We start from the raw sequence: 56,782 nt of genomic DNA on the forward strand, positions 1-56,782 counted from the left end.
TCTGGTCACTGAACTCATACCCGGCAAAAATCAGCCCGGCTTCGATGCGCAACATATCCAGGGCTTCCAGGCCCAGGGGCACCAGGCCCAAAGGCTCGCCCAGTTGCCAGATACGGTCCCACACGCGCTCCGCGTCTTCGGGTTGGCACCAGACCTCGTAGCCCAGTTCGCCGGTGTAGCCGGTGCGCGAAATCATCAACGGGCAGCCGTCGAAGCCGTCCAGCCGCCCCACCAGGAAGCGGAACCAGCCAAGGGTTTCCACGCTGGGCTGGGTGAGCGGCGTCCAGACCATCTGCTTGAGCAAGTCGCGGCTCAGCGGTCCTTGAACCGCCAGGTTGTGGATCTGCTCGCTGGCGGACTTGACCCACACCTTCATGCCCAATTTCTGTGCCTGCTCGCGCAACCACACCCCGGCGTAGTCTTCCCCGCAGATCCAGCGAAAGTTGTCCGGGCCCAGGCGCAGCAACGTGCCGTCATCGAGCATGCCGCCGTGGGCGTGGCACATCGCCGAATACACCACCTGGCCCACCGCCAGCCGGCGTACATCGCGAGTCAGGCAGTGCTGCAACAGGGCTTCGGCGTCAGGGCCGATGATGTCGAATTTGCGCAGGGCGGTCAGGTCCATCACCGCAACGCGCTCGCGACACCCCAGGTATTCCTCGATGGCGCCATAACCGTCGTAGCGCAGCGGCAGCCACCAGTTGCGGTAGTCGCTGAAGCTGCCGGTGAGGGCGCTGGTGCGGGAGTGAAACCCGGATTCGCGGGTCAGGATCGGGTCGGCATCTGCCGTGGTTCGTGTGCTCATGGCGATGGAAAAACGCTCCTTTTCGCTGTAGATGCGGACATGGATATCGCTCGGTTCCCAGCCATTGGCCGGGTCGATGTCATCCGGGCACGAGGTGCTGGCACACAGCAGGTCGGTAGTGGCGCGCAACAACACATAGTCGCCGGGGCGCGACCAGGGTTCGTCGAGGGTCATCTGCTGGTGCGCGTCGATGCCGGTGTTGAAGAAAAAATTGATCGCCGGCCAACCGCTGCGTGCCTGTACGCCGTGGGAGGCGAGGACCTGGCTGAGGTTGTCGCTGCAGTTGTCGTGCCCAAAGTAGCCGTGGCTTTCGTAATAGCGCGCCGCGCAGGCCAGGGCGAACGAGTCGTGGCGGCCCACGGTGTCGCGCACCACCTCGAGCATCGGCTGCATCTGGCGGTCGAAAAACTTCGAGAACAGCCCAGGCGCCGGGTAGGCGCTGCCGTTCAGGGTGCGCGTCACGGTCTGGTCCAGGTCCAGTTCCACACCACGGTCCAGGGCGCGGCGGTCGAGGGCGACGAAGTCCGAGCACTGTCGCCCGGCCACGTCCAGCACCTGCACGTACTGGCCCTTGCCTACGGTGTAGCTGCGCGCGCTGCCAGCGTGCAGGGTGAACTCGTCGAGCAGTTCGCCCAGCGGTTCTGGCAGGCCTGGCAGCAGCAAGGGCGACGGGTTGGCACGGGTGACCCAGACCCTGAGTTCGCTGGGCCGGTACTGCTGGTCCACGGCGGTGGGCCCTGCGGGTGCGGCAATGATCAGCAAGCCCTCGTCCGTGGCGGTGAAGCGCCGGCTGTAGTTGGCCGGGCTGTCTTCGTCCCACAATGAGGCGGCGTGGGGCAAGCGTTGCGGATCGATGCCGCGTCGGCTCAAGGCTTGCTGGATGCGCCGCGCCTGGGGCGTTGCGCGGGCTAACTGGGCCGGGATAAAAGCGCAGTCCGGCGCGCCCTGTAGCGCCCAGTCCGACAGCGTGCTGCGCCCCTTACTGTCCAGGGCCAGCAGTTCGCAGGGTTGGCGGCCTTCAAGGTCGATCACTTGCAGGCTGTCGCCGGGTTGCAAGTCGATCAGGGTCAAGCCGCCGACGCCGACGCGATAACGCTCCAGGTTCGGCGAGCGGGCAAACAGGCCCGGCTCTTGGGGATGGGACACCCGTGGTGCATGCATGGACAGGCTCCCGGGTCAGCCGACGGATTGAATAGACGTCGGCGGCTCACCGAGGTACGCCGCCATGGAGTCATCCAGCGCGAGCAGCCACGGCGTGTGATGGGGCGGCGACTGGGTGCCGGTCATCAGCGAGCGATAGGACTTGTCGCGGTAGCCCATGATGTTTTGCGCCTTGTCGTGCTTCCAGTGCAGGAAGGTTTCGTTCACCGCCGCGATGTCGAAATTCGGGTAGTCGGTGGCGTCCACCAGGTGCTGGATGTAGGCGCCCTGGTATTCGAACATCTGCTGATTGGTTTCCAAGGTCTGCTCGCGTGCGTGCCACTGCTGGCTGTCGGCGGCGCGCTCGGCCGCGTCCGGCAGGGCGATGCGCCCCAGGATCACATCGCGGGCGTACCAGGCCTGGGCATCGAACATGTTGAAGGAGTACCACTGGTCCTGCATGCCCAGGTAGATCAGCCGAGGGTTGGGTTCCCAGAACACGCCCTTGTAGAGGTTCATCGGCCACAGGCGGTTGTCGGTCTTGAGGCTCAGCTCATCCGGCAGGAACGGAAAATGATGTTTGTAGCCGGTGCACAGGATCACCGCGTCGATGTGTTTGCTGCTGCCATCGACAAAGTAGGCGCGGTTGTTTTCCAGGCGCTTGAGCAGCGGTTTTTCTTCCCAGTTGTCCGGCCAGGCATAACCCATGGGTGCACTGCGGTAGCAACTGGTGATGCTGCGCGCGCCGTATTTGTAGCATTGCGAGCCGATGTCCTCGGCGGAGTAGCTGCTGCCGACAATCAGCAGGTCCTTGTCCTTGAACTCCAGTGCCTCGCGAAAATCATGGGCGTGCAGGATGCGCCCGGCGAACTGTTCGAAACCTTCGAAGTACGGCACCTTGGGCGTGGAGAAGTGGCCACAGGCATTGATCACGTAGTCGAATGCTTCGCAGGTCAGCGTATCGCTGTTGTAGTCGTGGGCGTACAGCGTGAAACGCTGGGTCTGCTCGTCAAAGGTGACCTGGCGCACCACATTGTTGAAGCGGATGTAGTCGCGCACGCCGGCCTTTTCCACGCGCCCCTTGATGTAGTCCCACAACACTTCGCGCGGCGGGTAGGAGCCGATGGGCCGGCCAAAGTGTTCTTCAAAGGTGTAGTCGGCGAACTCCAGGCATTCCTTGGGGCCGTTGGACCACAGGTAGCGGTACATGCTGCCGTGCACCGGTTCGCCGTTTTCATCCAGGCCGGTACGCCAGGTGTAGTTCCACATGCCGCCCCAGTCCTGCTGCTTTTCAAAGCACACCAGTTCGGGAATGGGCGTGCCTTGGTCGCGGGCCGACTGGAACGCGCGAAGTTGGGCCAGGCCGCACGGGCCGGCGCCGATGATTGCTACACGTAGGGTCATGAGCGTGCCTCCTGAAGGTTTCAGCGAAAGATCACTGTCTTGTCCTGGTTGATGAATACCCGGTGTTCCAGGTGATATTTCAGGGCTTTGGAAAGGGCCACGGTTTCGGTGTCGCGGCCGATGGCGACCAGCGAATCGGGCAGGTGGGTGTGGTCCACACGCTGGATCTCCTGCTCGATGATCGGGCCTTCGTCGAGGTCGCTGGTGACGTAGTGGGCCGTGGCGCCGATCAACTTCACGCCACGGTCGTAGGCTTGGTGATAGGGCTTGGCGCCCTTGAAACCGGGCAGGAACGAGTGATGGATGTTGATCGCCCGCCCCGACAGTTGTTGGCACAGGCCGTCGGAGAGGATCTGCATGTAGCGCGCCAGCACCACGAGGTCGGTCTGGGTGTCTTCGACGATGCGCATCAGCTCGGCTTCCTGGCTGGCCTTGCTGTCTTTGGTGATGGGCAGGTAGATGAAGCGGATGCCTTCGCGCTCGGCCATGGCACGCAGGTCGAGGTGGTTGGACACCACGGCGGTGATGGTCATGTCCATCTCGCCCTTGCGGTGGCGATAGAGCAGGTCGGTGAGGCAATGGTCGAACTTGCTCACCATCAGCAGCACCCGCGTCGGCTGGCGCGAGCTGAACAACTGCCACTGCATGTCAAAGCCGCCGGCAAGGTCGCCCAGGCCCTTACGCAGGGCGCTGATATCGCCGCTCACACCGGTATTGAAGCGGAACACCGCCCGCATGAAAAACTGCCCGGTGAACTCGTCGTCAAACTGTGCCAGCTCGCTGATGTAGCACTGCTGCACGGCGAGGCAGGCGCTGATCGCCGCAACGATCCCGGACGCCGCCGGGCAGGTGATTTTGAGGATGTAATGTTCGCTGGAGGCGTCCATCGAAGGCTCCTGGGTAAGTGTGGGAAGAAGCTCAGCCCTTGGCCGTGCGCTTGGTTTTTTGCGGGTCGTCAAACGGCAGGGCGTGGCTCACGGCACTGGCCTCGAGGCTGCCGCGCACCTGCAGGGCTATGCCCGGCTCGGCGCAGGCGACGCTCATGCGTGCAATTGCCATCGAGCGTTTGCTCAGGCGCGAATACATGCCGCAGGTGATCACGCCGACTTGCGTATTGCCCTGCCACACGGTGTCGCCCGCCTCGGCCGGGCGTACGCCGTCGAGCAACACACCGGTGATCTTGAAGCGCTCCTGGCCGCGCAGGCGCTGGTGTTCTTCGGCACCACGGAAGGCTTGTTTGCCGGGGGAGACGGTGAAATCAAGGCCCATTTCCCAGAGCGTGTCGCCGGCCTTCTGGTCGGCGAAGGGGTACATCTGCGAGTTGTCGTAGGGGAAGAACATCAGCGAGCTTTCCACCCGCAACCAGTCCAAGGCGGTGAACGCACAGGGGATGATGCCCAGGCTGGCGCCCTGTTCCAGGATGCTGTCCCACAGGAACGGCGCGTCGGCGGCCTTGCAGAAAATCTCGTAGCCGCGTTCGCCGGTGTAGCCGGTGCGGGAGATCATCACCGGGCGCTCGAACAGGCGTGTTTGCAGGTGGTGGAAGTACGGCAACTGGCGGATGCCCGGCACGTGTTCGGCAAGGAAATCCACCGCCAGCGGGCCTTGCAGCGACAGGTCATGCAGGTCGTCATCGAACAACACCGCCACCTGCCGGCCCTGGGAAGAGCGCACGAGCATTTCATGGCCGCTGCCCGCGCCGTGCACCACCATGAAGGCATTGGGGCCGGTGCGGTACACGATGCAGTCATCGACGAACTTGCCGTCCTCGTCGAGCATCGAGGCGTACACCGATTTGCCGGGGTAGAGCTTGGCGATGTCGCGGGTGGTGGCCCACTGCAACAGGCTCTCGGCGTGCGGCCCGACGTAGTGGACTTTTTTCAGCCCCGACACGTCCATCAGCCCGGCGCGGGTGCGGATCGCCTGGTGGTGGTCGGCCAGCGCGCTGCTGTAGGTCCAGGCGGTGCCCATTCCGTTCCAGTCTTCGAGGTTCGAACCGAGGGCGCGGTGCCGTTCGGCCAGTGCAGAAATACGCCATGAAGCAGTCATGTGAAGGTCCTTGTCGGGAAAGAGGGGGTCAGGCTTGCGGGTCGAATTGGCTGAGCCACTCGACCAACGTGTGTCGATAGCGGGTCATGCCCTTGTAGTCGGCGATGGGGTCGGGCAGGTCGCGCAGCACGCGATGCAGGCGACAGCCCCAGCCGGGGTGAGTGACCAGTTCGTCGAGGCTGATCAGGTAGGTACGGATGCTGAACATCACCGCGTTGCTACGGGGCAGGCGCGCCATCACTTGCAACTCGACCCGCAGGTGCACCTGCTGCCCGACGTTGCTGGCAGTGATGCGGCCGCGGTCCGCGCCCCATTCGTGGAAGGTTTCGGGAGATGAGTCCAGACGCGGGTTAATCGTCAGCGTCCAATTCAGGCGCCGCACCGGCTGGCCGGCTTGCAGGTTGAGCAGGTATTTCAGCGCCCGGTCGAAGATGCCCATCTGGTGAGCCATGGGCACCGGTGCATGCCACTGCTTGAAGCTCATCCCTGCATCAAATGCCAGCGACCAGTCGGCCGGGCTGGTGACCAGGCCGGCGTCCATGTACAGGTCGCCGTCACGTTGGTCGAGCAAGGCGAAATCGCCCTGCACCTGGCGGCCGATGTATTCCAGCGGTGCGCAGGGCAGGCTGCTGGCGTCGCCGAAGACAAAGCACTGGTCGATGTCCAGCAGGTGGTTGCGCCAGTGCCAGCGCTCGCCGTCCTGGGTCAGGCTGAAGCTTTGCGGGTAATCGGCAGCAAGGTGTTCCATCAGCATCTGCAACGCATCCCAGGCCGCCACTTGCATGTGCGGCATCACCAGGTAGCGGCGCGGGTCCTGGTCGAGGACGAGCGCGCGTTCGGCCATTTCCGAGCGGTAGTGCTCGTCGATATCGAAGGCGTGCTCGTAGATCGAGCCGGGGTCGCGAGAAGTGGCCGGTTCGATGTTCACCGAGTACAGGTAGCTGTCTTCAATGAACGGAAACGGGAAGCGGCGGATAGCACTGGGGCTGTTGCGAAAGCTGAAATCGTCGCGATAGCTCAGCACGGGGCTTGATGGCAGGGGCATGGCGGGTAACTCCTATAGGTCCAGTGACACGCAAGGGCCGCAGCCGCGTGAGACGCAAGGCATCAGAAACTCGGCCTGCTCGGCCGCGCTGAGAAAGCTGTCGCGGTGTTCGATAGCGCCGTCGGTGTGGCGGGTGATGCACTGGCCGCAAACCCCGCCACGGCACAGGTTGGGCACCTGCACACCGGCGTGTTCCAGGGCTTCGAGCAGGCTCTGTTCGGCCTCGACCCGCAGGCGCCGGTCGCTGCGCAGCAGGTGCAGGTCGAACGGTTGGCCGGGTTGCGCACCCTTGAAGGCCTCGGCGTGCAGCCGATTGCCCGGCCAGCCACAACGCTGGGCCTGTTGCGCCACCGCATCGAGCAGTGACTGCGGGCCACAGGTGTAGACGTGGCTGCCCAATGGCCGGTTGGCGAGGAGGGCACTCAGGTCCGGGCGGCTGGCGTAGCGATGCAGGCGTGGGCCGAGGCGCTGTTGCAATTCGTCGAGGTAGGCATCGCTGAGGCCAGGGCGGTACAGGTAGTGCAGTTCGAAATCGGCCTGTTGCTGTTCCAGCGCCGCGATATAGGCCATGAAGGGCGTGATGCCGATGCCGGCGGCGATCAGGATGTGCAGGCGTGCCGTGCCGTGGGGCGCAAACAGATTGGCCGGCGGTGAGATCTGCAAGGTGTCGCCCACGTGTACTTGCTGGTGCAGGTACTGAGAGCCGCCACGCGAGGCCTCTTGCAGGCGCACGGCGATGCGGTAGTGCGCGGCGTGCGCCGGGTCACTGGTGAGGGAATAAGCGTTGCGCACCGTGCCTTCGGCCAGCGGCAGGTGCACCTGCACATGGCTGCCCGGAGAAAACGCAGGCAGCGCGCCGGTGGCTGACACCAGCGTGAGTTCGCGCACCACCGGCGTGAGCATCCTGGCGGCGCTGACGTATACCTTGAGCGCGGCACTCATGGCTGGAACCCCGCGTACGGCTGGTCGGGGTCGATGCATACCCCGAGGTAAGCCCCCAGTCGCCGGGAAAAATGCGTGCGCACCTCCAGCCCGACATGGCAGCCGATGCAGCTCACTGACGGCTCCGGCCCGGCGGCCTGGGTCAGCCCGCAATGCGCGCAATACACCAGGCGAAGGCCGGGCAGCGTGCAGGTCAGGGTGATCTCGGTTTCTTCCAGGCCTGCCGCACGGGCTTGACCGTGCAGGCGCCAGATGAAGGCCTCATCCCCCAGCACGTGGAGCCGGCAGCCCACCGTGGCGTCAGCCAAGACGTGTTGCAGGCGCCGGGCGAAGTCGGGGTGTTCGGCGTTGAGCAACAGGGGCGCGTCCAGTGTTGCGACAGCTGCTGCGCCGGCGGCGGCCGATTGCATCACCACGATAGGTCGGTTGTGCGTCATGCGGGCTCTCCAAGCGGGTTTTGTTTCCTGCTGGGAGAGATACTTTCCTATGGGGAAAATCTTCTCAATCTGGAAAAAGGGCTATGCCTTTGGAGATAGGCCTTGTTCGACCGCCATTCGGGGCATGGAAGTTGCTGGTCTTTGCCTAACGCTCAGCAACGGAACGGGGAGTGATCGACGCGTGCAAACACGACCGAAAAGGTGGCCGCTCTGGCTGGGGCCTGTGCGCCCTGAACAGGCGCGCAGCGTGCGCAGGTTGTTGGCCGGGTTGCCCCTGCACGCTGACGGTGCCTTGTCGGATTTCCTGGACCGTTTCGACGCACTGCTGCCACCTGCCAGGCTCAACCTGATCCTTGGTGGCGAAGACTTGAGCCCCACACGGCGCGGCTTGATCGAGGGCTGCCAGCTCGCGGTGGCTTGCCCCTGGCGCGACCCGAACGTGGCGGATACGCCGCAGGCTTGCGGCCCTTGCCGGCAACGCGGGGTACACCGGGTGGTGTGCGCCTTGCCCGAGGGCGAAAAGGGCGTGTTGCTGCTCGATACCCCTCGACGGGCCGGTGCCAGTTGGCGCGGCTTACTGGAAGAAGCGTCGCAGGCCGTATGCGTGAGCGTGCGCCTGCGCAGCCACCAGCGCGAGCAACAGCGTAAACAGGCGACGTCGCGCCACGGCGCCCTGGCGCGTGAGCTGCACGACTCGGTGGCGCAGCAGCTTGGTTACCTGTCGTTCCAGGCCCATGGTTTGCAATCCCAGCTCGGCGAGCCGGCGTTGCAGGACCTGTGCGCCGGGCTGAGCCAATTGCAGCGCCAGGTGCGCGAGCTGATCACCAGCGCACGCCTGACCATGGACGGACGTTCGCTGCGCCAGGCCCTGGCCGACTCCGTCGCCGAGTTTTCCCGACGTTGCATCATCGTCTTCGAACTGGATAACCGCCTGGCCGACGATGCCCTGAGCCCGGAAACCGAATTACAGATCCTGCAGATCATCCGCGAAGCCTTGGCCAACGCAGTGCGCCATTCCCATGCGCGCCATGTGCGCATCGAGTTGCGCCAAACCCAGGACGGCGACGCCTCGGTGTCGGTGGAAGACGATGGCATCGGCCTGAGCGCCGCCTCCGGTGAACACAACCATTTCGGCCTGGCGATCATTCGCGAGCGTGCCGCCAGCATCGGTGCGCACCTGACCATTGAAGCCATCCGCCCGCACGGGGTGCGCGTGCACCTTGGCCTGCACCGCAACCAAGAACTGCCACAGGGGAGTCTCGATGGACTGCACGACCTTATTACTGATCGATGATCACCCCTTGTTTCGCAAAGGCCTGGCGCAGTTATTCGGCGCCAGTGACGACTTCGAAGTGGTGGGCCAGGCGGCCAGCGGCCGCGAAGGTATCAACCTGGCCGTGAGCCTGACGCCGCAGCAGGTGCTGCTGGATTTGCACATGCCCGGCCTTAGCGGCTTGCAGGTGCTGGATGAGTTGCGCCAATTGCGCCTTGAGTGCCAGGTGGTGGTGCTCACGGCCTCGATGGACCGCGCCGAATTGCTCACGGCCCTGCGCCTGGGTGCCAGCGGCTATGTGCTCAAGGAAACCGAGCCTGACGCGTTGCTGGCGTATATGCGCAACTGCCACAAAGGGGCCATCGTACTGGACTCGACCTTGATCGCGTTGCTCGCCGACCAAGCGCCCACGTCACCATGTGAGCCCCTCGACAGCGGCAACCTCACCGAACGCGAAGGCCAGACCCTGGCCCTGATCGCCGCCGGCATGAGTAATAAACAGATCGGTCGCGAACTGGGCATCAGCGACGGCACAGTGAAAATCTACGTGCGCAGCCTGTTGCAGAAGCTCGGCTTGCATTCGCGGCTGGAACTGGCGGCCTGGGTGCACAACGGGGCGTCGATGAAGCACGAGGAGCGTCATTAAATGAGGGAAAGCCCCGAAGCCTTCGCATCGACACCGCCTGTGCACCTGATGGACCGCTTTCCCGGCGCGCTGCTGGAACTGCGCGACAACGGCCAGATCGCCCATTACAACCTGGCCTGGGCCGCACTCATGGACTGTCCGGGCAGTGAGCGCAACCTGATCGATTATGTGCACCAGGAAGACCGCCCGCTCTGGCGCCAAGCCCTGCAGGAGCTGCGGCGCCGCCCCGACACCTCGTTCAACCAACGCCTGCGTTTCGTGCATCCGAGCGGGGAATTGCGTTGGTTTGACGTCAGCCTCAAGCGCGGGCCGCAAGGTTTTTACCTGGTGGCCGGTGACGTCACCGCGCACAAACGCCGTGAAATCGCCTTGCAGGCCAGCCAACGCAGCAGCATGAGCCTGCTGGACAGCATGCCGGGCCTGATCTATCGCGGCCGCAACAACCGCGACTGGACCATGGAGTTCGTCAGCGCCGGGTGCCTGCCACTGACCGGCTACCCCGCCGAGCGGCTGGTGGACAATCACGAGTTCACCTACAACAGCCTGATCGTCGCCCAAGATGCCGATTACGTCTGGCGCGAGGTGCAATATGCACTGTCACGCCAGGAGCCATTCGAGCTGGACTACCGGATCCGTTGCGCCGATCAGTCGATCAAGCACGTCTGGGAGAAGGGCGTGGGAATTTATGCCGATACCCGCGAGGTGTTGGGTATCGAAGGGGCGATTTTCGAACGCAAACTTTAACGTTCATCTGCACAACTTGTAGTGAGCGGGCTTGCCCCGCGCTGGGGGGCGAAGCCGCCCCAAATCCAGGCACCTCGGTTTTTCTGAATCACCGCGGCGACCTTGTTGGGGCGGCTTCGCCACCCAGCGCGGGGCAAGCCCGCTCACTACAATCAATGCGCGCCGGCGGCTTTGTTCAGGTCGCTTTCGGCCCACTCGGTATACACGCACGCATCCGCCGTGGCCCAGCGCACGCGCACCGGGTCGCCGGCTTTGAGCGGCATGCCCGCAGCCGACAGCGCCTTGACCGTCATCGACGTACCGCCGAGGGTTTTCACGGTGCAGGTCTGGCTCTCGCCCAGGAACAACACCTCGCCGACAATCGCCGACACTTCATTCCAACCCGCCGCCAGCGGTTGCTCGGCGGCTTGTTCAACGCTCAGTGCCAAGGCTTTTTCCGGGCGTACCATCAGCAGTACGTCCTGGTCGATGTGCAGCCCGGTGGTCAGGCGGATCGACAGCGCCTGGCCTTCGAACGCCGCTGCCGCATTGCCCTGGGCCTTGAGCTTGAGGAAGTTGGAGTTACCGAGGAACGACGCCACGAATGCATTGGGCGGGTTCTGGTACAGATCAAACCCACTGCCCAACCCGACAATTTTGCCGTGGCTGAAAATTGCGATGCGCTGGGACAGGCGCATGGCTTCTTCCTGGTCGTGAGTCACGTAGATGATGGTGATGCCCAGGCGCCGATGCAGCTGGCGCAGTTCGTCTTGCAGGTCTTCACGCAGTTTTTTGTCGAGGGCGCCGAGGGGTTCGTCCATCAGCAAGATGCGTGGCTCGTACACCAGCGCGCGGGCGATGGCCACGCGTTGTTGCTGGCCGCCAGAGAGTTGCGAAGGGCGGCGATGGGCGAACTGTTCCAACTGCACCAGCTTGAGCATGGCGTCGACGCGTTTCTCGCGTTCGGCGCTTGCCAGTTTGCGGATCGCCAGGGGGAAGGCGATGTTGTCGCGCACCGACAGGTGCGGGAACAACGAGTAGCGCTGGAACACCATGCCGATATCGCGCTTGTGCGGCGGCACGTTGACCAGGGATTGGCCACTGACCAGGATTTCACCGCTGCTGGGGGTTTCGAAGCCGGCGAGCATCGACAGCGTGGTGCTTTTGCCCGAGCCGCTGGAGCCGAGGAAGGTGAGGAACTCGCCGTCCTGAATGTCCAGCGAAATATTGTCCACGGCGGCAAATTCGCCGTAGTGCTTGTTCAGGTTGCGCAGGCTGACCAGGGGTTGGCCAGGGCTCTGTGCTGTCTCTTTGATCACTGCACTCATGTCTTGATCCTCAGCGCTTAGGCGCGGGTTTCAGTGCGTCGACGAACGACGGCGGCAATCACCATGACCAGTACCGACAGGCCGATCAGCAGCGTCGAGGCGACGGCGATCACAGGCGTAAGGTCTTGGCGCAGGGTGGTCCACATTTTCACGGGAAGGGTTTGCAGGGTGGGGCTGGCCATCATCACGCTGAGCACCACTTCGTCCCACGAGACGAGGAACGCGAACAGCGCACCGGCCACCATCCCTGGGCGGATTGCCGGGAAGGTCACCTTGAACACCGCCTGCAAGCGTGAGGCGCCGCAGATCACTGCCGCGTCTTCAATCGACTGGTCGAACAGCTTCAGCGAGTTGATGATCGAGATGATGGTGAACGGCAGTGCAACGATCACATGGCTGACCACAAAGGCGAACATCGTGCCGGTGTAGCCCAGCTTGAGAAACAGCGCGTACACCGCCACGGCGATGATCACCAGCGGCACGATCATCGGCAGCGTGAACAACCCGTAGAGCAACTCGCGGCCGGGAAAACGCCCGCGCACCAGGGCAAACGCGGTCGGCAAGCCCAGCGCCACGGCGAACACGGTGGTCAGCACCGCCACCTTGAGGCTGGCCATCGCGGCGTTCATCCAGTCGGCATTGGAGAAGAACTGGCCGTACCATTTCAGCGTCCAGCCCGGCGGCGGAAACACCAGCCACTGGGATGAGCCGAACGACAGCAGCACGATAAATACGATCGGCAACAGCAGGAACAGGCCGATGATGCCGGTGGTGGTGTAGAGGCCCAGGCGCATCCTGCGGCTCATGGCATTCGGAGTCAGGAGCATGACGGCTTACCTCGCGTTGCTGGCGCCAACCGGGGATTCCGGCTGAAGCTTCAGGTAGAAGTAGAACAGCACCAGCGTGATGAAGATCAGCAACGCGGCGCCGGCACTTGCCAGGCCCCAATTGAGGAACGATTGCACCTGCTGAATGATGAACTCGGGCAGCATCATGTTCTGCGCACCGCCGAGCAGTGCGGGGGTGACGTAGTAACCGAGGGACATCACAAACACCATCAGGCCACCGGAAAACAACCCCGGCCGGCACAGCGGTAAAAACACCCGGAAGAAGTTGGTCCAGGGGCTCGCGCCGCAAATGGAGCCGGCCTGCAGGATCATCGGGTCGATGGCCTGCATGGTTGCCTGCAACGGCAGCACGATGAACGGGATCATGATGTAGCTCATGCCGATCACCACGCCGGTGAGGTTGTGCACCATCTCCAGCGGTTGATCGATGATGCCCATGGCCATCAGCGCCTTGTTGATCACCCCCGAAGCTTGCAACAGCACCAGCCAGGAATAGGTGCGGGCGAGCAGGCTGGTCCACATCGACAGCAGTACGATGTTCAGGATCCAGCGCCCCCAACCGCGTGGCACCAGGGTGATTGCCCAGGCCAGCGGAAAACCCAGCAACAGGCTGAACAGCGTCACCAGCCCCGCCACCGAGAAGGTGTTGAGCAGCACACGGGCGTAGGCCGAGTTGGCGAACAATTCTTCGTAGTTACCCAGCCCTGGCACCGGCTCCAGCACGCCGCGCAGCAGCAGGCCGATCAGCGGCGCCAGGAAAAACAAACCGAGGAACAGCAGGGCAGGGATCAGGTTGCTTGAGCCTTTCCAGCGCTGGGCCAGGGACGGCGACACGGCGTTGCCCGGAACCGCGCCGGAGGCGCCAAGGGCGCTCCCGGTCGGTGTGCTTGCCGTCATTTTCATTTGACTAGCCATTCATTCCACCGTGTCGCAATGGCCGGGCCGTTCTTGGCCCAGTAGGCGAAATCGAGGGTGATCTGGTCCTTGGCATACGCCGTCGGCAGGTTCGGTGCCAGGACTGAATCCAGGCGCTGCACGCTGTCGATGTTCACCGGTGCATAAGCGGTCAGGTTGGAGAAGTCGGCCTGGCCTTTGGCGCTGCTGGCGTTGGCCAGGAACTTCATCGCGGCGGCTTTGTTCTTGCTGCCTTTAGGCACGACGAGGATGTCGGCCATCACCAGGTTCTGCTTCCAGCTTACACCCACCGGTGCGCCGTCTTCTTGCAGCGCGTGGATGCGACCGTTCCAGAACTGGCCCATGCTGACTTCGCCGGAGGCCAGCAGCTGTTGCGACTGCGCACCGCCGCCCCACCAGACGATGTCTTTCTTGATGGTGTCGAGTTTCTTGAAGGCACGGTCCAGGTCCAGCGGGTAGAGCTTGTCGGCGGGTACGCCATCGGCCAGCAGCGCCAGTTCCAGCACGCCAGGGCTTGGCCATTTGTAGAGGGCGCGTTTGCCGGGGTAGGTCTTGGTGTCGAACAGCGCGGTCCAGTCTTGCGGTTTGCCGGCGCCGAGCTTGCCTTCGTTGTAGCCGAGCACGAAGGAGAAGAAGAACGAACCCACACCGTGGTCGGAGACGAAGCGTGGGTCGATCTTGTCGCGCTGGATCACCGAGAAATCGAGGGGCTCGAGCAGGCCTTCGGCGGCGGCGCGCAGCGCAAAGTCCGCTTCTACGTCGACCACGTCCCACTGCACGTTGCCGCTCTCGACCATCGCCTTGAGTTTGCCGTAATCGGTGGGGCCGTCCTGTACCACCGTGATGCCGCTGGCCTTGCTGAACGGATCAGCCCACGCCTGCTTCTGCGCATCCTGGGTGCTGCCGCCCCAGCTCACGAAATTGACGCTTTCGCCCGCCTGGACCGCGTGGCTGGCCGTGGCCAGTAAACCCGCGAAAAGTACCGCGGTTGCACGTTTGTTCAACACCATGTTCACGCCCTCATTTGTTTTGTTATTGAGCGGGCTGGGTAGTGCCCGCCTATCGGGAGCAGTAGGTAAAACGGGGCCTTTCATCAGGGCCCAAAAGCGACCGTGCCAAGGGCTGTTATTGGTGCTCTCCCTGGCGGGCGCACTTGGCTGGAGCGTTCGGTCTATGGAATATCATATTATGGTATTCCAAACTTTGTGCAAGCATTTTGCCTTACCGGCGATCCGTCATTCGGTGAAGGCAATGCTCTCCACGACTTCCAGGTCGTAGCCCGTCAGCCCGGCGTATTTCAAGGGCGGGCCAAGATGACGCAGCTTGCCGACGCCAAGGTCCTGCAATATCTGCGCCCCGGTGCCGACCTCGGAATAGATGCGCGATTGCGAGCGGCTGAACTGGCGCGGTGCCTGGGTCAGCTGCGGTACGCGTTCCAGCAACGCTTGGGAGGATTCATGGTTGGCGAGCACCACCACCACGCCGCTGCCTTCAGCTGCCACGCGTTGCAGCGCCGCCCACAGCGTCCAGTTCGAGGGCCCGCTGTATTCGGCGCCCACCAGGTCGCGCAGTGGGTCGATCACATGCACGCGCACCAATGCGGGTTCATCACGGCGCAACTGGCCCATCACCATGGCCATGTGCACGCCGCCGTCGATGCGGTCTTCAAAGGTGATCAGGCGGAAGGTGCCGTGCACCGTCGGCAGGTCGCGCTCGCCGATGCGCATCACCGTGCGTTCGGTGCTGAGGCGGTAGTGGATCAGGTCGGCGATGGTGCCGATCTTGATGCCGTGCTTGCGCGCGAACACTTCCAGGTCGGGGCGGCGGGCCATGGTGCCGTCGTCGTTCATCACTTCCACGATCACCGACGCCGGCGTGTGCCCGGCCAGGCGCGCCAGGTCGCAACCGGCTTCGGTATGGCCGGCGCGGGTGAGCACGCCGCCGTCCTTGGCGCGCAACGGGAAGATATGACCGGGTTCTACGATATCGGCGGGTCCTGCGTTGAGATCCACAGCCGCTGCCACCGTACGCGCACGGTCCGCGGCGGAAATGCCGGTGGTCACGCCGGTGGCCGCTTCGATGGACACGGTAAACGCGGTGCTGAACACGCTGCCATTGCTTGGCACCATCTGCTCCAGGCCCAGGCGCTGGCAGTGCTCATCGGTGAGGGTCAGGCAGATCAGGCCACGGGCTTCGCGGGCCATAAAACTGATAGCCTCGGCGGTGCAGTAGGCAGCGGGGAGTAATAGATCGCCTTCGTTTTCCCGGTCTTCATCGTCCACCAGCAGCACCATCTTGCCCTGGCGGTAGTCTTCGATGATTTCTGCGATGCTGTTGAAGCTCATAGTGGAGTGCTCGATTTGTTGGTTGTATGTATTATGGTATACCACAAAATTTGAATAAGAGGATGTCCCGATGAAGGCTTACTGGATTGCCCATGTGGATGTGGCGGATGCCGAGCAGTACACGCAATACACCAGCCGCGCACCGGCGGCGTTTGCCAAGTTTGGCGGGCGGTTTTTGGCCAGGGGCGGGCGCAGCATTGCGCTGGAAGGCGGGCCGGCGAGGGCGCGTAATGTGGTGATCGAGTTTGATAGCTATGAGCAGGCGGTGGCGTGTTATGAGTCTGCCGAGTATCAGGTAGCGAGGGCGCATCGAGAGGGTGTGGCGCAGGCGCATATCATAATTGTGGAAGGGGTGGTTTAGGGGGGGGTGGGTGTATATCCGTTGGTTGGGTAACGGCTGCTTATGGTTTCGCCCTTACGGCGGGTCACTTTGGAAAAGCCCCAAAGCCTGCGTTCGGCTAGCGTGTTTGACCGGGCGTTTCTAGATCAAAAGCAAGAGCGCGGCGGCCTTAGAGCCGACCGTTTTTTTTGCCGTACTCAGTTAAAACTGTGGGAGCGGGCTTGCTCGCGAATGCGGTGGATCAGCCAATTAATTTGCTGACTGACACACTGCATTCGCGAGCAAGCCCGCTCCCACATTTGGATCTCCATACATCAGTTAGATAGTGGTTTGCTCTGGCTCTGGCTCTGGCTCTGGCTCTGGCTCTGGTTTTTGATCTTGATTTTGATCTTAGGCGCCCCGTTAAACCACGCTGGACGAACGCAGGCTTGAATCCGTGGGTAACCCGGCAGGACGGCGGCCCACGGATTCAAGCCGGAGTGAGGGCACACCGAGCCTAGGCGAGGTGCCGAGTGGTGGGGCAAGAGCCCTTTGCTTACTTTGGGGCTTTTCCAAAGTGAGCCGCCGTAAGGGCGGAACCAATATCAGCCGTTACCCAAATAACGGATATGTACTCCAACCAAAAAGCTCCAGCGACCAACACATAGCTATCGCAGCGATGCGGCGACCCGACAAGCCCGCTCCCACATTTTGAATTGTGTCCAACCGGGAGATCAGCGGATGAAATGGATCTTGCCGCTGTCGTCATTACCAATGTAGATGCCATACACCCCAGCTTGCCGCTCCTCGATATACCGCTCGAGAATCTGCCGGATCGCCGGGTAGTAGATGCTCTCCCAAGGAATGTCCTCGGGTGCAAAGAATTTGTAGTCCAGGGTTTCGGGCCCAAATTGCCCGGTGATCTCCAGCGCGATGGCGCGAAAGATGATGTACACCTCGCTGATCCTGGGCACGCTGAAGATCGAGTAGGGCGAGACGATTTCCGCCCGCACGCCGCTCTCTTCCCAGACTTCCCGCAATGCAGCCTGCTCGGTGGTCTCGCCCCCTTCCATGAAACCAGCCGGTAGCGTCCAGGTGCCGGGGCGCGGTGGAATCGCCCGTTGGCACAACAGGTACTTGCCGTCCTGCTCGATGATGCAGCCGGCAATGATCTTGGGGTTGATGTAGTGGATATAGCCGCAGCCCCGGCACATCAGGCGTTCATGGGTGTCGCCCGGTGGCAGCTGGTGACCTAAGTCACTGCCGCCGCATTTCGGGCAAAAGCTGGGGCTGAACACGGTCAGTGACCTATGCGCGGTTCTTTGAGGGCGATGGGCAGGGTGATCTCAGGGACCTTGCCGGTCTCTTCCTGTTTGCGCTTGAGGTAGTCCAGGGCTACGGCGGCGGCGGCGCGCACGTGATCGACGCAGGCCTGGTGGGCGGCCAATGGGTCGCGGCTCTTGATTGCCTCGACCATGCGTTCCATTTCCTGGTTGCTGGCGCCACGGCGGTTTTCCTGAGACACCGAGGTGGCACGCAAGTAGCTGATACGCGCTTGCAACTGGCGCAGCTGGGTGGCGGCGACGTGGTTGCCCGAGCCTTCCAGCAGCACGTCGTAGAAGCCCTGCACCGAGTCGATCACCTGCTGCAACTCACCGTCCTTGAGGGCCTTGCGATTGTCGTCCAGGGCTTTTTCCAGGGCCTTGATGTCCTTGGCCTTGGCGCGCAGGGTGAACAATTGCACGATCAAGCCTTCGAGCACGCAACGCAGCTCGTAGATGTCGACGGCGTCGGCCAGGGTGATGATTGCCACCTGTGGGCCCTTGGCATCGGCGAATTCCACCAGGCCTTCGGACTCCAGGTGACGCAAGGCTTCACGCACCGAGGTGCGGCTGACGCCGAGGCGGTCGCACAGGTCGCGCTCCACCAGGCGGTCGCCTGGCAACAGTTGGAAGTTCATGATCGCGCTGCGCAGTTTCTCCAGCACGATTTCCCGCAGGGTGACCGGGTTGTGATTGACCTTGAAGCTGTCGTCGAGTGGCAGGCGTTTCATGGGGTCTGCTCTGTATGTAACGGTTAACTGGGGGCCGATCATGGGCCTAAATTGTCGGCGAGTTTATCACGCGGCGTCCTTTAAGCGACAAACCCTCACGACCCCCGGCGCGCCTCAGGCCAGGGCTGGCAAAGGCCCAAGCTTGCCCTTGTGGTAGATCATCGGCGTGACCGGTTGCGCGGGCAGGATCAGGTTCTTCACCGCGCCGACGATGATCGCGTGATCGCCGCCGTCGTACTCGCGCCACAGCTCGCACTCGATGATCGCCGTGGCCTTGGCCAGCAGCGGATTGCCCAGCTCGCTCAGGTGCCACTCGATGCCCTTGGCCTTTTCCTTGCCCTTGCCGGCAAACGCGTAGGCTTCGGCGGTTTGGTCGGCGGACAGCAGGTGAATTGCAAAGCGCTTGCTGTCGCGCAGGATCGGGTAAGTGTCGGATGCATAGTTGGGGCAGAACAGCACCAGCGCCGGGTCAATCGACAGCGCACTGAATGCGCTGGCGGTGATGCCGACGATGCCGCCGTCCGGGTCGAGGGTGGTGACCACCGTGACGCCAGACGGGAACGAGCTCATCACGTCTTTGTAAATGCCGGGTTCGATCATGGAGTTGGCCTCTTAACGCATCACAAAAGGATCAGGCATCGGTGCCTGGGACAGGTTGATCCACACCGTTTTCAGCTCGGTGTAGGCCAGCACCGAATCGATGCCGCTTTCGCGTCCATAGCCACTGTTCTTGAAGCCGCCAATCGGCGCCATGGCCGACACGGCGCGGTAGGTGTTGACCCAGATGATGCCTGAGCGCACGTCACGGGCCAGGCGATGGGCGCGGCCGAGGTCGCGGGTCCAGATGCCGGCGGCGAGGCCAAACTGCGAGTCATTGGCGATGACCAGGGCTTCGGCTTCGTCCTTGAAACGAATGACTGAGGCCACTGGGCCGAAGACTTCTTCCTGCATGATCTTCATCGAATTGCGGTCGCATTCGAACAGCGTCGGCTCATAGAACCAGCCTTCGCCCAGGTTCTGCGGGCGTTTGCCGCCGGTGCGCAGGCGAGCGCCTTCGGCGATGGCATCCGCTACCAGGCCTTCGACCACGGCCAGTTGTTGCGCGGTGGCCAGGGGGCCCATTTCGCTGGCGTCATCCTGGGGGTTGCCGATGCGGATGCGTTGGGCACGTGACACCAGGCGTTCGACGAATACATCGTAGATTTCATCCTGCACCAGCAGGCGCGAACCGGACACGCAGCTTTGCCCGGACGCGGCATAGATACCGGCAATCGCACCATTGATGGCGCTGTCCAGGTCGGCATCGGCGAAGATGATGTTCGGCGACTTGCCGCCCAGTTCCAGGGACAGCTTGGCGAAGTTCTCCGCGCTGCTGCGCACCACATGGCGGGCGGTGGCCGCGCCGCCGGTAAAGGCGATCTTGCGCACCAGCGGGTGGCGGGTGAGGGCGGCGCCGGTGCTGGGGCCAAAGCCTGTGACCACGTTGACCACGCCCGGCGGAATGCCAGCTTCCAGCGCCAGACGCGCCAGCTCGAGGATGGTTGCCGAGGCATGTTCTGACGGCTTGATCACGATGGTATTGCCCGCCGCCAAGGCCGGGGCGAGCTTGATCGCGGTCAGGTACAGCGGGCTGTTCCACGGAATGATCGCGGCGACCACGCCCATGGCTTCATGCACGGTGTAGGCAAACAGGTCCGGCTTGTCCAGCGGCAGGGTGCCGCCTTCAAGCTTGTCGGCCAAGCCTGCGGTGTAGTGGAAAAACTCCGGCAGGTAGCTGACCTGGCCACGGGTTTCGCGGATCAGCTTGCCGTTGTCGCGGCTTTCCAGCTGGGCCAGTTGCTCCTTGTTCTCGGCGATCAAATCGCCCAGGCGGCGCAGCAATTTGCCCCGCGCCGTGGCGGTGAGGCCACGCCAGGCCGGGCTGTCGAAAGCCGTTTGCGCAGCCTGTACGGCGCGCTCCACATCGGCTTCATCCGCGTCGGGCAGTTGCGCCCAGGGTTCGGCCAGCGCCGGGTTGAGGCTGTCGAAGGTCTTGCCGGACAGGGCATCGACCCATTCACCGCCGATGCACATCTGGAAGCGTTCAAGCGTCATGCAACGATCCCCTTTATTGGATTGTTTTGGGCGTACACCGTGTCAAGAAAGCCCAGCAGCAACTGGTTGACCAGGCGCGGCGATTCTACCGGCATCATATGCCGTTGCTCGGCCAGCACCGCAACGGTGGCGCCGGGAATTCGATCGGCCAGTTGCCGGGCCATTTCCGGCGTTGAGCCGGGGTCGAGTTCGCCGGTGGCAACCAGAGTGGGCGCGCGCAGGCTCTTGAGGTCGTCGGCGCGGTACATGTCCTGGGTTGCAAACAGCTCGTAAGTCGTGAGGTAGCCCTGGGGGTCGTTGCCCGCCAGGGTTTCGCGCAGTGCCGCGATTTGCGCCGGATTGGCCGCCTGGTATTCACGGCTGAACCAACGTGACAGCGCAGCTTCCGCGTTGGCGTCCGGCCCGTGTTCGGCGGCCTGGGCGGTGCGGGCGATCACGCCGGCACGCTGCTCGGGGCTGCGGTTGAACACACTGTTAAGCACCACCAGGCCTTTGAGGCGTTCGGGGTAATGCAGGGCAAACGCCCGGGCGACCAGGCCGCCCATGGAAAACCCGATCACCGTGGCCTGCGGCAGTGCCAGGTGATCGAGCAGTTCCAGCAACTGGTCGGCATAACCCAGCAGCGGCGTGCCAGCGGCCGGGCGCGGGCTGGCGCCGTGGCCGAGCATGTCGTAGGTGATCACGCGGTAATTCGTGGCCAGGCCAACGACTTGCCCGCCCCACATTTCTTTATTCAGGCCCACGCCGTGGATCAAAACCACAGGCTGGCCTTGGCCGGTCGCCAGATAACTGGTGCCAGCCGGGGTGCGTTCAGCGGTGAGCCGAATCATGGAGCGCTCCTGCATGCCTTTTTTATTGGGGTGCCTGCCGTGCTTACTGAGCCTTTTCGGCGGCCAGTTCTTCCAGGTCGATGTAGCGGTTGCCGATGCGTGGGTGCAGGCGGCCGCCATCGGCGCAGCCCAGTACCACGACGATTTCGTCGGCACGCGGCGAGTCTTCGATCTGCATTTCCAGGGTGATGTAGTGCGAGCGCAGGCCTTCGTCGTCCTTGTGCATCATCGGGATCTGGATCGAGGTGCCCGGACCGCCACGCTTGTTGGTGAAGCTCAGGTAGCTCTTGGCCTTGACCGCTTCACGGTAGTGGTTGCCAAAACGCAGGGTGTGAATGATTGCCGAGGCGTGCTCGATCTCGCCATCAGCACCGACCACGGCCGCTTTACCGTAGGCCTCGATGTTCTCGGCACCACCGATGATGCCCACCAGGCGCTCGACCATCAGTGCGCCGAGGTCGGAGCAGTTGGCGCGGATTTCCGGCTTCAGGTCGTCGACAAAACCACGGCCCAGCCATGGGTTTTTCAGCACGACGGCCAGGCCAACCATTTTCACTGGGGTGTCGGAGGCCTTGCCGCCTTCGATAAAGGTTTCTTCTACATAGCTGACGATTTTGCGGATTTCGAAACTCATGAGCTGCTCCATCTGAGGTGGGGTGGTTTGCGTATGATGGTATACCATAATACGTAAAGCACAAGCGCCACCGATGAGTTCGCTGATGGACGTGGTTGTGAAGTGCGATGTTAAAAAATGTTAAGCTGAAAAAATACTTCACATAATCCGCTCATTGGTGGATGATCGACTCCAATTCCAACGCGGCTCGCCGGTGTGGTGTCTGCCGCCGTTTTCCCCTGGAGTACCCCATGAATAATAAGAATGTCGGTGTTGTTGGTCTGGGCGCGATGGGGCTGGGCATTGCCCGCTCGCTGCTGCGTGCCGGCTTTAAGGTGCATGCCTGTGATGTGCGTGACGTCGTCACCCAACAATTCGCCAGCGAAGGCGGGGTGGCGTGCGCGTCACCGGCGCAAATGGCCGAAGCCTGTGATGTGATCATCACGGTGGTGGTCAACGCCGAGCAGACTGAAACCGTGTTGTTCGGCGAAAACGGCGCCGTAGCCGCAATGCGCCCGGCCAGCCTGGTGATCGGTTGCGCCACCGTGGCACCTACCTACGCCGTAGAGCTGGGCCAGCGCCTGGCTGATCAAGGCCTGCTCTATATAGACGGGCCGATCTCCGGCGGCGCGGCCAAGGCTGCGGCTGGTGAAATGACCATGATGACCTCCGGCCCGCAAGCCGCGTATGCCAAGGCCGAAACCGTACTGGCAGGCATGGCGGGCAAGGTCTATCGCCTGGGCGACGCCCATGGCCTGGGCTCCAAAGTCAAAATCATCAACCAGCTGCTGGCCGGCGTGCATATCGCTGCGTCCGCCGAAGCCATGGCCCTGGGCCTGCGCGAAGGTGTGGATGCCGATGCCTTGTACGAGGTGATCACCCACAGCGCTGGCAATTCCTGGATGTTCGAGAACCGCGTACCGCACATTCTCAAGGCCGACTACACGCCGCTGTCGGCGGTGGATATTTTCGTCAAGGACCTCGGCCTTGTGCTGGATACCGCACGTGCCAGTAAATTCCCGTTGCCGCTGTCCGCCACCGCGCACCAGATGTTCATGCAAGCCTCCAGCGCCGGTTTTGGCCGCGAGGATGATTCGGCGGTGATCAAGATTTTCCCCGGCATCGACCTGCCGACCGCCAAGCCCGACTCTGTTTAAGGAACGCGTCATGACCTCTGCCAACGCGCGCCCTTTGCTGGGCTGCATCGCCGACGATTTCACCGGCGCCACCGACCTTGCCAACATGCTGGTGCGTGGCGGCATGCGCACGGTGCAGAGCATCGGCATCCCCAGTCGCGAAGTTGCGGCCGGGTTGGATGCGGATGCCATCGTCATCGCCCTCAAGTCCCGCACCACGCCAGCCACCGAGGCTGTGGAGGAATCCCTCGCCGCGCTGGCCTGGCTGCGTGAGCAGGGCTGCGAGCAGATTTTCTTCAAGTATTGCTCCACCTTCGATTCCACCGCCGCCGGCAATATCGGCCAGGTCAGCGAAGCGTTGCTCAAGGCCCTGGACAGCGATTTCACCCTGGCGTGCCCGGCATTCCCGGAGAACGGCCGCACGATTTTCCGTGGTCACCTGTTTGTGCAGGACCAGTTGCTCAGCGAATCCGGCATGCAGCATCACCCGCTGACGCCGATGGGCGATGCCAACCTGGTGCGTGTGCTGCAATGCCAGACCCGGTTGCCCGTCGGCCTGTTGCGCTATGACAGCGTGGCGGCGGGCGTAGACGCCACCCGCCAGAAAATCGCCGAACTGCGCGAGCAAGGCGTGGGCATTGCCATCGCCGATGCGTTGTCGGATCAAGACCTCTACACCCTGGGCAGCGCCTGCGCCGACCTGCCGTTGCTGACTGGCGGTTCGGGTCTGGCCCTGGGCCTGCCGGATAATTTCCGCCGTGCCGGCAAACTGCGCGACTTCGATGTGGCGTCGTTGCCGGTGGTCGGCGGTGGCGAAGTGGTGCTGGCCGGCAGTGCGTCGGTGGCCACCCTCGGCCAGGTCGCGGCCTGGTGCGAGGCCGGTCGCCCGGCGCTGCGCATCGACCCGCTGGCTGTGGCAGCCGGTGAACCGGTGGTGGCGCAGGCCCTGGCGTTTGCCCGCGACAGCGCGCAAACCGTGTTGATCTACGCCACCAGCACCCCGGAAGAGGTCAAGGCAGTGCAGCAGCAACTGGGTGTCGAGCGCGCGGGTGCCTTGGTCGAGGACGCGTTGGGCGAGATTGCCCACGGCCTGCGCGAAAGTGGCGTACGACGCTTTGTGATTGCCGGCGGTGAAACCTCCGGCGCGGTGGTCAAGGCGTTGGGCGTGAACTTGCTGCAGATCGGTGCGCAGATTGATCCGGGCGTACCGGCCACGGTCAGCAGCTCCGCCGAACCACTGGCGCTGGCGCTTAAATCCGGCAACTTCGGTGGCCGCGATTTCTTCGCCAAAGCCCTTGCGCAATTGGCCGGAGGTGCCCAATGAGCGGCATCGACGAACAGGCCCAGCGCGAAGAAATCTGCGACGTCGGCCACAGCCTGTACCAGCGCGGTTATACCGTCGGCAGCGCTGGCAATATCAGTGCGCGCCTCGATGATGGTTGGCTGATCACCCCGACCGATGTGTGCCTGGGGCGGCTGTCACCCGCCGCTATCGCCAAGGTCAACCTGAAAGGGGAGTGGGTGTCGGGCGATAAACCGTCCAAGACCCTGGCCCTGCATCGCCAGGTGTATGACCGCAACCCGACGGTGGGCGGCGTGGTGCACACCCATTCCACGCACTTGGTGGCGTTGACCCTGGCGGGCGTGTGGCGGGCGGACGATATCTTGCCGCCACTCACGCCGTACCAGGTGATGAAGGTCGGGCACATTCCCTTGATCGGCTACCAGCGCCCCGGTTCGCCGAAGGTCGCCGAGCAGGTCGCGCAACTGGCCAACAGCGTACGCGGCGTGATGCTCGAGCGCTTGGGGCCGGTGGTCTGGGAAAGCTCGGTGGCCAAGGCCAGCTACGCCCTGGAAGAACTGGAAGAGACCGCACGCCTATGGCTGATGAGCAACCCGCGCCCTGCGCCATTGGACCAGGCCGCTTTGGATGAACTGCGCGAGACGTTCGGCGCGCACTGGTAACACCCACATCGCACGCGTTGCCCCGAGCACCTGCCCAGGCGTTCGACGGTCCCGGTTTGCTTGAAAAACAATAACAACAGGACATTCTCGAATGAGCCCACTGATTTTGATGTTGACCGCCGGCGCCGGTATCGCGCTGCTGCTGTTTCTGGTCCTCAAGTACAAATTCCAGCCGTTTGTCGCGCTGATGCTGGTGAGTATCGTGGTGGCGCTGGTGGCTGGGGTGAAGCCCGCCGACCTGGTGGCAACCATCGAAGGCGGCATGGGCAAGACCCTCGGCCACATCGCGATCATCATTGCCTTGGGCGCGATGATCGGGCGGATCATCGAGTTGTCCGGCGGCGCCGAGGCCCTGGCCAAGACGCTGATCGAGCGCTTCGGCAATCGCCGCACGCCGCTGGCGCTGACCATCGCCGGTTTTATCATCGGCGTGCCGGTGTTCTTTGAGGTCGGGGTGATCATCCTGATGCCGCTGGCCTATGGCGTTGCCCGTCGGGCACGCAAGCCGCTGCTGGTGTTTGCGTTGCCGATGTGTGCGGCGCTGCTCACCGTGCATGCGTTTTTGCCACCGCATCCGGGCGCCGTGGCCGCCGCCAGCCAACTGGGCGCGGACCTGGGCCGGGTGCTGATGTTCGGCCTGCCGATCACTGCATTGCTGTGCTACATCGGCTACCGTGTCGCGGGGCGGATGACGCGTCGCTTCTATCCGATGACCGACGATATCCGCGCTGAGGTGTATGGCCCTCACGTGACCAACGCCGACTTGCAGGCCTGGACCAACGGCACCGAGCACACCGTGCAACAGTCCGCCGTGGCCGAGTCGCATATGGGCCTGGAAGAATCCACCAGTGCCATCGCTGCCAAGCTGCCTGCGGCTCCCGCGCCGGGTTTTGGACTGATCGTCAGCCTGATCCTGCTGCCGATTGTGTTGATCCTGTTGGGGACATTGGCCACTTCGCTGCTGCCGATCGAGTCGACCTTGCGCGGGGTGATGACGGTACTCGGTGCGCCGCTGGTGGCGCTGTTGATCGACACTTTGCTGTGCGCCTGGCTGCTGGGTTCGCGCCGTGGCTGGAGTCGCAGCCAAGTGTCTGACGTGATCGGTTCGGCGTTGCCGGGCGTGGCCATGGTGATCCTGATCGCGGGCGCCGGTGGCGTGTTCGGCAAGGTGCTGGTGGACACCGGCATTGGCGCGGTAGTCTCCGACATGCTGCGCACCACCGGCCTGCCGGTGTTGGCCCTGGGCTTCTTGTTGACCATGTTGCTGCGTGCGGTGCAGGGTTCCACCACCGTGGCGCTGGTGACTACGGCCGGGATCATCAGCCCGTTGATCGCGACCCTCAACCTCACGCCCAACCATATGGCGCTGCTGTGCCTGGCCATGGGCGGTGGCGGGCTGGCAATGTCCCATATCAACGATGCCGGCTACTGGATTTTCACCAAGCTGGCCGGGCTTAATGTGGCGGATGGCCTGCGTACCTGGACCGTGATCACCACGTTGCTCGGCACCTTGGGTTTCCTGATTACCCTGCTGATCTGGCCTTTTGTCTGACCTCTGGGAGTTTTTATGCCTCGTTTTGCTGCCAACCTGAGCATGCTCTACCCGCAACACGACTTTCTCGACCGCTTCGCTGCGGCGAAGGTCGATGGTTTTGACGCGGTGGAATACTTATTTCCCTATGACTACAGCGCGGCTGACCTCAAGCAACGCCTGACTGACAACGGCCTGGTCCAGGCGCTGTTCAACGCACCGCCGGGCGACTGGGCGGCGGGGGAGCGGGGCATTGCAACCTTGCCGGGGCGTGAGGCCGAGTTTCGTATCGGCTTCGACCGGGCGCTGGAGTACGCCGCCGTCCTGGGCAACGACCGTGTGCATGTGATGGCGGGTTTGCTGCCGTTCGAGTCGCTGCGCCAGCGCCATCACGCCGTGTACCTGGAAAACCTCGCCTACGCCAGTGCGGCGGCGGCCAGGTTTGGGGTCACGGTCTTGCTGGAGCCGATCAACACCCGCGACATGCCGGGGTTTTTCCTCAATCGCCAGGACCAGGCCCAGGCGATCTGCCGTGAAGTGGGCGCGAGTAACCTCAAGGTGCAGTTCGACTGCTACCACTGCCAGATTGTCGAGGGTGACGTGGCGACCAAGCTGCGTCGGGATTTTGCGGGGATTGGCCATATCCAGATTGCTGGCGTGCCGGACCGGCATGAGCCGGATTTGGGGGAGCTGAACTATGGGTACCTGTTCGAGCTGATGGACCAGTTGGGCTACGCCGGTTGGGTGGGGTGCGAGTACCGGCCGAAGGGTGATACCTCGGCGGGCCTGCAATGGCTGCGAGATTGGAAGGCGACCCGATAACCGAGCCGAATGCAGTTCAAAATGTGGGAGCGGGCTTGCTCGCGAATACGGAGTGTCAGACTCGAATGAGTTGAATGACACACCGCATTCGCGAGCAAGTCGAATCGTCGCACCGCCGCTCCCACAGTTGATTGCATTTCAAGGGGGGATCAGGTTGGCAGCGAATCCCCAGGCAACATCAACTCAATCCCCCGCTTGCGAATCCCATCCGCTGCCGCCGGGGCCAGGCCGTCGTCGCTGATGATCACGTCGAACGGCTCCAGCCCGGCGATGCGGTACATGCTGAACGTGCCGTACTTGGAACTGCTCGCCACCAGCACCACCTGGGACGCCGATTGCATCGCCACTTGCTTGACCTCCACCTTCAATGCCGAAGGCGTGGTGATACCCCTGTGCAAATCCCACGAGCTGGTGGACACAAACGCGATATCCGTGACCACCTGACGCAAGGTCGCCACCGCCAGCCCGCCGACGGACGAGTGATTGTCATGGTCCAACTGGCCGCCGGTGTGAATCACCGTCACTTGTTGCGCGTCCATCAGCGCCTGCACAATGCCGAAGTCGTTGGTCACTACCGTCATGCCTGACAGCGCCTTGATATACGGCACGATCTCCAGGGTGCTGGTGCCGGCGTCCAGGTACACGGTCATGTCCGCGTGCAGCAGTCGCGCCGCCAACCGGGCCATGGCTTGCTTCTGTGGAAGCTCCACCACGGCTTTGGATTGATGGCTCGGCTCGCTGTGCAACTGGCTGGCGATGCGCACCCCACCGGTCACCGAATAGGCCCGGCCTTCCTGCTCCAACAGCGCGATGTCGCGGCGTACGGTCATGTGCGAGCAGTCGAACATCTCCATCAACTGGTGCACGCTCATCACCTGATGCTTGCGCAACTGCCGCAGGATTTGCTCGCGACGCTGCTCGGGAATCATCGGGGCGCTGCTGTCGGGGGCGGTGTCCTTGGGGGTCGGCATTAAGGCTCCGGATCGGTTTGGCTAAGGTCGGGAAACTGCCGCACATAGTAGCGAATACACGCGGCGTTCGCCTGCCCCCTTGCAGGCGAACGCCGTGGGAAGCGGCCTAGAACTTGAAGCGGCCCACCAACCCTTTGAGCTGGCCGGAAATGTCTGTCAGCCGGCCTGACCCGGTCTGCGCCGAGTGGGCGAAGCCTTCCACCAGTTGCGCATCGGCATGGATCTGCGCGATATGGCGGTTGATCTCTTCGGCCACTTGGTGCTGTTCTTCGGCAGCGGTGGCGATCTGGGTGTTTTGGTCGCGGATCGAGTCCACCGAACCACGGATCTTGTCGAAGCTGTCGCGGGCCTGTTGGATACGTTCCACGCTGGTGTGGGACACCAGCAGGCTGCCTTGCATCTGCTGCGTCACTTCCTGGGTGCGACGGGCAAGGTTGCCCAGCAGGCTGTCGATCTCGCCGGTGGAATCGGCGGTGCGGCGGGCCAGGGCGCGGACCTCGTCGGCCACGACCGCAAAGCCGCGGCCCTGGTCGCCGGCGCGTGCCGCCTCGATAGCCGCGTTGAGCGCCAGCAAGTTGGTCTGCTCGGCAATCGAACGGATGGTATCGAGGATAGTGTTGATGTTCTGGCTGTCCTGCTCCAGCAACTGCATGGTCTGGGTCGACTTTTGCAGGTCTTCACTGAGCTTGAGCACGCTGCCGGTGGCTTCGCCGATGTGCTGCTGGCCGTCGTGCACATCGCGATAACCTTCATCGGCGCTGGTGGCGGCAGCGCTGCAGGAGCGCGCGACTTCGTTGGCGGTGGCCACCATTTCGTTGAACGCGGTGCTCACCAGCTCCACGGCTTCGCGCTGCCGGCCAGCAGCCTGGTTCATGTTGTTGGCCACTTCGCTGGTGTCGGCGGCGGCGGTTTGCAGGTCGGAAGAGGCGTTGCCGATGCGCTGCACCAGTTGGGCGATCATGCTCAGGAACTGGTTGAACCAGCCCGCCAGGCTGGCGGTTTCGTCCTTGCCCTGCACTTTGAGTTGGCGGGTCAGGTCGCCTTCACCCTCGGCAATTTCTTGCAGGCCGTCGGCCACGCCACGGATCGGGCGCACAATCACGCTGGCGAAACTGGCGCCGACAATCGCAAAGACCACCGCCAATGCGGCGGCAATAGCCGCGATCAACCAGGTGAGGCTGGTGGCGCCAGCCATCACTTCTTCGCGCTTGATCAGGCCAATAAAGCGCCAGCCCAGGTCTTTGGAGCTGACCACGTTGGCCATGTAGGCCACGCCATCGATGTCGATCTGGGTCACGCCGTCGCCGCGCTTGGCCAGTTCGGCGTAGTTGGGGCCCAGGTCGGCCATGGGTTTGAAGTTGTGCTTGGCATCGCTGGGGTCGACCAGCACGTTGCCGTTTGCTTCCACCAGCATCAGGTAGCCGCTGTCGCCCAACTTGATGTTGCGCACCAATTCGGTGAGCTGCTTGAGCGACACGTCCAGGCCAACTACACCGAGGACGTTGCCGGTGGCATCGGCGACGGTGTGCACGGTGCCGATCAGCACCACGTCGTCCGGCGCCCAGTAGTAGGCGCCCGTGCGTACGGTGGTGCCCGGTGCGGCGATGGCGGCCTTGTACCAGGGGCGTACGCGTGGGTCGTAGTTGTTCAGTTTGGTGTCGTCCGGCCAGCTGGCGTAGCCGCCGTCGGCGAGGCCCAGTGACAGGTAGGCGGTGCTGGGGTGGCTTTTGGCGAACTGGTCGAAAATCGCCAGCAGCTCTTTATTCGTTGGTGTGAGCGGGATTTGCGCGGCGTCGGCGCCGGCGTAGCTCTTGAGGTCCTTGGCCGCGACAACGCGCGGGTCCTTGGCCACGTACTCGACGTTTTGGCTGATGCCGTCGAAGAACTGCTTCATGCCATTGTCGATCTGACGGATCTCGCGGCCGCTGCTGTCGAGGAAGTTGGCCAGGGCCCCGTCACGCACATTCAGCACGACCAATACAGCCACCAGGACAACCGGGACGCACGCGATGGCCGCAAACGCCCAGGTCAGCTTTTGCTTGATGTTCATGATTTCTCCTGCGGGTATTTATAGTTTTGGCAAGGAAGGAAACGGTAGCGGTGGCGTCGCATGTGTTGTTATTGAGGGGGTATGGCCCATGCGTACCCTCGGTATATCGACCGATGGGTCACGCACTTTAGGCCAGTAATACAGGGCGGACGGACGGTTAGCCGATTCGGTCGCCACCCAGCGCATCACGCTGCATCGACTGCAGGTTTTTCTCGATGGTTTCGCAGATGGTTTCCATCTGGATCTGGTGTTCGCTTGCGCGGAAGGGGCTTTGCAGATCGGTGCCGATGCGTTCGATGGCCAGCAGCATGAAACCCACCACGGTTGACGCCAGTGGGGTAAACCAGCCGAGGGATTCCACCAAGCCTATCGGCACGATCAGGCAGAACAACGAAATAAACAGGCGCGGGAAGTACACGTAGGGATAGGGCAATGGGGTGTTGGCGATGCGCTCCATGCCGCCCTGGGCGTTCGACAAGTCCACCAGCGTAGACTCCAGGCGCGCCAGGCGAATGCTGTCCAGGTGGCCGGCCTTGTATTCCTTGGCCAGCAACGCCGCTGATCCGGTGAGGATATCGTTGGCAAAGTTATTGGTGGCGCCGCTGCGGGCAAATTCATCCGATGGGATAAACGCACGCACTTCGTCGGGGCACGGCTGGCCCTTGAGGTGGGCAGCCAGGCAATTCACATAAGCGACATGACGGCGCAGTAGGGTGGCTTTGACCGGGTTTACCTCGTTGCCGGGGTCATCCAGCAAGGTCAGTACCTGGCGGGCAAAACTGCGCGAGTTGTTGACCATCGCGCCCCACAGTGTGCGGGCTTCCCACCAGCGGTTGTAGGCGCTGCTGTTGCGAAAGCTGATGAGCACAATCAGTGCCGAACCCAGCAGGGTCAGCGGCATCAGCGGCAGATTCAGTTTGGCGTTGAGAAACAGCATGAAGTCCACGGTGACAGCGATGTCCCACAGCAACAGCCAGAACAGGGCCCAGCCCACGTAGCCCATGGTCTTGATGATCAGGCGGTATTTTTTGACGATGGCGGCTTTCAAACGAGGACCTCGCGGCGAGCGGTAAGCAACAGTGCCTTAGCTCGGACGCGGGGTAGGGGGGAAAGGTTCGCAGGTTAGCTGAAGCGAAACTTAATGCTGGGCCAGGATGCTTGCCAGCAACCCGGGAAACCGTCCTTCAAGATCGTCGGCCCGCAATGCGTTCATGTGGGTGGTGCCCACGCTGCGGGTTTGCACCAACCCGGCATCACGCAACACGCGAAAGTGGTGAGACATGCTGGACTTGGGCCGCCCGCCGTCCAGTTCACCACAGGTGGCCTCGGGCACGCCGGCCAGGCAGCGCACGATTTCCAGGCGCACCGGATCGCTCAGGGCGTAGAGCACGCGTTCGAGGGTCAGGTCTTGCAGGGCTGGGTGTTTGAAGGCTCGCATGGGGCGCATGATAACTGGGGGTTTCGTTCAAGGCTATAGTTCGACTACTATCGAACTATCGAATCATCCACACACTTGCTGGAGTCAACCATGTCCGCATTGTTCGAACCGTTCAAACTCAAAGACGTCACCCTGCGCAATCGCATCGCCATCCCGCCGATGTGCCAGTACATGGCCGATGATGGCATCGTCAACGACTGGCACCATGTGCATTTGGCCGGTATGGCCCGTGGCGGGGCAGGGCTGGTGGTGGTCGAAGCCACTGCGGTGGCGCCGGAAGGCCGTATCACCCCAGGCTGCACCGGCTTGTGGAGCGACGCACACGCCCAAGCGTTCGAGCCGATCGTCAAAGCCATCAAGGCCGCAGGCTCCGTGCCGGGCATCCAGATCGGCCACGCCGGGCGTAAAGCCAGCGCCAACCGCCCGTGGGAAGGCGATGACCATATGGCAGCCTCCGATGCACGCCGCTGGGAAACCATCGCGCCGTCGGCCATTGCGTTTGGTGCCAACCTGCCGCAAGTGCCCCGCGCCATGACCCTGGACGACATCGCCCGCGTACGCCAGGACTTCGTCGACGCCGCCCGCCGTGCCCGTGACGCCGGTTTTGAGTGGATTGAACTGCACTTCGCCCACGGTTACCTGGGCCAAAGCTTCTTCTCTGAACACTCCAACCAGCGCACCGACGCCTATGGCGGCAGCCTTGACAACCGCAGCCGTTTCCTCTTGGAAACCCTGGCCGCCGTGCGTGAAGTCTGGCCAGAAAACCTGCCGCTGACCGCGCGTTTTGGCGTGATTGAATATGACGGTCGCGACGAGCAGACCCTCGCCGAGTCCATCGAACTGGCGCGTAACTTCAAGGCCGGCGGCCTCGACCTGCTGAGCGTCAGTGTCGGTTTCACCATTCCCGATACCAACATCCCGTGGGGCCCGGCCTTCCTGGGCCCAATCGCCGAACGCGTGCGCCGTGAAGCCGGTATCCCCGTCACCTCGGCCTGGGGTTTTGGCACGCCACAACTGGCCGAAGGTGCGTTGCAGGCTGGGCAGCTGGATCTGGTTTCGGTGGGCCGTGCACATTTGGCTGACCCGCATTGGGCGTACTTTGCGGCCAAGGAGCTGGGGGTTGAGAAGTCGTCATGGACCTTGCCGGCGCCATACGCGCATTGGTTGGAGCGGTATCGCTGAGGCGAACCGAGTGTGATTCGACAGCCACTCGCAAGAGTGGCTTTTTTTTGCGACGGGTTTTCATCAAGTGGATACAAAGCTGTTACTCAAAAAATAGTGAATGAGAACGCATATCAATAATTGGTAAGTTGGTATACCATCCTGCCGCGAAAATCTGGCAGGTATGCCACCCCATCTGGCTCATTCACTAGGTTCCTCCCCTATGCGTCGTACCCTGGTTTCCATCTGTGTGCTTCAGGCGTTTTCCCCTTTGAGTTGGGCCGAAGTCGAGCCGGTCGAAAAAGCCGGTCTTGAGTTGCAGGCCACCAACATCACCGGCACTGCCGACTATGAAACCGCCCAGGGGCCGGTGCAGGGATACCGCGCCACGCGTTCGGCCAGTGCGACGCGTACCGATACCTCCATCCATGAAACCCCGCAGTCCATCAGCGTCGTGACAAAGGACGCGGTCGAAGACATCGGCGCCACTCGCTTGCAGGACGCGCTGGACTACGCCGGTGGCGTTGGCCGTGCCAACAACTTCGGCGGGCAGGGCCTCACCACCTTTACCGTGCGGGGCTTCACCACCGGCGAGTTCTACCGCAACGGCTTCCCGATCAACCGTGGCTACCCGAACATGCCGGACGCCAACACCATCGAGCGCCTTGAAGTGCTACGCGGCCCGGCGACCATGCTCTACGGCCGTGGCGATCCGGGCGGCACGTTCAACGTGGTGTCCAAGCAACCGCTGCCTGAGCGCACCGTGACCCTGGGCAGCCAGTTAAGCGATCAGGGCATGCGTCGCGGCACGCTGGATGCTTCCGGCCCGCTGGATGATGAAGGCCGCTTGGCCTATCGCCTGAACGTGGTAGGCGAGGGCGGTGACACCTTCCGTGACCATGTGGAGACCGAGCGCTATGGCGTCACCCCGGTGATCACCTGGCAGGCCACCGAAGACACCAAGCTGATCTTCGAAGGCGACTTCATGCGCAACAACCATCCGCTGGATCGTGGTCTCACGCGCTACGCAAACCAGAAAGGCACGCCATCTCGCGACACCTTCTGGGGCGAGAAAGACATCGGCAAACTGCACAACGACAACAGCATGGCGCAGCTGCGTTTTGAGCACCTGCTAAACGACAACTGGACCTTGGGCGGTGGCTTCCAATGGCTGGACGGCACCCTGCAAGGCAATGCGATCGAAGCCAACAGCCTGGCTGCTGACGGCCGCACCCTCAGCCGTAACTTCAACTACCGCAAGCTGGAGTGGACCGACAAAGACACCCAGCTCAACCTCACTGGCCATTTTTCCACCGGCGGTTTTGAGCACACCCTGCTCACAGGCGTGGAGTTCGAAGACTACGACTACAAGTCGATCATCCAGCGTTCCAGCGGTGCGGCGGGCACTTATCCAATCGATATCTTCAACCCGGTCTACGGCCAGCCGCGCCCGGCGCTGACGCGCACGCCGACCCACGACAAGGAAAACCTCAAGACCTACGCCGCCTTCGTCCAGGACCAGGTCGCGCTCACCGAGCGCCTCAAAGTGCTGGCGGGCGCGCGTTTCGAGCGCTTTGAACACGACTACCACACCTATGTGCCGGGCGGTAAAAGCTGGGAAGCCAGCGACAACGCCGTCACTCCACGCGTGGGCGTGACCTATGACCTGACCGAGACCGTCGCGGTCTACGCCGACGCCGCACGTTCGTTCAAGCCCAATACTGGCGCCAGCCGCCAAGGCGGTGGATTTGAACCGGAAAAAGGCAAGTCCTATGAGATGGGCATCAAGTGGGAAGCGCTGGATCACGCGTTGAGCGTCGACGCGGCGATCTACCAGATCGAGAAGAAAAACGTGCTCACCACCGACCCTGTGGATTCCACGTTCAGCGTGGCCGCCGGCCAAGTCCGCAGCCGTGGTTTCGACCTGAATGTAGCCGGCAACCTCACGCCTGAATGGCGCGTGATCGGAGGCTACGCCTACGTGGACGCCGAGGTTACCAAGGACAACAGCATCCGCGTCGGCTCTCGACTGGCCAACATCCCGCGCAGCAGTTTCAGTTTGCTCAACGTCTACGAGTTCCAGGACGGTGCCCTTAAGGGCCTGGGCCTTGGCGCCGGTAGCAAGTATGTCGCTGAACGTGTTGGCCAGACCTCCAACACACCGTTCTCGATGGGCGCGTACACCGTCGTCGACCTGCTCAGCTACTACAAGGTCAACGAAAAAGTACGGCTGAACCTGGACGTGAAGAACCTGTTCAACCGCGATTATGAAGAGGGCGCGTTCGGCAACATCTACGCCTACCCGGGCGCACCGCGCACGTTGCAGGTCGGCATTGCCTACACCCTGTAAAGGCAAAGCCGCTTGCAATCACGCAGTGTGATTGCAAGCGGTAGTCGTCAGCCCCCGAACACCGGGTGGGACGACTTTTCGATTGCCGCCATGGCGTCGGCCCGGCTCATCAAGCCGGACTCTTCCAGAATCGACAACAACGAGCGCCCTTGCTCCACTGACTGGCGTGCCAGCTTGCTGACGCGCGCGTAGCCCAATTGCGGCACCAGCGCGGTGGCGACCGCCATCGATTGGGTCAGATGGTGCTCATTACGCTCGGCATGCGCGGTGATCCCGACGATGCACTTTTCGCGAAAACGTTGGATGCCTTGGGTCAACAGCGCAATGCTGTCGAACACCCGAGACGCCACCAGCGGCTCGAAGTGGTTGATCTCTAGCTGGCCTGCCTGAACCGCCTGCGCCACCGCCGCATCGTTGCCGATGACCGCGAAGCTCAGTTGAATCATCGCCATCGGCAACACCGGATTGACCTTGCCGGGCATGATCGACGAGCCAGCCTGGGCTTCGGGCAGTTTCAACTCACCAATCCCGCCGACCGGGCCGGACGATAGCAAGGTCAGGTCCGTGGCGATCTTGGCCAGGGATGCCGAGCAGGTGCGCAGCTCCGCTGACACCCGGGAAAACACATCCATGTTCTGCATCGCATCGAAGGCATTCGACGGTGCCTGGTACCCGATGCCAGTGATGTGCACCAGGTGTTGGTACACCGCGTCGCGATACGCTGCCGGCGCACCGAACCCAGTGCCGATAGCGGTGCCGCCCAGCGGCAGGGTGCACAGTGTATCGCGCACGCTGGTCAGCTCTGCCGCGAGGCGATGGGTGAGGGCGGCATAGCCGGAAAACAGCTGGCCCAGGCGCATTGGCTGGGCGTCCTGCAGGCAGGTGCGGCCCAGGTGCAGGATGTCGGCAAACTGTGCGGTTTTGTGGTCGAAGCTGGCGGCCAATTGTTCCACTTCATCGATCAACGGCCCGAGCATGGCGTGGGTGGCGATCTTCAGGGCGGCCGGGTACACATCATTGGTCGACTGTGAGGCGTTCACATGGTCATTGGGGTGAACCACCTCATACGAGCCCGCAGCATGGCCCATCAACTGCTGGGCACGGTTGGCGATGACCTCGTTGAAGTTCATGTTGGTGGACGTGCCACCGGAGCCTTCCAGCAGATCGACGATCAGCGAGTCGTCGCACTGGCCGGCAATCACCTCGGCGCAGGCTTGCACGATGGCTTCACACTGGGGTTGGGCAAGCACGCCGCAGGCTTGGTTGGCCAGCGCGGCCGCCCATTTGCACTGTGCGAAAGCGGCACGAAAGGCCGGGTAATGAGCAATGGTCAGCGGTGAAACGCTGAGGTTGTCGAACCCGCGTACCGAGTTCACCCCATACAGCTTGTTGGCCGGAATCTGTACTTCACCGACGTAATCGGTTTCCGACCGTGTAGCGGCAGAATCAAAAATACTCACGAGCATCACCCTCATCAAATTGGATTAACGCCTCCACCCCTTTGTCCAGCGCCTTGAGCCTGGGCAAGAAGGAATGGCGGATCACATCACGCGCCGTTTCGCAGGCATCGGCGAAAAAGGCGCTGTATTCATTGCGTCGCGCAACCAAGTAGAGCGAACGCTCCAGTTGCAGGTCCGGGGTAAGGTGCGCGGTCACGTTGTCGACCCAGGCACTGGCCTGTAAAAAACACATGGGGCTGGTCACGGCCCAGCCGATACCTTCGGCGACCATGGACGTCAGTGCATCGGCGTTGTCCAGTTCCAGGCGGTTGGGGACCCGCACATTCAAGCTGCGCAAATGACGCTCGATCTGCAGCCCTACCTGGGACATCCGGTTGAAGCGCACCACCGGCAGCACATTGGCCAGCGCTCGTACGTCATCGACAGTGTTGATGTCGCTGCGCAACTGCTTGGGTGTGATGACAAAGTACTTCTCTGAAAACAGCCGATAACGAATCACGTCATTGGCGTCCATCAGCGGGTCGCTGGTCACGATCAGGTCCAGGTCTCGGCGCAGCAGCGATTCACCCTGTTGTGGGCTGAGCCCGGTGCGAATCGACAACTGCGCCACCTTGCCCAGCAGTTGGCGGGTGAACACCGAGCCACAGGTGGCCGCAAAGGAGTCCACCAGGCCGATGCGCAGGTCCGGGTTCACGCCGCGCCCGGCGTCGATCACCTGGGCCTTGAGGTGCGAAAGTTCCTCACTCAACACCGAGCCTCGGTTGCGCAGTGCAACCCCAAATGCGGTAAGGGCCATCGGCCGGGTGGTGCGGTCCACCAGCACCACGCCCAGTTCATCTTCCAGCTGGCGCACCATCTGCGACACGCCCGACTGGGAAATGCCCATGCGCGCGGCCGCCCCCGACATGCTGCCTTCCTCGGCAACCGCGATAAACACCTGGACCGCATACATGTCGATAAGCCTGTTCGCTGACATCTTCATCCTCGCTTGATGCTGTTATTCGATGGCGACGGTGGACTGTGTCGCAGGGGACTCGGGGGTGATTCCCGACAAGTCTTCCTGGCTGGTTTCCGGAGCAAACACATGGCAGACCACGCCGCCAATGATCAGGACGCCGACGCACACGCCCAACGCCGCATGAACGCCCACTTGCTGCACGGCGATCGGCAGCAAGAACGTCGCCACAGCCGAGCCGAACCGGCTTGCAGCCACAGCCAGGCCGATCCCCGAGGCCCGCAGGTGGGTAGGGAACAATTCAGGTGGGTAGACGAATTCGAGGTTGACCGCAGCCGCCATTACGCAGGCAAAGAAGCCGAAGGCGAGGATGGTGCCCAGTGGGCCAAAACCGGCATAGGCCAGCACGGCCAGGCCTGCTGCACTCAGGTAGAAGGTGCCCACCAGGAAAACACGCCGGGACACGCGGTCAATCACCATCAAACCCAGCAAGGCGCCGAGAAACAGCAACACGTTATAGACCAGGCCGCCAACAAACTTGTCCTGCACATTCAGCGCTTCCAGCACCTTGGGTGCGAAGGTGCCCAGGGCGAAGAAGGGAATGACCTGGCAGGTGTAGAACACACAACCCACCAAGATGTTTTTGCGCCAGCGCGGGCTGAACAGTTCGCTCCAGCTGCCGCGCCGTTTTTGCACGTCAGCCTGGGCCACGGGTGCGGGTAGGTAAACGTGGGGGCCGAATTTGCTGCGCACAATTGCCAACGCTTCCTGGCTGCGCCCGCGGGCCATCAGCCAAATGGGCGATTCAGGCACACCCATGCGCAGCGGCAGAATAAGCAATGCGGGCACGCCACTGAGCGCCAGCATCACGCGCCAGGCATCCGGGCCTATATCGCGAATGGCAAAGCCCACCAGGTAGGCCGCCACATAACCCGCGGCCCACGCCGCCGCCAGCACACTGAGCAAACGCCCGCGGTATCGGCGGGGGGCGAACTCGGTCACCAGCGACTTGCTCACCACATAGTCGAAGCCCAGCACCAGGCCCAGCAACAGGCGCAGTGCCAACAGTTGTTCGGAGGAGGTGACAAAGAACTGTGAGGCGCTGATGACTGCGAACAACAGCATGTCCCAGGCGAAAATCGTCCGCCGGCCGAACTTGTCGGCGATAGGGCCGGCAAACAGGCTGCCGAGGAACAGGCCGGCCAAGGAGGCTGCACCCAGCAAGCCCATCCACAGTGCCGTCAGTTGTAGCGGCCCGGCTGCCATGCTGACGGCGATCCCGATAATGCCTAGCACAAAACCATCACTGAACTGGCCGCCCGTACCGCTGAATACCGTGCGGATATGGAAGCGGCTCAGCGGAAGGTCTTCGAACGCGACTTGACCACTCATTCATCTCTCCACTTGCATTTTTATAGTTGTGGGGTCCGGTGCATGAGCACCGTTGAGAGCGAGTCTAGGGCGACAACTTCACGAAAACAGCAACCGCTTTGTGAGTATCAGGATAGCTGATACTCGGTGCCGGATTTCTTGAAGCTAAGGGGCGCGGGGGTTGGGCGGGGTCAAGTGGGAGCGTCGAGCCGCCGCTCCCACAGGTATTTATTCGATCGGGTATTTCTTGAACGCCGGATGCTGTTCCAGGCGCTCAGCCAGGCGTTTCAAGTTGGGAAACGCATCTGCCTTCACCACCGACGCCACGGTGTACTGGCTGAAAGACCAGGCCACGGCGGCGGTGAGGGTGGCTTGGTCGAGTGCATCGCTGTCGCCCAGTTGCTTCTCCAGCAGCGAGTAGGCCGCCAGCAACTGCCCGCTGATTCGATCAAGCCACGGCGCATGCAGTTTCTCGGCCGGGCGCAGGTTGTGTTCATACACGATCTGCACGCTCTTCTCGCAGGCCGCCAGGGCCAGGCCCAGCAGTTGCAGGTCGTGGGCGCGGGCGGCGGGCGCCTGGGGCAGCAGCTTTTTATCGGCGGGGGCCTGGCTTTCCAGGTAGTCGAGGATCAGGCTGGAGTCCATCAGCACCGTGCCATCGTCGAGTACCAGGGTCGGGGCCTTGACCACCGGGTTGATCTGGGAAAACTCCGCGAAGGTGCTGAACACCGACAGCGATTGATGCTCAAAATCCACCCCGTATAAGTCCAGGGAAATGGCCACGCGGCGTACGTAAGGCGAGTCCAGCATACCGATCAGTTTCATGCAGCCTCCATTGCTTTGAACGTCATTGGCTCAAGAGAGTAAGGGCACTTGATCGGCCTGTGCAATGGCTTCCCACAGTTGCCGATAGGCCTGCACCAATTGCTCCAGGCTGAACGCCAGGTTGCGCCCGCTGGGGTTGGGCAGCACCCACACGGCTGCGCCGCCCAGCAACTGCGGTTGCAGGCCCCAGGCTATGTCGCGCTGGCCGGACAGCGCGCTGTAGCCGGGCTTGCCCAGAAACGCCACGAAGCGCGGCCGGCAACGGCGAATCTTCTGTTCAAACGCTGCCGCCGCATCGGTGAATTCATGCCGCGCCAACTCGCCCGCGCTCGCCGTAGGGCGCTCCACCACGGTGGTCAGGCCGCAGCCGTAGCGCAGCAATGTAGGGCCGTCTTCGGGGCGTATCTCATGGGGGGTGAACCCGGCCAGGTGCAAGGTGCGCCAGAAGCGGTTGCTGCGATTGGCAAAGTGCAGGCCGAGGGCGGCGGATCCCTTGCCGGGGTTGATACCGCAGAACACCACGCGCAAGTGGTCGGCGAGGATGTCTTCGAGGCGGTCACTCATGTGGGGTCTACCTGCAAATGGGCCAGCAGCCAGGCGGTGAAACTGCGCGCCAGTGGGTCGTTCTCGCTGTCGCGATGGGTCAGCAATGCCCAACTGGGGCCGCGAATGGTCGCGTCTACCAGGGGCGTGAGCAACCCGTCTTGTTGCGCCTGGTGGCTGAGCAACTGACTGACCAGGCCAATCCCCAGCCCGCTGCACACCGCATCCAGCAACAACCCCGGATCGGAAAAATTCAGCCCCTGATCCTGCTGGCCCACGTCGATCCCGGCTTCCACCGCCCAATGGCTCCAGTCCATTTCACGCTCACCGTGCAAGGTGGTGCGCTGAGCCTGGGGCACATTCAGCACGCGCGGATGGCACGCGGGGAAAAGCCGGTCGGCGTGCAATACCGTGAAGCTGCATTCGGCCTGAGAACTGATGTCATCGCGTACCGCCAGGTCGATGGTCTGGCTGGCCATGTCGGGCACTTCGTCGGTGCTGAAAATCCACAGGTCGACCTCCGGATGGCGCTGGCGGAAATCAGCCAGGCGCGGCAGCAGCCAGTGGCGGGCGAAGGTCGGCGTGGTGTTGAGCACCAGTTGATTGGGTTTGCGGTACTGCCCCAGGCGCCGCACGCCCACCGCCAGTTGCTGCAACAGCGCCTGGGTGGTGCTGAGGAAGTCGTGACCGGCGTCGGTGAGGCTCACGCTGCGGCCGCTGCGCAAAAACAGCGGTTGCTCCAGGTACGCCTCCAGGCTGCGGATCTGCTGGCTGATCGCCGATTGGGTCAGGTGCAGTTCTTCGGCGGCCTTGTGGAAACTGCCCAGCCGGGCAGCGGCTTCAACGCCACGCAGGGTGCCGAGGGGCGGCCAGTGGTTGAGCATGCTGATAAGTTCCTCTAATCAGTTTTCTACAAAATCCATCGTTTGTTTGGTCTTAAGAGCCACCGTAGCATGCATGCCAAGACTCCGCGGTCAGTTTTACCTGAACACAATGACTTAACTCAAAGGTACTTGTCATGCAGCAGAATGCAATGCACAACAACGGTTGGTGGATGCCCGCGGAGTGGTCCCGACATGCGGCAACCTGGATGGTCTGGCCGCATAATCGGGCGTTGTGGGAAACCACCTGGGGCGTGACCCTGGCCCAAGTGCAGCAGGATTTCGCCCGGGTGGCCAACGCAATTGCGCGGTTCGAACCGGTGAAGATGGTCGTTGATCCCTCGGCAGTGGCGGGCGCCAAAGCCTTGTGCGGGGCGGGTATCGAGCTGATAGAGCAGGCGGTCAACGACAGCTGGTGCCGGGATTCGGGCCCGAGTTTCATCTGTCACCCGCAGCAAGGCGTTGCCGGCGTGAGCTGGCGCTTCAATGCGTGGGGCGGCAAGTCGGCCCATGACCTGGATGAAAGCCTGGCGCGCCGGGTACTCAACGACCTGGGCCTGGAGTGTTTCGGCACACCGCTGGGCAATGAAGGCGGCGCCATCCATGTGGACGGCGAAGGCACGCTGATCACCACCGAGTCGGTATTGCTCAACCCCAACCGCAACCCCGGCATGACCAAAGCCGAGGTGGAGGCCATTTTTGCGCGCCTGCTGGGCATCAAGAAAACCATCTGGCTGCCCGGCGACCCGGATCATGTCACCGGTGACATGACTGACGGGCACGTCGACGGCGTTTGCGCCTTCGCCCGCCCCGGCGTACTGCTGGTAGACGCTACCCACGACAGAGGTTCGGTCTACGCCGAAGTGGTGCGCGAAAACCGCCGTGCCCTGGAACTGGCCACCGACGCCCGAGGCCGCCGCTTTGAAATGCTCGAACTGTTCGAAGCCACTGACGCCGTCGACACCGAGGCCGAGGTGTTCTGCGCCTCCTACACCAACTTCTACATCGCCAACGGCGCAATCATCATGCCGGCCTATGGCATTGCCGCCGACCAGGTCGCGGCTGGGGTGTTGGCCCAGGCGTTCCCCGGTCGCGAAATCGTGCCGGTGCACATCAACCATCTGGCCCATGGCGGCGGCGGGGTGCATTGCATCACCCAGCAGCAACCCGTGCAGGTGATGCCATGAGCCTGTTGACGATTGCCACCACGCAGATGCCGTGCACCTGGGACTTGCCAGGCAACCTTGATCGCGCCGAGCAGTTGGTGCGCGAGGCGGCGGCGAAGGGCGCCCAGGTGATCCTGCTGCAGGAGTTGTTCGCCACGCCGTATTTTTGTATCGAGCAGCACCACAAGCATTTGGCCCTGGCCGAGGAATACCAGCGCAGCCCGGTGCTCAAGCGCTTTGCCGCCTTGGCCAAGGAACTGGGCGTCGTGCTGCCGCTGAGCTGGTTTGAAAAAGCCGGCAATGCGTTCTTCAACTCCCTGAGCGTCGCCGATGCCGACGGGCAATTGCTGGGGGTGTATCGCAAGACCCATATCCCCAACGCCATCGGTTATCAGGAGAAGGAGTATTTCAGCCCCGGCGACACCGGCTTCCGCGTGTGGGATACGGCATTCGGGCGCCTGGGTATCGGCATCTGCTGGGACCAGTGGTTTCCCGAAACCGCCCGCTGCCTGGCGTTGCAAGGCGCCGAGGTGCTGCTGTTTCCCACGGCCATTGGCTCCGAACCGGGCTGTGCCAGTCTCGATTCCCGCGATCACTGGCAGATGACCATGCGTGGCCACGCCGCGGCGAACATTCTGCCGGTGGTGGCGGCCAACCGTGTCGGACGGGAAGTGGCGACCACCGACGCAACCCTGCACATGCAGTTCTACGGTTCGTCGTTTATCTGCAACCACAAGGGCGCGCTGTTGGCCGAGGCTGACCGCGACAGCACCGGCGTGCTCGTGCACAGCCTGGACGTGGCCGCGATGCGCGAGGAACGCCTGACCTGGGGCATCTTCCGCGACCGCCGCCCGGAAATGTACAGCGGCCTGCTCACTCTGGACGGACGTCAATCATGAAACGGCTCCTGACCTGCACCCTGATGCTCACCGCCACCTGCGTCGCGGCCGAAGACAAAACCCTCAAGCTCTACAATTGGGCTGACTACTTCGCCGCCGACACTCTGGCCAAATTCACCGCCGAGACCGGTATCAAGGTGATCTACGACGTGATGGATGGCAGCGAAACCCTGGAAGCCAAGTTGATGGCCGGCGGCAGCGGCTACGACCTGATCTTCCCCGGCGACACCGTAGCCGAGCGCCTGATGCGCGCGGGCAGCCTGCAGGCACTGGACCCTGCCAAGCTCACCGCGCTGGACGATATCGAGCCGGGGTTGCAGAAACTGCGCAGCCACTACGTCAACTCGAACAAGGCTACGGTGCCCTACACCTGGGGCACCATCGGCCTGACCTACAACACCCGGCAGATCGAACAACGCCTGCCGAATGCACCGGTCAACAGCCTGGACTTGTTGTTCAAGCCGGAACTGGCCGCCAAGTTTGCCGACTGCGGTATCTCGCTGATCGACTCGCCGGATGAAGTGTTGGCCGTGGTGCTCAACTATTTGGGCCGCGACCCGCGCAGTGCCAAGCGCGAAGACCTGGCGGCGGCCAGCGAGTTGCTGCTCAAGCTGCGCCCGTATATCCGCAAGTTCCAGTCGCAACCGGTGACCGACCTGGTCAACGGCAACCTGTGCCTGTCCCTGGGCTACAGCGGCGACATGACCCAGGCCCAGCGCGCCGCCGATGCCGCCGGCAAACCGGTGACCTTCGGCTATCACATCCCCCGCGAAGGCACCACGGTGTGGATGGACACCATGGCCATACCGATCGACGCCCAACACCCGGAATACGCCTACGCGTTTATCAACTTTGTGATGCGCCCGCAGAACATGGCTGCTATCACCAACTTCACCGGTTACCCGACCGCCAACGCCAAGGCCCGGCCAGACGTGGAGGCCAGCATGCGTGACAACCCGCAGATCTATCCCGATGCCGCAACCTTTGACCGGTTGATTGCCGGCAAGGACATCCCCCAGGCCGATATGCGTGCACGCATGCGCGTGTGGACTAAATTCAAAACCCAACAATGATTGATGTGTAGTGAGCGAGCTTGCTCGCGCTGGAGTGCGTAGCGCTCCCGCTTTTTTTGGGGCCGCTACGCAGCCCGGCGCGAGCAAGCTCGCTCACTACGGGGATCTTTTTTTGATTCGATACTGTATTTCAGGAACCACCATGCCCACCCGCCGTACCTTCCTCAAACAAGCCGCCGTGGTCAGCGCCATGACCGTGCTCACCACCCACACCCGCGCAGCCGTCAACGGTCGCTTCTACATGCCCGACGAAGGCGAAAAACACCGTCAGGCCTTCATCGCCTTCGGTGCCCAGGAGGCGATCTGGGAAGATTTCACCGCCGACGTACAAGCCGCGCTAGGCCGCATCGCCCGAGCAATCGCAGTCTATGAGCCGGTCACGGTGTTTTGCCGCGAAGATGAGCGCGCACTGGCGCAGCAGCACTGCGGTACGCGCAATATCACTTTCGTGCACACCGAGCTGGACGACATCTGGATGCGCGATACCGGCGCCAATTTCGTCATCGACGGCACTGGTGGCCTGGGCGCGGTGGATTTCAATTTCAACGGCTGGGGCAACAAGCAGCAGCATGAAGACGACGCGCAATTGGCCGCCCTGGTGGCCGAACAAACCGGCGCGCGCCACCTTCGCAGCGAACTGGTGGGCGAGGGCGGGGCGATTGAGGTGGATGGCCTGGGCACTGGCATCATGACCGAAAGCAGTTGGATCAATCGCAACCGCAACCCCGATTGGAGCAAGGCGGATGTCGAGGCTGAACTCAAGGAGCGTCTGGGCCTGCGCAAGATCATCTGGCTGCCAGGCATCAAGGGCAAGGACATCACGGATGCCCATGTGGATTTCTACGCGCGCTTCGTGTCACCGGGCGTGGTGCTCGCCAACCTCGACACCGACCCCGAGTCCTACGATCACAAGGTCACCCTGGCGCACCTGGACATCCTTAAGAGCGCCACCGACGCCGACGGCCGCGCCTTGCAGGTCCACACCGTGTCGCCCCCGCTGAACCCGCGCAAAAGCAAGTTCAGCAAAGGCAATCCCGACTTTGCTGCTGGCTATATCAATTACTTCGTGATCAACGGCGCGGTGATTGCGCCTGAGTTCGGCGATCCGGTGGCAGATCGCAAGGCGTTGGACCTGCTGTCGCAGCTCTACCCGGATCGCAAGGTGGTGCAACTCAACATTGATGCGATCGCAGCGGGCGGTGGGGGCATTCACTGCGTGACCAACCACCAGCCGCTGGTTTAGTCATCCTTGGCCAGCAGCGCCAGGGCAAACTCATCGGAAGCGATAAAGTCCAGGGTCTGGCGCAGTTGCGCGGCGGCCTCCCGGCCAAACGCCTGGTCAAAGCGCTCGGCCATTTTCAGTGAAATACGCCGGGCCGCCGCATGCATCAGCGTGCCTTGTTCCGTCAGCAATACGCGGCGGGTGCGGCGGTCGAGGTCGTCCACGCGCAGTTCCACCAACCCATCGCGCACCAAGGGCTTGAGGGTATGGCCAAGCGCAGACAGGTCCATGACCAGGGTTTGCGCCAGTTCGCCCATCTTCGGTGTACCGGCCTTGGCGATATGGTTGAGCACCGCGTATTGGGTCGCTTTCAAGCCGCACGGGGCGTAGGCCTCGTCGTAGATCTGGGCCAGGCGGCGGGAAGTGCGGCGCACCGCACCGTTCACGCAGGCGCTGGGGTTCTCGGAGCAGGGCTTGGCGGCTTTCAAGGGCGAATACTCTCTGATACAAAAAACGACGCGGGCAATTATGCCCACCGGACCCATCAGGACAAGGCCTTTCAGACCGAAGATAGCCGGCTAGATGAAGACTGAGACAGCTTGAAACAATTTAGTTGCGTACGCCACTAAATTCGATATCGTGGCGTATGCCTCTTTTTGCGGGGGCTTGGCTGTTCCACTCCTGTCTGGATTCAACCCTATGCTGAGCCTCGTGCGCATCGCGTTGCGGCGCCCTTATACCTTTCTGGTATTGGCCATTTTCATTCTGATTATCGGCCCGCTTGCGGCCTGGCGAACCCCTACTGACATCTTCCCGGAAATCCGCATTCCGGTGATCGCCGTGATCTGGCAATACACCGGCTTGCCGCCGGACCAGATGGCCGGGCGCATTACCTCGCCGTTCGAGCGGGTGCTGACCACCACCGTGAATGACATCCGCCATATCGAAGCGCAGTCGATGAATGGCTTTGGCATCGTCAAGGTGTTCTTCCAGCCCGGCGTCAATATCAGTACGGCCAACGCCCAGGTGACGTCGGTGTCCCAGGCGATCCTGCGCCAGTTGCCGCCCGGCACCGTGCCGCCGCTGGTGCTCAACTACAGCGCCTCGACCGTGCCCATCGTGCAGCTGGCATTGTCGGGCCCCGGCTTGAGCGAGCAGCGCCTGGGGGATATCGGCCTGAACCAGGTACGGCTGATGCTCACCACCGTGGCCGGCGCGGCGTTGCCGTACCCGTTTGGCGGCAAGAGTCGCCAGGTGCAGATCGACCTCGATTCAGCGCGCATGCAAGCCCGTGGCCTGTCGGCGCAAGACGTTGCCAATGCGTTGGCGACCCAGAACCTGATCACCCCGGTGGGCACGCAAAAGATCGGCAGCTACGAATTCAACCTGCAACTGAACAACGCGCCGTCGGACTTCCATGACCTGGAAAACCTGCCGATCAAGACCGCCGACGGCACCACCGTGTTGATCCGCGACGTGGCCACGGTGCGCGACGGCAACCCGCCGCAAACCAATATCGTGCACGTGAACGGCAACCGCTCGGTATTGCTGCCAGTGCTCAAGACCGGTTCGGCTTCTACCCTTGGCGTGATCGCGGGGATCAAGGAGAAACTCGCGGATAACAAGGCCGCCTTGCCACCCAACCTGAATATCGACCTGATCGGCGACCAGTCGCTGTTCGTGCGCTCGGCCATCAGCGGCGTGGCCCGTGAAGGCCTGATTGCGGCGGCGCTGACCAGTCTGATGATTCTGCTGTTCCTCGGCAGTTGGCGTTCGACGGTGATCATCGCCACCTCGATTCCGCTGGCGATTCTCGCCTCGATTGCCACGCTGTCGGCCCTTGGCGAAACCCTGAATATCATGACCCTCGGTGGCCTGGCGCTGGCAGTGGGGATCCTGGTGGACGACGCCACGGTGACCATCGAGAACATCAACTGGCACCTGGAGCAAGGCAAGCCGGTGGAGACTGCGATCCTCGACGGCGCCGCGCAAATCGTCACCCCGGCATTCGTCTCGCTGCTGTGTATCTGCATCGTGTTCGTGCCGATGTTCTTCCTCGACGGCGTGGCGCGCTTCCTGTTCGTGCCAATGGCCGAAGCGGTGATCTTCGCCATGATCGCCTCGTTCATCCTGTCGCGAACCCTGGTGCCGACCCTCGCCAACTACCTGCTCAAACCGCATGTGCACGGCGAGGATGGGCATGCGCCGTCGCGCAACCCGCTGGTGAATTTCCAGCGTGGTTTCGAGCGACGCTTCGAGGTCTTTCGCGAGCGTTATCACCGCGTCCTGGACAGCGCCTTGCACCATCGGCGCACCGTGGTGATCAGCCTGCTGGCGTTTGTTGCGGTGTCGTTTGCGCTGGTGCCGTTCCTGGGCAGCAACTTCTTTCCCGAAGTCGATTCCGGCTTGATCCTGCTGCATGTGCGCGCTCCGGTGGGCACGCGGGTGGAAAGCAATGCGCGGCTGATCGCCGATATCGAAAATTCGATCCGCCGCAAAGTGCCGGCCCAGGAACTCAAGGCGCTGGTGGACAACATTGGTCTGTCCATCAGTGGCATCAACGTGGTGTACAACAACACCGGCACCGTGGGCTCGCAGGACAGCGATATCCAGATCAGCCTCAACGAAGGCCACCGCCCTACGGCCGAGTACATGCGCGAACTGCGTGAAAGCCTGCCACGGGAATTCCCGAGTGCGGTGTTCTCGTTCCCGGCTTCGGACATCGTGGGGCAGATCCTCAACTTCGGTTCGTCAGCCCCGATTGACCTGCAGATTACCGGTAACAACCTGGCGGGCAACTTCACCTACGCCAGCGCGTTGCTGCGTGATATCCGCCGGGTGCCGGGGGTGGTGGATGCGCGTATCCAGCAGTCGCGGCAACTGCCGACGTTCAATATCGACGTGGACCGCACCCGCGCGCAGTTGGTCGGGCTCACCGAGCGTGACGTGACCAACAGCCTGGTGGTCAACCTCGCCGGTTCCAGCCAGGTGGCGCCGACGTTCTGGTTGAACCCGGCGAATGGCATCTCCTACCCGATTGTCATGCAGACCCCGCAATACAGCCTCGAAAGCCTCGCGGCCCTGCATAACCTGCCGTTGAGCGGCAGCAGCGGGGCGGCCACTGACCAGACCCTGGGCGGCCTGGCCAACATCCAGCGCAGCCACAGCAATTCGGTGATCACCCAGTCGGATATCCAGCCGGTGGTGGAAGTACTCACCGCGATCCAGGACCGCGACCTCGGGGGCGTCGCCGCCGATATCCAGAAGATCATCGCCGCCCACGCCGGTGAAGTGCCCACCGGCTCCAAGGTGATCCTGCAGGGGCAGGTGCAAACCATGAACGCCGCGTTCAGCGGTTTGCTGTTCGGCCTGCTCGGCGCGGTGGTGCTGATTTACCTGCTGATCGTGGTCAACTTCCAGTCCTGGGCCGACCCGTTCGTGATCATCACGGCGTTGCCGGCCGCACTGGCGGGCATTGTGTGGATGCTGTTCGTCACTCATACACCGTTGTCGGTGCCGGCGCTGACCGGGGCGATCATGTGCATGGGCGTGGCCACGGCCAACGCCATCCTTGTCGTGAGTTTTTGCCGTGAACGCCTGGCGGTGCATGGCGATGCGGTACAGGCGGCGCTGGAGGCCGGCTTTACCCGGTTGCGCCCGGTGTTGATGACGGCCATTTCGATGATCATCGGCATGGCGCCCATGGCCCTGGGCATGGGAGAGGGCGGCGAGCAGAACGCGCCGCTCGGCCGTGCGGTGATCGGCGGCCTGGCGTTTGCCACCATCGCCACGTTGATTCTGGTTCCGCTGATTTTCAGTCTGGTCCACGGGCGTCGCCAGCACGCCACGTTGGCGACCACCGTTACCCAAGGGGTTTGACATGTCCGCTTCTATTTCCAAACCAAAAGCGTCGCACGGCCTGCTGTGGCTGATCGGGGGCGGGGTGATCGTGGTGGCCGTTGTTGGCGTTGGCCTCGGCGTGCGCGCCAGCGAATCGCGTGACCTCAAGACCTGGACCGACGCCCAGGCGCTGCCCAGCGTCAACCTGATCAAACCGGTGGTGCAAGCCCAGGGCCCGGTGCTCAACCTGCCGGGGCGCATGGAAGCCTATTCCCGGGCGTCGATCTTTGCCCGGGTCAACGGCTACCTCAAGTCCTGGAACGTCGACATCGGCACCCGCGTCAAAGCCGGGCAAGTACTGGCCGAAATCGACACCCCCGAACTCGACCAGCAACTGCTGCAAGCGCGTGCCACCCTGGCCTCGGCGCAGGCTGACGCGCACCTGGCCGACACCACCGCCAAGCGCTGGCAGGCGATGTTGGCGACCGACTCGGTGTCGCGCCAGGACGTGGACGAGCGCACCGGCGACCTCACCGCCAAGCAGGCCAAGGTGGCGGCGGCCAAGGCCAATGTCGATCAGTTGGTGGCGACCAAGGGCTTCCAGCACCTGGTGGCGCCATTCGCTGGCGTGGTCACTGCGCGCAGCACCGATGTGGGCGCGCTGATCAGTGCCGGGGGCACTGCCGGTAAGGAGTTGTTTGCCGTGGCTGACGTCAGCCGCCTGCGCGTGTATGTGCAAGTGCCGCAGACCTTTTCGCCGCAGATCCGTGAAGGCACCACCGCGCGCCTGAGCGTGCCGGAATATCGCGGCGAAACCTTCACCGGCAAGGTGATCGCTACCGCCGATGCGGTCAACGCGGCTTCCGGCAGCACCCTGGTGCAATTGCTGGTGGACAACCCCGGCGGACGCCTGCTGCCGGGCGGCTACACCAGCGTGCAGTTCGACCTGCCGGTGCAGGCCGATGTCTTGCGAGTGCCATCCAGTGCCTTGGTGTTTGATGACCACGGCATGCGCGTCGCCACCCTGGACAGCAACGACCATGTGCACTTCAAGACCGTCAGCATTGCCCGTGACTTTGGCGACAGCGTGGAAATCGCCAGCGGCCTGCAAGCCAACGACCGCGTGATCGACACCCCACCGGATGGCCTGGCCGATGACGACCCGGTGCAATTGGCTGGCGCTGCGGTCGCCGAGGCCAAACCCCATGGCTAAGCGCAGCGTGCTGGGCCTGCTCGCCACCTTGAGCCTGGGCGCCTGCTCGATGGCGCCACCGCTTGATGTTCCGCAAACGCCTGTGGCGGCGCAGTTTCACACCCAAGGCCCATGGACCCTCGGCGCCCCCGATGACCAGGCCAACCGCGACGGCTGGTGGCGCATCTACCACGACCCGCAACTGGATGCGATGCAGCAGCAGTTGCTGAAAAACAACCCGGACCTGAGTGCGGCGCTCGCCCACTACCAGCAGTCCCAAGGCTATGTGGCCCAGGCGCGTTCGGGGCTGTTCCCGACGTTGTCGGCCATTGGCAGTGGCCAGCGTATCCGCCAATCGGACACCAAGCCTTTGCGCTCGGCGACTTCGCCGGACGTGTACAACTCTGCGACCCTGGGCGTGGAGGTGGACTATGAAGTCGACCTGTGGGGCCGCGTACGTGACACCGTTGCCGCCGGTACCAGCGACTCCGAGGCGGCCAAGGCTGATCTGGCATCAGTGCGCCTGAGTTTGCAGGCGCAGTTGGCCGACAGCTACATCCGCCTGCGTGGCATCGACTGGCAGAACCAGTTGCTGGAACAGACCCGCGACGCCTACGCCAAGGCCCTGGGCCTGACCGAAGGCCTGCACGGCGGCGGGATCGTCTCGGGCCTTGATGTGGCGCGGGCGCGCACGCAGCTGTCGACGGTCAAGTCGCAGTTGAGCCAGAGCCTGGTACAACGGGCGATCCTGGAGCATGCAATCGCAGCAATGTTGGGTGAGTCGGCCTCCACCTACAGCGTGGCCGTCAATGTCGCGCCGATTGCCTTGCCCAACGTGCCCACCGGCGTACCCTCCAGTCTGCTGCAGCGTCGGCCAGACATCGCCGCCGCAGAACGCCGCATCGCAGCGGCGAATGCGCGGATCGGCGTGGCGAAAGCCGCATGGTTCCCGCAGATCACCCTGAGCGCGCAAGGCGGCTATCAGAGCGCTGAGTTCGCGCGCCTGTTGAGTGCGCCCAACCTGTTCTGGGCCATCGGCCCGTCGCTGGTGGGCACGCTGCTCGACGGCGGCGCACGCCAGGCACAGGTGGACATCGCCAAGGCCAACACCGATGAGGCTGCGGCCAAATACCGGGGCGTGGTGTTAGGCGCGTTTGAACAAGTCGAAGACAACCTTTCGCAGATCGCTGGCCTGGGCAGCGCCCTGGATGATCAACGTGACGCCGCCGCTGCCGCGCAATACGCCGAGGACCTTTCTACATCGCGCTATCGCCAAGGCGCCGTGGCCTACCTGGACGTGGTGACCGCCCAGGTGGCGGCGCTGGAAGCCAAGCGCAGCGTATTGCAACTGCAAACCCAGCAATTGAGCGCTAATGTGGGCCTGATCAAGGCCCTGGGCGGCGGATGGAACATCGCGCAACTGGCTGCATCGAACCGTACTGAAACCAAGGAGCAGTAAGACCATGACCGACTATGTACCCCCGAAAGTCTGGACCTGGGACACCGAAAACGGCGGCACCTTCGCCAGCATCAACCGGCCCATCGCCGGCGCGACCCACGAAAAAGAGCTGCCCGTGGGCAAGCACCCGTTGCAGCTGTATTCCCTGGCCACGCCCAACGGGCAGAAAGTCACGATCCTGTTGGAAGAACTGCTGGCCCTGGGGCACAGCGGTGCGGAATACGACGCCTGGCTGATCAAGATCGGCGACGGCGACCAGTTCGGCAGCGGCTTTGTCGGCGTGAACCCGAACTCCAAGATTCCTGCACTGCTGGACCGCAGCGGCGCCACACCCATCCGCGTGTTTGAGTCGGGCGCGATCCTGCAGTACCTGGCGGAAAAGTTCGGCGCATTCTTCCCCACTGAACCGGCGGCCCGTGCGGAATGTTTGTCGTGGCTGTTCTGGCAGATGGGCAGCGCGCCGTACCTGGGCGGTGGCTTTGGGCATTTCTATGCGTATGCGCCGAGCAAGATGGAATACGCGATCAACCGCTTTGCCATGGAAACCAAGCGTCAGCTCGACGTGCTGGACCAGCGTTTGGCCGTAAGCGAATACATCGCGGGAGATGAGTACACCATCGCCGATATCGCCATCTGGCCTTGGTACGGTGGCCTGGTCAAAGGCCGCTTGTATGGCGCGGCAGAGTTTTTGTCGGTGCATGAATACAAGCATGTGCTGCGTTGGGCGGACGCGATTGAAGCGCGCCCGGCCGTGCAGCGCGGGCGCAGGGTGAACCGTGTTTCCGGTGAGCCTCACGAGCAACTAGCCGAGCGCCACGACGCCAGCGATCTGGACTGACGCGGTAAAAAATGTGGGAGCGGGCTTGCTCGCGAAGACAGTGTGTCAGTCACTGAAAATATTGACTGATCCACCGCTTTCGCGAGCAAGCCCGCTCCCACATTTAGATCCGTGTTCTCAAGCCTACTTATAGCGCTGCTCGAACATTGCCACCTGCTCTGGCTTGATCAGTTCAAACGGCACCCACACCTCGGCCTCGATCGGCTCACCCTTGATCATCTTGATCGCCGACTCCACCGCCTTGGCCGCTTGGGCCTTGGGGTCCTGGAACACCGACGCCGCCAACAGCCCACGCTTGACCGCCGCCAACCCGTCCGGCAAGCCATCGATGCCGACAATCGCCACTTCGCCCTTGGCCTTGCCCGCCTGTTGCAGCGCCATCCCTGCGCCAATCGCCATTTCATCGTTGTTGGCGACAATCCCATCAAACTGCGTGCCGGCCAGCAGCCAGTTGCTGGTCAGGTCCATGCCCTTGTTGCGCTGCCATTCGGCGCTTTGCTGCTCGACGACCTTGATGCCGGGGAAGTCCTTGAGCACTTGCTTGGCGCCCTCGGTACGGTCGTGGGTGGCGTTCTGCGCAAGGTCGCCCATGATGATCGCCACAGTGCCTTTGCCGCCGAGTTTCTGCGCGAGGAAGCGCATCTGCAGTTGCCCGGCCTCGATGTCGTTGGAGGCTACGGTGACCACGCCCTTGGGCAGGGTGCGTTCGTCCGGGTGGCGGTTGACGTACACCAGCGGCGTCTTGGCCGCCACGGCGGCGCGGGTGATGTTGGCAGTGGCGGAGGTGTCCACCGGCAGCACAATCACCGCATCCACTTTTTGATTCAGAAAGCCTTCGACCTGGTTGAGTTGGCGCACCACATCACCTTGCGCATCTTCGAACTGGATCTGCACGCCTTGTTGCTTGGCGGCGGTGTCCAGGCCGTTGCGCACGTAGGTCATGAAGTTATCGTCAACCCGGGCAATGCTCACGCCAATGCGGTAATCGGCGAACGACCATGGGCTGAACAGCAGTAACAGCGAGGCAACAATCAATGCATAGCGGTTCATAAGGGGGTTCCTTTTATTGTTATAGGGTGAACGCTTGACGGAATCGCTCCAGGGCCAACTCGCTGTCGCCGCTGGCCCAGCCTTCGAGGCCGACCACGCCGTTGTAGCCCATGGCATGCAGGGCCCTGGCGATGGCCGGGTAGTGGATTTCGCCGGTGCCGGGCTCCTTGCGGCCTGGCACGTCGGCCACCTGGATTTCGCCGATGGCGCTGCCTGCGCGCTGGATCAGCTCGATCAAGTTACCTTCGCCGATCTGCGCGTGGTACAGGTCCAGGTTCATCTTCAAATGCGGGCTGCCCACCGCTTCGATCAACGCCAGGGTATCGTCGGCGCGGGCGAACGGGGTGCCGGGGTGGTCAACCTCGGTGTTGAGGTTTTCCAATAGGAACACGCGGCCAGCGTCTTCCCCCAGGCGGGCGATTTTTTCCAGGGTCTTGCAGGCGCTCAGCCACATGCGCCCGGTGATCTGGCTCACGGGTTGCACCGGCAGGCCGCCTTCGCCCAGGCCGGTGCCATGCAGGTTGAGGCTGGGGCAGTTGAGTTGCTCGGCGATGCCGATGGATTCGCGAGCGCTGTCGAGCAACTGGCGGATGCCATTCGGGTCGGTGAGGTTTCCGCTGATGTAGCCGGTCATTGAGGTGAAGTCGGCGCCGGTGGCGGCCAGGGCATTGATGTCCTTGTCGGTCCAGCTCCAGATTTCGGCGCTGAAGCCCAACTCATGAATGCGCTTGACCCGCTCAATGAACGGCAGGTCGAGAAAAACCATCTCGGCGCTGATCGCCAGTTTGAACGGGCTCATACGGCCACCGCCTTACCTTGCTGGAACGACTCGATGCACGCACGGGCAATCGCCAGGGCAGCGCGGGCGTCTTCACCACTGGCCATCGGCTTGGCGCCCGTGCGCAGGCAATCGGCGAAGTGGTTAAGTTCGGCGATGTAGGCGTCACGCAACAGGTCGGTGTCCAGGCGCTGGGTGTCGGCCTGGATGCCTTGGGCCAGGTAGCGCACCAGGTCCGAATCGTTGAGGCTGCCCATGCTCAGCATGCCTTCGCTGCCGAACACTTCGCCGCGCACGTCGTAGCCATACACGGCCTGGAAGTTGGCCTCGGCAGTGGCAATGGCGCCGTTGTCGAAGCGGATCGCGACCACAGCGGTGTCGAGGAAACCTTTGCTCTTGTACGCCGGGGCGATCAGCGCGTCGGCCATCACGTACACCTGCACCGCTTCGGCACCGGGGTTGAGGTAGCGCAGGGTGTCGAAGTCGTGAATCAGGGTTTCGAGGAAGATCACCCACTGCGGCGATGCGGCGGGATTGTTCAGCGCCGGGTCGCGGGTCAACGAGCGCAGCAACTGCGGCGTGCCGATACGGCCGGCGGCGACATCCAGATGCGCGGTGCGAAAGCTCTTGGCAAAACGCCGGTTGAAGCCAACCTGCAGCGGCACGCGGGCATCGGCTGCTGCGGCGATGGCGCGGTCGGCTTCATCCAGGGTGATGGCCATCGGTTTTTCGCAGAAGATTCCTTTGCCGGCACGGGCTGCGCTGATCACCAACTCGGCGTGGCTGCGGGCGGGGGCGGCGATGATGACGCCGTCGATGTCCGGGTCGTCGAGCAGTTGCTGTGGGTCGGTGTAAGCCTTGTCCACGCCCAATTCAGCGGCGAGGCGGGCGGCTTGGCCTGGCGTGGGGTCGGCAATCGCCACCAGGCTGGCACCGGGGATATGCCGTGCGGCGGTCAAGCCGTGGAAGCTGCCCATGCGACCGGCGCCGATCAAACCCAGGCGGATGTTCTGTGTACTCATGAAATAACCCCTTTTTATTGTTGGCCTCAGGACGCTCCTGATGGGCAAAGGGGTATGAGCAAGGGCTGTGCCAATTAACAAGTAATTGATATTTAAAGCTTTATAAGAATATTTAAACAAAAAGTGTTCATTTCAATGACATGCCTATACTGACATGTCAAAAACATGAACATGAGTAGCCTTCAATGAGCATGACGTTCAGCGTGCAAGACCTCGATTACCTCACGAGCTTGGGGCCTGCCGCGTTGAACGACGGCCCGGTTATCGCGCTGGAGCGGGCGTGGCGCGATTGTCTGGCCGGCCAGGTCGAGCGCCCGCTGGCGGTGCGCCAAGTGATCTGGGATTCGTGGCGGCGCAGTGTCGAGGCCGGTATTGATCCTGCGGACAACGCGTACCGTTTTGCCGCCCCCGAAACCCTGGCCGCTACCCTGGCTACTCATCGCGTGCTGATCGCCGCCGCCGCACAGGTCATGCATGGCCTGCTGGCCTATAACCCGCGTGGCCATATCAATCTCACCGATGCCGATGGCACCACCCTGTACTTTTGCGGGTTGGATATCACTCCGGTGGGCAGTCGCCTGCTGGAGTCCGTGCAAGGCACCAACTGCACCGGCCTGGCCCTGGCCGAGGACCACTTGGTGTACGTGCTTGCCGAAGAAAACTTCGGCAGTGGCCTGCGCCAACGCCGCATGCATTGCGCCGCCGCGCCGATCAAGAATGCCCAGGGCGACACGCTGGCCATGCTGACCCTGACCGCCGAACCCGGCTGGTTTCATTTCCATACCCTCGGCACCGTGCAAGCAGCGGCCGACGCGGTGTCACGCCAGATGGCGCTGCAAGGGCTGCTGGAAGAGCAGCAAACCGTGCTCGAAGTGCTCAATGAAGGCCTGGTGGTACTGGATGAGCGCGGCTGCATCAAGGCGCTCAATCGCTATGCGCGGCAGTTGTTCGGAGTGGGCCTGGAACTGATCGGCA

General features: G+C 62.8%; 51 protein-coding genes and 2 pseudogenes (2 of these 53 cut by a window edge). 20 read left to right on the forward strand and 33 right to left on the reverse strand.

Going from position 1 to position 56,782, the window contains the following annotated elements; all coding sequences use genetic code 11:
• The 7 genes in view from HF257_RS24175 to HF257_RS24205 are tightly spaced (at most 31 nt apart) and all read right to left on the reverse strand, a layout consistent with a single transcriptional unit that may run on beyond the window.
• On the reverse strand, window positions 1-1,966 hold the 5' portion of the coding sequence (locus tag HF257_RS24175) for a DUF1989 domain-containing protein (protein WP_185710970.1). Its footprint begins 377 nt before the window's first position; the window shows 1,966 of its 2,343 coding nt (coding positions 1-1,966); it begins with the start codon at window positions 1,964-1,966; its stop codon lies off the left edge, out of view.
• Window positions 1,967-1,981: 15 nt separating this feature from the next.
• Window positions 1,982-3,349, reverse strand: a complete 1,368-nt coding sequence (locus HF257_RS24180) for an NAD(P)-binding domain-containing protein (protein WP_185710971.1) — start codon at window positions 3,347-3,349, stop codon at window positions 1,982-1,984.
• A gap of 20 nt (window positions 3,350-3,369) precedes the next feature.
• A complete protein-coding gene (purU, locus tag HF257_RS24185; RefSeq protein ID WP_185710972.1) occupies window positions 3,370-4,236 on the reverse strand; it encodes a formyltetrahydrofolate deformylase in 867 nt (288 codons plus the stop codon).
• Between the two features lie 31 nt (window positions 4,237-4,267).
• Complete coding sequence (locus HF257_RS24190; protein ID WP_185710973.1) at window positions 4,268-5,398, reverse strand: aminomethyltransferase family protein; 1,131 nt, start codon at window positions 5,396-5,398, stop codon at window positions 4,268-4,270.
• 28 nt (window positions 5,399-5,426) lie between these two features.
• A complete protein-coding gene (locus HF257_RS24195; RefSeq protein WP_185710974.1) occupies window positions 5,427-6,443 on the reverse strand; it encodes a heme-dependent oxidative N-demethylase family protein in 1,017 nt (338 codons plus the stop codon).
• Between the two features lie 12 nt (window positions 6,444-6,455).
• Window positions 6,456-7,385 carry a PDR/VanB family oxidoreductase gene (locus HF257_RS24200; RefSeq protein WP_185710975.1) on the reverse strand — a complete coding sequence of 310 codons (930 nt, stop codon included), beginning with the start codon at window positions 7,383-7,385 and terminating at the stop codon, window positions 6,456-6,458.
• A complete protein-coding gene (locus tag HF257_RS24205; RefSeq protein ID WP_185710976.1) occupies window positions 7,382-7,822 on the reverse strand; it encodes a dimethylamine monooxygenase subunit DmmA family protein in 441 nt (146 codons plus the stop codon). Before HF257_RS24205 ends, HF257_RS24200 begins: the two co-directional genes overlap by 4 nt.
• 247 nt (window positions 7,823-8,069) lie before the next feature.
• Here HF257_RS24205 and HF257_RS24210 point away from each other — a divergent pair, with 247 nt between their 5' ends.
• The 3 genes from HF257_RS24210 to HF257_RS24220 are packed head-to-tail and all read left to right on the forward strand — an operon-like array spanning window position 8,070 to window position 10,485.
• Window positions 8,070-9,116, forward strand: a complete 1,047-nt coding sequence (locus tag HF257_RS24210) for an ATP-binding protein (RefSeq protein WP_332872251.1) — start codon at window positions 8,070-8,072, stop codon at window positions 9,114-9,116.
• A complete protein-coding gene (locus tag HF257_RS24215) occupies window positions 9,085-9,741 on the forward strand; it encodes a response regulator (protein WP_185710978.1) in 657 nt (218 codons plus the stop codon). Before HF257_RS24210 ends, HF257_RS24215 begins: the two co-directional genes overlap by 32 nt.
• The gene (locus HF257_RS24220) at window positions 9,742-10,485 is read left to right on the forward strand and encodes a PAS domain-containing protein (RefSeq protein ID WP_185710979.1); all 744 of its coding nucleotides are present in this window, start codon (window positions 9,742-9,744) and stop codon (window positions 10,483-10,485) included.
• Between the two features lie 152 nt (window positions 10,486-10,637).
• On the opposite strand, the gene HF257_RS24225 is transcribed toward HF257_RS24220, so the two are convergent.
• From HF257_RS24225 to ribBA, 5 genes are all read right to left on the reverse strand, one after another.
• Window positions 10,638-11,792 carry an ABC transporter ATP-binding protein gene (locus tag HF257_RS24225; protein ID WP_185710980.1) on the reverse strand — a complete coding sequence of 385 codons (1,155 nt, stop codon included), beginning with the start codon at window positions 11,790-11,792 and terminating at the stop codon, window positions 10,638-10,640.
• Window positions 11,793-11,809: 17 nt separating this feature from the next.
• The gene (locus tag HF257_RS24230) at window positions 11,810-12,619 is read right to left on the reverse strand and encodes an ABC transporter permease (RefSeq protein ID WP_185710981.1); all 810 of its coding nucleotides are present in this window, start codon (window positions 12,617-12,619) and stop codon (window positions 11,810-11,812) included.
• Window positions 12,620-12,625: 6 nt separating this feature from the next.
• Complete coding sequence (locus tag HF257_RS24235) at window positions 12,626-13,543, reverse strand: ABC transporter permease (protein WP_185710982.1); 918 nt, start codon at window positions 13,541-13,543, stop codon at window positions 12,626-12,628.
• Window positions 13,540-14,565: an ABC transporter substrate-binding protein gene (locus HF257_RS24240; protein ID WP_185710983.1), complete on the reverse strand. Its 1,026-nt coding sequence runs from the start codon at window positions 14,563-14,565 to the stop codon at window positions 13,540-13,542. The genes HF257_RS24235 and HF257_RS24240 overlap by 4 nt, the downstream gene beginning before the upstream one ends.
• Before the next feature lie 225 nt (window positions 14,566-14,790).
• Window positions 14,791-15,900 carry a bifunctional 3,4-dihydroxy-2-butanone-4-phosphate synthase/GTP cyclohydrolase II gene (gene ribBA, locus HF257_RS24245; protein ID WP_185710984.1) on the reverse strand — a complete coding sequence of 370 codons (1,110 nt, stop codon included), beginning with the start codon at window positions 15,898-15,900 and terminating at the stop codon, window positions 14,791-14,793.
• A 70-nt stretch (window positions 15,901-15,970) separates the two neighbouring features.
• On the opposite strand from ribBA, the gene HF257_RS24250 reads away from it, so the two are divergent.
• The gene (locus tag HF257_RS24250; RefSeq protein ID WP_185710985.1) at window positions 15,971-16,261 is read left to right on the forward strand and encodes a DUF1330 domain-containing protein; all 291 of its coding nucleotides are present in this window, start codon (window positions 15,971-15,973) and stop codon (window positions 16,259-16,261) included.
• A gap of 692 nt (window positions 16,262-16,953) precedes the next feature.
• On the opposite strand, the gene HF257_RS24255 is transcribed toward HF257_RS24250, so the two are convergent.
• From HF257_RS24255 to HF257_RS24280, 6 genes are all read right to left on the reverse strand, one after another.
• On the reverse strand, window positions 16,954-17,517 hold the full coding sequence (locus tag HF257_RS24255; RefSeq protein ID WP_185710647.1) for an NUDIX hydrolase: 564 nt from the start codon (window positions 17,515-17,517) through the stop codon (window positions 16,954-16,956).
• Window positions 17,518-17,519: 2 nt separating this feature from the next.
• Window positions 17,520-18,272: a GntR family transcriptional regulator gene (locus HF257_RS24260; RefSeq protein ID WP_185710648.1), complete on the reverse strand. Its 753-nt coding sequence runs from the start codon at window positions 18,270-18,272 to the stop codon at window positions 17,520-17,522.
• 114 nt (window positions 18,273-18,386) lie between these two features.
• The gene (locus HF257_RS24265; RefSeq protein WP_185710649.1) at window positions 18,387-18,872 is read right to left on the reverse strand and encodes a flavin reductase family protein; all 486 of its coding nucleotides are present in this window, start codon (window positions 18,870-18,872) and stop codon (window positions 18,387-18,389) included.
• 12 nt (window positions 18,873-18,884) lie between these two features.
• Window positions 18,885-20,366: an aldehyde dehydrogenase gene (locus HF257_RS24270; RefSeq protein ID WP_185710650.1), complete on the reverse strand. Its 1,482-nt coding sequence runs from the start codon at window positions 20,364-20,366 to the stop codon at window positions 18,885-18,887.
• Complete coding sequence (locus tag HF257_RS24275) at window positions 20,363-21,196, reverse strand: alpha/beta fold hydrolase (protein WP_185710651.1); 834 nt, start codon at window positions 21,194-21,196, stop codon at window positions 20,363-20,365. The genes HF257_RS24270 and HF257_RS24275 overlap by 4 nt, the downstream gene beginning before the upstream one ends.
• Before the next feature lie 43 nt (window positions 21,197-21,239).
• Window positions 21,240-21,830 (reverse strand): amino acid synthesis family protein, encoded by a 591-nt coding sequence (locus HF257_RS24280; protein WP_185710652.1) that lies wholly within the window; start codon window positions 21,828-21,830, stop codon window positions 21,240-21,242.
• Between the two features lie 230 nt (window positions 21,831-22,060).
• On the opposite strand from HF257_RS24280, the gene ltnD reads away from it, so the two are divergent.
• From ltnD to otnI, 5 genes are all read left to right on the forward strand, one after another.
• Window positions 22,061-22,966, forward strand: a complete 906-nt coding sequence (ltnD, locus tag HF257_RS24285) for an L-threonate dehydrogenase (RefSeq protein ID WP_185710653.1) — start codon at window positions 22,061-22,063, stop codon at window positions 22,964-22,966.
• A gap of 10 nt (window positions 22,967-22,976) precedes the next feature.
• Entirely contained in the window at window positions 22,977-24,269 is a 1,293-nt protein-coding gene (otnK, locus tag HF257_RS24290) for a 3-oxo-tetronate kinase (protein ID WP_185710654.1), read from the forward strand.
• Window positions 24,266-24,910, forward strand: coding sequence for a 3-oxo-tetronate 4-phosphate decarboxylase (gene otnC / locus HF257_RS24295; RefSeq protein ID WP_185710655.1), 645 nt, complete (start codon window positions 24,266-24,268; stop codon window positions 24,908-24,910). Before otnK ends, otnC begins: the two co-directional genes overlap by 4 nt.
• Window positions 24,911-25,001: 91 nt before the next feature.
• On the forward strand, window positions 25,002-26,462 hold the full coding sequence (locus HF257_RS24300) for a GntT/GntP/DsdX family permease (protein WP_185710656.1): 1,461 nt from the start codon (window positions 25,002-25,004) through the stop codon (window positions 26,460-26,462).
• Between the two features lie 15 nt (window positions 26,463-26,477).
• The gene (gene otnI / locus HF257_RS24305; protein ID WP_185710657.1) at window positions 26,478-27,263 is read left to right on the forward strand and encodes a 2-oxo-tetronate isomerase; all 786 of its coding nucleotides are present in this window, start codon (window positions 26,478-26,480) and stop codon (window positions 27,261-27,263) included.
• 149 nt (window positions 27,264-27,412) lie between these two features.
• Here the strand turns inward: otnI and HF257_RS24310 are convergent, their stop codons facing one another.
• The 5 genes and pseudogenes from HF257_RS24310 to HF257_RS24325 all read right to left on the reverse strand — a co-directional run bounded on the left by HF257_RS24310 (window position 27,413) and on the right by HF257_RS24325 (window position 31,722).
• On the reverse strand, window positions 27,413-28,234 hold the full coding sequence (locus tag HF257_RS24310; protein WP_185710658.1) for a DeoR/GlpR family DNA-binding transcription regulator: 822 nt from the start codon (window positions 28,232-28,234) through the stop codon (window positions 27,413-27,415).
• Window positions 28,235-28,340: 106 nt separating this feature from the next.
• Window positions 28,341-28,856: pseudogene (locus HF257_RS33670) on the reverse strand (methyl-accepting chemotaxis protein); the annotation flags it as partial.
• Between the two features lie 348 nt (window positions 28,857-29,204).
• Window positions 29,205-30,284 (reverse strand): annotated as a pseudogene (locus tag HF257_RS33675) (HAMP domain-containing protein); the annotation flags it as partial.
• A gap of 157 nt (window positions 30,285-30,441) precedes the next feature.
• On the reverse strand, window positions 30,442-31,332 hold the full coding sequence (locus HF257_RS24320) for a bestrophin family protein (RefSeq protein WP_185710660.1): 891 nt from the start codon (window positions 31,330-31,332) through the stop codon (window positions 30,442-30,444).
• A 90-nt stretch (window positions 31,333-31,422) separates the two neighbouring features.
• Window positions 31,423-31,722, reverse strand: a complete 300-nt coding sequence (locus tag HF257_RS24325) for an ArsR/SmtB family transcription factor (protein WP_185710661.1) — start codon at window positions 31,720-31,722, stop codon at window positions 31,423-31,425.
• A gap of 90 nt (window positions 31,723-31,812) precedes the next feature.
• Between HF257_RS24325 and HF257_RS24330 the strand changes: the two genes are divergently transcribed.
• Window positions 31,813-32,904: an NADH:flavin oxidoreductase/NADH oxidase gene (locus HF257_RS24330; protein WP_185710662.1), complete on the forward strand. Its 1,092-nt coding sequence runs from the start codon at window positions 31,813-31,815 to the stop codon at window positions 32,902-32,904.
• A 202-nt stretch (window positions 32,905-33,106) separates the two neighbouring features.
• On the forward strand, window positions 33,107-35,233 hold the full coding sequence (locus HF257_RS24335; protein ID WP_185710663.1) for a TonB-dependent siderophore receptor: 2,127 nt from the start codon (window positions 33,107-33,109) through the stop codon (window positions 35,231-35,233).
• 47 nt (window positions 35,234-35,280) lie between these two features.
• On the opposite strand, the gene HF257_RS24340 is transcribed toward HF257_RS24335, so the two are convergent.
• The 6 genes from HF257_RS24340 to HF257_RS24365 all read right to left on the reverse strand — a co-directional run bounded on the left by HF257_RS24340 (window position 35,281) and on the right by HF257_RS24365 (window position 41,271).
• Complete coding sequence (locus HF257_RS24340; protein ID WP_332872248.1) at window positions 35,281-36,693, reverse strand: aspartate ammonia-lyase; 1,413 nt, start codon at window positions 36,691-36,693, stop codon at window positions 35,281-35,283.
• On the reverse strand, window positions 36,680-37,669 hold the full coding sequence (locus tag HF257_RS24345; RefSeq protein WP_185710665.1) for a LysR family transcriptional regulator: 990 nt from the start codon (window positions 37,667-37,669) through the stop codon (window positions 36,680-36,682). The genes HF257_RS24340 and HF257_RS24345 overlap by 14 nt, the downstream gene beginning before the upstream one ends.
• Before the next feature lie 21 nt (window positions 37,670-37,690).
• Window positions 37,691-39,040, reverse strand: coding sequence for an MFS transporter (locus HF257_RS24350; protein ID WP_185712116.1), 1,350 nt, complete (start codon window positions 39,038-39,040; stop codon window positions 37,691-37,693).
• 207 nt (window positions 39,041-39,247) lie between these two features.
• Window positions 39,248-39,844: a glutathione S-transferase family protein gene (locus HF257_RS24355; protein WP_185710667.1), complete on the reverse strand. Its 597-nt coding sequence runs from the start codon at window positions 39,842-39,844 to the stop codon at window positions 39,248-39,250.
• Between the two features lie 30 nt (window positions 39,845-39,874).
• A complete protein-coding gene (gene mug / locus HF257_RS24360; protein WP_185710668.1) occupies window positions 39,875-40,408 on the reverse strand; it encodes a G/U mismatch-specific DNA glycosylase in 534 nt (177 codons plus the stop codon).
• Complete coding sequence (locus tag HF257_RS24365; protein ID WP_185712117.1) at window positions 40,405-41,271, reverse strand: LysR substrate-binding domain-containing protein; 867 nt, start codon at window positions 41,269-41,271, stop codon at window positions 40,405-40,407. Before HF257_RS24365 ends, mug begins: the two co-directional genes overlap by 4 nt.
• 134 nt (window positions 41,272-41,405) lie before the next feature.
• On the opposite strand from HF257_RS24365, the gene HF257_RS24370 reads away from it, so the two are divergent.
• The 4 genes from HF257_RS24370 (at window position 41,406) to HF257_RS24385 (ending at window position 45,649) form a co-directional block, all read left to right on the forward strand.
• Window positions 41,406-42,455, forward strand: a complete 1,050-nt coding sequence (locus HF257_RS24370; RefSeq protein WP_185710670.1) for an agmatine deiminase family protein — start codon at window positions 41,406-41,408, stop codon at window positions 42,453-42,455.
• The gene (aguB, locus tag HF257_RS24375) at window positions 42,452-43,333 is read left to right on the forward strand and encodes an N-carbamoylputrescine amidase (protein WP_185710671.1); all 882 of its coding nucleotides are present in this window, start codon (window positions 42,452-42,454) and stop codon (window positions 43,331-43,333) included. The genes HF257_RS24370 and aguB overlap by 4 nt, the downstream gene beginning before the upstream one ends.
• Entirely contained in the window at window positions 43,330-44,406 is a 1,077-nt protein-coding gene (locus HF257_RS24380; RefSeq protein WP_185710672.1) for an extracellular solute-binding protein, read from the forward strand. The genes aguB and HF257_RS24380 overlap by 4 nt, the downstream gene beginning before the upstream one ends.
• A gap of 142 nt (window positions 44,407-44,548) precedes the next feature.
• Window positions 44,549-45,649, forward strand: a complete 1,101-nt coding sequence (locus HF257_RS24385; RefSeq protein ID WP_185710673.1) for an agmatine deiminase family protein — start codon at window positions 44,549-44,551, stop codon at window positions 45,647-45,649.
• Here HF257_RS24385 and HF257_RS24390 read toward each other — a convergent pair.
• Window positions 45,646-46,116, reverse strand: coding sequence for a MarR family winged helix-turn-helix transcriptional regulator (locus HF257_RS24390; RefSeq protein WP_233081661.1), 471 nt, complete (start codon window positions 46,114-46,116; stop codon window positions 45,646-45,648). The two genes, HF257_RS24385 and HF257_RS24390, sit on opposite strands and share 4 nt — an antisense overlap.
• Before the next feature lie 211 nt (window positions 46,117-46,327).
• Between HF257_RS24390 and HF257_RS24395 the strand changes: the two genes are divergently transcribed.
• The 4 genes from HF257_RS24395 to yghU are packed head-to-tail and all read left to right on the forward strand — an operon-like array spanning window position 46,328 to window position 52,957.
• Window positions 46,328-49,507, forward strand: a complete 3,180-nt coding sequence (locus HF257_RS24395; protein ID WP_185710675.1) for an efflux RND transporter permease subunit — start codon at window positions 46,328-46,330, stop codon at window positions 49,505-49,507.
• A gap of 1 nt (window position 49,508) precedes the next feature.
• On the forward strand, window positions 49,509-50,681 hold the full coding sequence (locus HF257_RS24400; RefSeq protein WP_185710676.1) for an efflux RND transporter periplasmic adaptor subunit: 1,173 nt from the start codon (window positions 49,509-49,511) through the stop codon (window positions 50,679-50,681).
• On the forward strand, window positions 50,674-52,119 hold the full coding sequence (locus HF257_RS24405; RefSeq protein ID WP_185710677.1) for an efflux transporter outer membrane subunit: 1,446 nt from the start codon (window positions 50,674-50,676) through the stop codon (window positions 52,117-52,119). The genes HF257_RS24400 and HF257_RS24405 overlap by 8 nt, the downstream gene beginning before the upstream one ends.
• A gap of 4 nt (window positions 52,120-52,123) precedes the next feature.
• Window positions 52,124-52,957 (forward strand): glutathione-dependent disulfide-bond oxidoreductase, encoded by an 834-nt coding sequence (gene yghU / locus HF257_RS24410; RefSeq protein WP_185710678.1) that lies wholly within the window; start codon window positions 52,124-52,126, stop codon window positions 52,955-52,957.
• Window positions 52,958-53,080: 123 nt separating this feature from the next.
• Here yghU and HF257_RS24415 read toward each other — a convergent pair whose 3' ends face one another.
• From HF257_RS24415 to HF257_RS24425, 3 genes are read right to left on the reverse strand one after another with little or no spacing between them, the layout of a single operon-like run.
• A complete protein-coding gene (locus tag HF257_RS24415) occupies window positions 53,081-54,007 on the reverse strand; it encodes a sugar ABC transporter substrate-binding protein (protein ID WP_185710679.1) in 927 nt (308 codons plus the stop codon).
• A gap of 19 nt (window positions 54,008-54,026) precedes the next feature.
• Window positions 54,027-54,806 carry a TIM barrel protein gene (locus HF257_RS24420; RefSeq protein WP_185710680.1) on the reverse strand — a complete coding sequence of 260 codons (780 nt, stop codon included), beginning with the start codon at window positions 54,804-54,806 and terminating at the stop codon, window positions 54,027-54,029.
• Window positions 54,803-55,807 carry a Gfo/Idh/MocA family oxidoreductase gene (locus HF257_RS24425; protein ID WP_185710681.1) on the reverse strand — a complete coding sequence of 335 codons (1,005 nt, stop codon included), beginning with the start codon at window positions 55,805-55,807 and terminating at the stop codon, window positions 54,803-54,805. Before HF257_RS24425 ends, HF257_RS24420 begins: the two co-directional genes overlap by 4 nt.
• Window positions 55,808-55,992: 185 nt before the next feature.
• Between HF257_RS24425 and HF257_RS24430 the strand changes: the two genes are divergently transcribed.
• Window positions 55,993-56,782, forward strand: the 5' portion of a protein-coding gene (locus tag HF257_RS24430) for a sigma-54 interaction domain-containing protein (RefSeq protein WP_185710682.1). The gene runs 1,166 nt beyond the window's last position; the window shows 790 of its 1,956 coding nt (coding positions 1-790); it begins with the start codon at window positions 55,993-55,995; the stop codon falls past the right edge of the window.

This window comes from Pseudomonas cremoris, from assembly GCF_014230465.1.

Excerpts from the sequence above, each read along its gene's own strand:
- HF257_RS24355 (WP_185710667.1), bottom strand. The coding sequence starts at position 39,844 with ATGAAACTGATCGGTATGCTGGACTCGCCTTACGTACGCCGCGTGGCC.
- HF257_RS24300 (WP_185710656.1), top strand. The coding sequence starts at position 25,002 with ATGAGCCCACTGATTTTGATGTTGACCGCCGGCGCCGGTATCGCGCTG.
- HF257_RS24280 (WP_185710652.1), bottom strand. The coding sequence starts at position 21,830 with ATGAGTTTCGAAATCCGCAAAATCGTCAGCTATGTAGAAGAAACCTTT.
- HF257_RS24220 (WP_185710979.1), top strand. The coding sequence starts at position 9,742 with ATGAGGGAAAGCCCCGAAGCCTTCGCATCGACACCGCCTGTGCACCTG.
- HF257_RS24405 (WP_185710677.1), top strand. The coding sequence starts at position 50,674 with ATGGCTAAGCGCAGCGTGCTGGGCCTGCTCGCCACCTTGAGCCTGGGC.
- HF257_RS24385 (WP_185710673.1), top strand. The coding sequence starts at position 44,549 with ATGCCCACCCGCCGTACCTTCCTCAAACAAGCCGCCGTGGTCAGCGCC.
- HF257_RS24200 (WP_185710975.1), bottom strand. The coding sequence starts at position 7,385 with ATGAGTGCCGCGCTCAAGGTATACGTCAGCGCCGCCAGGATGCTCACG.
- HF257_RS24265 (WP_185710649.1), bottom strand. The coding sequence starts at position 18,872 with ATGATCGAACCCGGCATTTACAAAGACGTGATGAGCTCGTTCCCGTCT.
- HF257_RS24195 (WP_185710974.1), bottom strand. The coding sequence starts at position 6,443 with ATGCCCCTGCCATCAAGCCCCGTGCTGAGCTATCGCGACGATTTCAGC.
- HF257_RS24260 (WP_185710648.1), bottom strand. The coding sequence starts at position 18,272 with ATGAAACGCCTGCCACTCGACGACAGCTTCAAGGTCAATCACAACCCG.
- HF257_RS24225 (WP_185710980.1), bottom strand. The coding sequence starts at position 11,792 with ATGAGTGCAGTGATCAAAGAGACAGCACAGAGCCCTGGCCAACCCCTG.
- HF257_RS24380 (WP_185710672.1), top strand. The coding sequence starts at position 43,330 with ATGAAACGGCTCCTGACCTGCACCCTGATGCTCACCGCCACCTGCGTC.
- HF257_RS24250 (WP_185710985.1), top strand. The coding sequence starts at position 15,971 with ATGAAGGCTTACTGGATTGCCCATGTGGATGTGGCGGATGCCGAGCAG.
- HF257_RS24205 (WP_185710976.1), bottom strand. The coding sequence starts at position 7,822 with ATGACGCACAACCGACCTATCGTGGTGATGCAATCGGCCGCCGCCGGC.
- otnK (WP_185710654.1), top strand. The coding sequence starts at position 22,977 with ATGACCTCTGCCAACGCGCGCCCTTTGCTGGGCTGCATCGCCGACGAT.
- HF257_RS24235 (WP_185710982.1), bottom strand. The coding sequence starts at position 13,543 with ATGAAAATGACGGCAAGCACACCGACCGGGAGCGCCCTTGGCGCCTCC.
- HF257_RS24180 (WP_185710971.1), bottom strand. The coding sequence starts at position 3,349 with ATGACCCTACGTGTAGCAATCATCGGCGCCGGCCCGTGCGGCCTGGCC.
- HF257_RS24365 (WP_185712117.1), bottom strand. The coding sequence starts at position 41,271 with ATGCTCAACCACTGGCCGCCCCTCGGCACCCTGCGTGGCGTTGAAGCC.
- HF257_RS24420 (WP_185710680.1), bottom strand. The coding sequence starts at position 54,806 with ATGAGCCCGTTCAAACTGGCGATCAGCGCCGAGATGGTTTTTCTCGAC.
- HF257_RS24275 (WP_185710651.1), bottom strand. The coding sequence starts at position 21,196 with ATGATTCGGCTCACCGCTGAACGCACCCCGGCTGGCACCAGTTATCTG.
- HF257_RS24240 (WP_185710983.1), bottom strand. The coding sequence starts at position 14,565 with ATGGTGTTGAACAAACGTGCAACCGCGGTACTTTTCGCGGGTTTACTG.
- HF257_RS24335 (WP_185710663.1), top strand. The coding sequence starts at position 33,107 with ATGCGTCGTACCCTGGTTTCCATCTGTGTGCTTCAGGCGTTTTCCCCT.
- HF257_RS24345 (WP_185710665.1), bottom strand. The coding sequence starts at position 37,669 with ATGTCAGCGAACAGGCTTATCGACATGTATGCGGTCCAGGTGTTTATC.
- yghU (WP_185710678.1), top strand. The coding sequence starts at position 52,124 with ATGACCGACTATGTACCCCCGAAAGTCTGGACCTGGGACACCGAAAAC.
- HF257_RS24415 (WP_185710679.1), bottom strand. The coding sequence starts at position 54,007 with ATGAACCGCTATGCATTGATTGTTGCCTCGCTGTTACTGCTGTTCAGC.
- HF257_RS24230 (WP_185710981.1), bottom strand. The coding sequence starts at position 12,619 with ATGCTCCTGACTCCGAATGCCATGAGCCGCAGGATGCGCCTGGGCCTC.
- HF257_RS24400 (WP_185710676.1), top strand. The coding sequence starts at position 49,509 with ATGTCCGCTTCTATTTCCAAACCAAAAGCGTCGCACGGCCTGCTGTGG.
- HF257_RS24215 (WP_185710978.1), top strand. The coding sequence starts at position 9,085 with ATGGACTGCACGACCTTATTACTGATCGATGATCACCCCTTGTTTCGC.
- HF257_RS24370 (WP_185710670.1), top strand. The coding sequence starts at position 41,406 with ATGCAGCAGAATGCAATGCACAACAACGGTTGGTGGATGCCCGCGGAG.
- otnC (WP_185710655.1), top strand. The coding sequence starts at position 24,266 with ATGAGCGGCATCGACGAACAGGCCCAGCGCGAAGAAATCTGCGACGTC.
- otnI (WP_185710657.1), top strand. The coding sequence starts at position 26,478 with ATGCCTCGTTTTGCTGCCAACCTGAGCATGCTCTACCCGCAACACGAC.
- ribBA (WP_185710984.1), bottom strand. The coding sequence starts at position 15,900 with ATGAGCTTCAACAGCATCGCAGAAATCATCGAAGACTACCGCCAGGGC.
- HF257_RS24330 (WP_185710662.1), top strand. The coding sequence starts at position 31,813 with ATGTCCGCATTGTTCGAACCGTTCAAACTCAAAGACGTCACCCTGCGC.
- ltnD (WP_185710653.1), top strand. The coding sequence starts at position 22,061 with ATGAATAATAAGAATGTCGGTGTTGTTGGTCTGGGCGCGATGGGGCTG.
- HF257_RS24270 (WP_185710650.1), bottom strand. The coding sequence starts at position 20,366 with ATGACGCTTGAACGCTTCCAGATGTGCATCGGCGGTGAATGGGTCGAT.
- purU (WP_185710972.1), bottom strand. The coding sequence starts at position 4,236 with ATGGACGCCTCCAGCGAACATTACATCCTCAAAATCACCTGCCCGGCG.
- HF257_RS24395 (WP_185710675.1), top strand. The coding sequence starts at position 46,328 with ATGCTGAGCCTCGTGCGCATCGCGTTGCGGCGCCCTTATACCTTTCTG.
- HF257_RS24350 (WP_185712116.1), bottom strand. The coding sequence starts at position 39,040 with ATGAGTGGTCAAGTCGCGTTCGAAGACCTTCCGCTGAGCCGCTTCCAT.
- mug (WP_185710668.1), bottom strand. The coding sequence starts at position 40,408 with ATGAGTGACCGCCTCGAAGACATCCTCGCCGACCACTTGCGCGTGGTG.
- aguB (WP_185710671.1), top strand. The coding sequence starts at position 42,452 with ATGAGCCTGTTGACGATTGCCACCACGCAGATGCCGTGCACCTGGGAC.
- HF257_RS24310 (WP_185710658.1), bottom strand. The coding sequence starts at position 28,234 with ATGCCGACCCCCAAGGACACCGCCCCCGACAGCAGCGCCCCGATGATT.
- HF257_RS24325 (WP_185710661.1), bottom strand. The coding sequence starts at position 31,722 with ATGCGAGCCTTCAAACACCCAGCCCTGCAAGACCTGACCCTCGAACGC.
- HF257_RS24190 (WP_185710973.1), bottom strand. The coding sequence starts at position 5,398 with ATGACTGCTTCATGGCGTATTTCTGCACTGGCCGAACGGCACCGCGCC.
- HF257_RS24425 (WP_185710681.1), bottom strand. The coding sequence starts at position 55,807 with ATGAGTACACAGAACATCCGCCTGGGTTTGATCGGCGCCGGTCGCATG.